The 56,942-nt window shown below is 60.4% G+C and carries 53 protein-coding genes and 1 riboswitch (1 of these 54 running past the window's edge); of the genes, 40 read left to right on the plus strand and 13 right to left on the minus strand.

What is annotated here, in order from left to right; genetic code table 11:
* Positions 1-401: 401 nt before the first annotated feature.
* Entirely contained in the window at positions 402-1,691 is a 1,290-nt protein-coding gene (gene gltA / locus EQV97_RS22790; protein WP_003222994.1) for a citrate synthase, read from the minus strand.
* Positions 1,692-2,053: 362 nt separating this feature from the next.
* On the opposite strand from gltA, the gene sdhC reads away from it, so the two are divergent.
* The 12 genes from sdhC (at position 2,054) to EQV97_RS22850 (ending at position 16,549) form a co-directional block, all read left to right on the plus strand.
* On the plus strand, positions 2,054-2,428 hold the full coding sequence (gene sdhC, locus EQV97_RS22795) for a succinate dehydrogenase, cytochrome b556 subunit (RefSeq protein WP_045057755.1): 375 nt from the start codon (positions 2,054-2,056) through the stop codon (positions 2,426-2,428).
* Entirely contained in the window at positions 2,422-2,790 is a 369-nt protein-coding gene (gene sdhD, locus EQV97_RS22800; RefSeq protein WP_045057756.1) for a succinate dehydrogenase, hydrophobic membrane anchor protein, read from the plus strand. The genes sdhC and sdhD overlap by 7 nt, the downstream gene beginning before the upstream one ends.
* 3 nt (positions 2,791-2,793) lie before the next feature.
* Entirely contained in the window at positions 2,794-4,566 is a 1,773-nt protein-coding gene (gene sdhA, locus EQV97_RS22805) for a succinate dehydrogenase flavoprotein subunit (RefSeq protein WP_045057757.1), read from the plus strand.
* A gap of 11 nt (positions 4,567-4,577) precedes the next feature.
* Complete coding sequence (locus tag EQV97_RS22810; protein ID WP_045057758.1) at positions 4,578-5,282, plus strand: succinate dehydrogenase iron-sulfur subunit; 705 nt, start codon at positions 4,578-4,580, stop codon at positions 5,280-5,282.
* Between the two features lie 265 nt (positions 5,283-5,547).
* Positions 5,548-8,379, plus strand: a complete 2,832-nt coding sequence (locus tag EQV97_RS22815; RefSeq protein ID WP_122837985.1) for a 2-oxoglutarate dehydrogenase E1 component — start codon at positions 5,548-5,550, stop codon at positions 8,377-8,379.
* A gap of 42 nt (positions 8,380-8,421) precedes the next feature.
* The gene (odhB, locus tag EQV97_RS22820; RefSeq protein WP_122837986.1) at positions 8,422-9,648 is read left to right on the plus strand and encodes a 2-oxoglutarate dehydrogenase complex dihydrolipoyllysine-residue succinyltransferase; all 1,227 of its coding nucleotides are present in this window, start codon (positions 8,422-8,424) and stop codon (positions 9,646-9,648) included.
* Positions 9,649-9,746: 98 nt separating this feature from the next.
* A complete protein-coding gene (lpdA, locus tag EQV97_RS22825; protein ID WP_045057761.1) occupies positions 9,747-11,183 on the plus strand; it encodes a dihydrolipoyl dehydrogenase in 1,437 nt (478 codons plus the stop codon).
* Between the two features lie 199 nt (positions 11,184-11,382).
* Complete coding sequence (gene sucC / locus EQV97_RS22830) at positions 11,383-12,549, plus strand: ADP-forming succinate--CoA ligase subunit beta (protein ID WP_045057762.1); 1,167 nt, start codon at positions 11,383-11,385, stop codon at positions 12,547-12,549.
* Complete coding sequence (gene sucD, locus EQV97_RS22835) at positions 12,549-13,430, plus strand: succinate--CoA ligase subunit alpha (protein ID WP_010166265.1); 882 nt, start codon at positions 12,549-12,551, stop codon at positions 13,428-13,430. The genes sucC and sucD overlap by 1 nt, the downstream gene beginning before the upstream one ends.
* Positions 13,431-13,820: 390 nt before the next feature.
* Positions 13,821-15,134, plus strand: coding sequence for a branched-chain amino acid transport system II carrier protein (gene brnQ / locus EQV97_RS22840; protein WP_205893843.1), 1,314 nt, complete (start codon positions 13,821-13,823; stop codon positions 15,132-15,134).
* A gap of 276 nt (positions 15,135-15,410) precedes the next feature.
* Positions 15,411-16,148 (plus strand): DUF599 family protein, encoded by a 738-nt coding sequence (locus EQV97_RS22845; RefSeq protein WP_045057764.1) that lies wholly within the window; start codon positions 15,411-15,413, stop codon positions 16,146-16,148.
* Positions 16,148-16,549, plus strand: a complete 402-nt coding sequence (locus EQV97_RS22850; protein WP_122837988.1) for an MAPEG family protein — start codon at positions 16,148-16,150, stop codon at positions 16,547-16,549. Before EQV97_RS22845 ends, EQV97_RS22850 begins: the two co-directional genes overlap by 1 nt.
* A 77-nt stretch (positions 16,550-16,626) precedes the next feature.
* Here EQV97_RS22850 and EQV97_RS22855 read toward each other — a convergent pair whose 3' ends face one another.
* Positions 16,627-16,863, minus strand: coding sequence for a hypothetical protein (locus tag EQV97_RS22855; protein ID WP_045057766.1), 237 nt, complete (start codon positions 16,861-16,863; stop codon positions 16,627-16,629).
* Positions 16,864-17,020: 157 nt separating this feature from the next.
* On the opposite strand from EQV97_RS22855, the gene EQV97_RS22860 reads away from it, so the two are divergent.
* The 3 genes from EQV97_RS22860 to htpG all read left to right on the plus strand — a co-directional run bounded on the left by EQV97_RS22860 (position 17,021) and on the right by htpG (position 19,932).
* On the plus strand, positions 17,021-17,497 hold the full coding sequence (locus tag EQV97_RS22860) for a PaaI family thioesterase (protein ID WP_240890112.1): 477 nt from the start codon (positions 17,021-17,023) through the stop codon (positions 17,495-17,497).
* Positions 17,494-17,946, plus strand: a complete 453-nt coding sequence (locus EQV97_RS22865; RefSeq protein WP_045060547.1) for a PaaI family thioesterase — start codon at positions 17,494-17,496, stop codon at positions 17,944-17,946. Before EQV97_RS22860 ends, EQV97_RS22865 begins: the two co-directional genes overlap by 4 nt.
* 81 nt (positions 17,947-18,027) lie before the next feature.
* Entirely contained in the window at positions 18,028-19,932 is a 1,905-nt protein-coding gene (gene htpG / locus EQV97_RS22870; RefSeq protein WP_045060594.1) for a molecular chaperone HtpG, read from the plus strand.
* 149 nt (positions 19,933-20,081) lie between these two features.
* Here htpG and EQV97_RS22875 read toward each other — a convergent pair whose 3' ends face one another.
* Entirely contained in the window at positions 20,082-20,942 is an 861-nt protein-coding gene (locus EQV97_RS22875; protein ID WP_240890113.1) for a pirin family protein, read from the minus strand.
* 61 nt (positions 20,943-21,003) lie between these two features.
* Positions 21,004-21,420 (minus strand): OsmC family protein, encoded by a 417-nt coding sequence (locus tag EQV97_RS22880; protein ID WP_240890114.1) that lies wholly within the window; start codon positions 21,418-21,420, stop codon positions 21,004-21,006.
* Between the two features lie 153 nt (positions 21,421-21,573).
* Here EQV97_RS22880 and EQV97_RS22885 point away from each other — a divergent pair, with 153 nt between their 5' ends.
* On the plus strand, positions 21,574-22,578 hold the full coding sequence (locus EQV97_RS22885) for an amidohydrolase family protein (protein ID WP_122837992.1): 1,005 nt from the start codon (positions 21,574-21,576) through the stop codon (positions 22,576-22,578).
* Between the two features lie 101 nt (positions 22,579-22,679).
* Here EQV97_RS22885 and EQV97_RS22890 read toward each other — a convergent pair whose 3' ends face one another.
* From EQV97_RS22890 to purM, 3 genes are read right to left on the minus strand one after another with little or no spacing between them, the layout of a single operon-like run.
* Positions 22,680-23,393 carry a DUF3108 domain-containing protein gene (locus tag EQV97_RS22890; protein ID WP_122837993.1) on the minus strand — a complete coding sequence of 238 codons (714 nt, stop codon included), beginning with the start codon at positions 23,391-23,393 and terminating at the stop codon, positions 22,680-22,682.
* A gap of 8 nt (positions 23,394-23,401) precedes the next feature.
* Complete coding sequence (gene purN / locus EQV97_RS22895; RefSeq protein ID WP_122837994.1) at positions 23,402-24,052, minus strand: phosphoribosylglycinamide formyltransferase; 651 nt, start codon at positions 24,050-24,052, stop codon at positions 23,402-23,404.
* An 11-nt stretch (positions 24,053-24,063) separates the two neighbouring features.
* Complete coding sequence (purM, locus tag EQV97_RS22900; protein ID WP_122837995.1) at positions 24,064-25,122, minus strand: phosphoribosylformylglycinamidine cyclo-ligase; 1,059 nt, start codon at positions 25,120-25,122, stop codon at positions 24,064-24,066.
* Between the two features lie 382 nt (positions 25,123-25,504).
* Between purM and EQV97_RS22905 the strand changes: the two genes are divergently transcribed.
* The 5 genes from EQV97_RS22905 (at position 25,505) to EQV97_RS22925 (ending at position 30,169) form a co-directional block, all read left to right on the plus strand.
* Positions 25,505-26,566 (plus strand): DUF2066 domain-containing protein, encoded by a 1,062-nt coding sequence (locus EQV97_RS22905; RefSeq protein WP_122837996.1) that lies wholly within the window; start codon positions 25,505-25,507, stop codon positions 26,564-26,566.
* 34 nt (positions 26,567-26,600) lie between these two features.
* Complete coding sequence (locus tag EQV97_RS22910; protein WP_122837997.1) at positions 26,601-27,674, plus strand: AI-2E family transporter; 1,074 nt, start codon at positions 26,601-26,603, stop codon at positions 27,672-27,674.
* Between the two features lie 228 nt (positions 27,675-27,902).
* On the plus strand, positions 27,903-28,607 hold the full coding sequence (gene hda / locus EQV97_RS22915) for a DnaA regulatory inactivator Hda (RefSeq protein ID WP_045060556.1): 705 nt from the start codon (positions 27,903-27,905) through the stop codon (positions 28,605-28,607).
* Positions 28,608-28,819: 212 nt separating this feature from the next.
* Positions 28,820-29,461: an NlpC/P60 family protein gene (locus EQV97_RS22920; protein ID WP_122837998.1), complete on the plus strand. Its 642-nt coding sequence runs from the start codon at positions 28,820-28,822 to the stop codon at positions 29,459-29,461.
* 165 nt (positions 29,462-29,626) lie between these two features.
* Entirely contained in the window at positions 29,627-30,169 is a 543-nt protein-coding gene (locus EQV97_RS22925; RefSeq protein WP_122837999.1) for a C40 family peptidase, read from the plus strand.
* 40 nt (positions 30,170-30,209) lie between these two features.
* Here the strand turns inward: EQV97_RS22925 and EQV97_RS22930 are convergent, their stop codons facing one another.
* Positions 30,210-31,523, minus strand: coding sequence for a sorbosone dehydrogenase family protein (locus EQV97_RS22930; RefSeq protein ID WP_122838000.1), 1,314 nt, complete (start codon positions 31,521-31,523; stop codon positions 30,210-30,212).
* Between the two features lie 129 nt (positions 31,524-31,652).
* Positions 31,653-31,888, plus strand: a riboswitch (cobalamin riboswitch).
* 80 nt (positions 31,889-31,968) lie between these two features.
* Here EQV97_RS22930 and cobO point away from each other — a divergent pair.
* The 14 genes from cobO (at position 31,969) to EQV97_RS22995 (ending at position 43,386) form a co-directional block, all read left to right on the plus strand.
* The gene (cobO, locus tag EQV97_RS22935) at positions 31,969-32,580 is read left to right on the plus strand and encodes a cob(I)yrinic acid a,c-diamide adenosyltransferase (RefSeq protein WP_225569092.1); all 612 of its coding nucleotides are present in this window, start codon (positions 31,969-31,971) and stop codon (positions 32,578-32,580) included.
* Positions 32,577-33,905 carry a cobyrinate a,c-diamide synthase gene (locus tag EQV97_RS22940; RefSeq protein ID WP_122838001.1) on the plus strand — a complete coding sequence of 443 codons (1,329 nt, stop codon included), beginning with the start codon at positions 32,577-32,579 and terminating at the stop codon, positions 33,903-33,905. The genes cobO and EQV97_RS22940 overlap by 4 nt, the downstream gene beginning before the upstream one ends.
* Complete coding sequence (gene bluB / locus EQV97_RS22945; protein WP_122838002.1) at positions 33,902-34,552, plus strand: 5,6-dimethylbenzimidazole synthase; 651 nt, start codon at positions 33,902-33,904, stop codon at positions 34,550-34,552. The genes EQV97_RS22940 and bluB overlap by 4 nt, the downstream gene beginning before the upstream one ends.
* Positions 34,549-35,457 (plus strand): adenosylcobinamide-phosphate synthase CbiB, encoded by a 909-nt coding sequence (gene cbiB / locus EQV97_RS22950; RefSeq protein WP_045060563.1) that lies wholly within the window; start codon positions 34,549-34,551, stop codon positions 35,455-35,457. The genes bluB and cbiB overlap by 4 nt, the downstream gene beginning before the upstream one ends.
* A complete protein-coding gene (gene cobD, locus EQV97_RS22955) occupies positions 35,450-36,442 on the plus strand; it encodes a threonine-phosphate decarboxylase CobD (RefSeq protein ID WP_240890115.1) in 993 nt (330 codons plus the stop codon). The genes cbiB and cobD overlap by 8 nt, the downstream gene beginning before the upstream one ends.
* Positions 36,439-37,890: a cobyric acid synthase gene (locus tag EQV97_RS22960; RefSeq protein ID WP_240890116.1), complete on the plus strand. Its 1,452-nt coding sequence runs from the start codon at positions 36,439-36,441 to the stop codon at positions 37,888-37,890. The genes cobD and EQV97_RS22960 overlap by 4 nt, the downstream gene beginning before the upstream one ends.
* Positions 37,891-37,929: 39 nt before the next feature.
* Complete coding sequence (cobU, locus tag EQV97_RS22965; protein ID WP_225569097.1) at positions 37,930-38,451, plus strand: bifunctional adenosylcobinamide kinase/adenosylcobinamide-phosphate guanylyltransferase; 522 nt, start codon at positions 37,930-37,932, stop codon at positions 38,449-38,451.
* Positions 38,448-39,503 (plus strand): nicotinate-nucleotide--dimethylbenzimidazole phosphoribosyltransferase, encoded by a 1,056-nt coding sequence (gene cobT / locus EQV97_RS22970; protein ID WP_240890117.1) that lies wholly within the window; start codon positions 38,448-38,450, stop codon positions 39,501-39,503. The genes cobU and cobT overlap by 4 nt, the downstream gene beginning before the upstream one ends.
* Positions 39,500-40,075: an alpha-ribazole phosphatase family protein gene (gene cobC / locus EQV97_RS22975; protein ID WP_122838007.1), complete on the plus strand. Its 576-nt coding sequence runs from the start codon at positions 39,500-39,502 to the stop codon at positions 40,073-40,075. The genes cobT and cobC overlap by 4 nt, the downstream gene beginning before the upstream one ends.
* A gap of 2 nt (positions 40,076-40,077) precedes the next feature.
* Positions 40,078-40,809: an adenosylcobinamide-GDP ribazoletransferase gene (locus EQV97_RS22980; protein WP_240890118.1), complete on the plus strand. Its 732-nt coding sequence runs from the start codon at positions 40,078-40,080 to the stop codon at positions 40,807-40,809.
* Between the two features lie 157 nt (positions 40,810-40,966).
* Complete coding sequence (locus EQV97_RS22985; protein WP_045060570.1) at positions 40,967-41,371, plus strand: MarR family transcriptional regulator; 405 nt, start codon at positions 40,967-40,969, stop codon at positions 41,369-41,371.
* Between the two features lie 52 nt (positions 41,372-41,423).
* Entirely contained in the window at positions 41,424-42,632 is a 1,209-nt protein-coding gene (locus EQV97_RS22990) for an MFS transporter (protein ID WP_122838009.1), read from the plus strand.
* Complete coding sequence (locus tag EQV97_RS28920; RefSeq protein ID WP_276614361.1) at positions 42,629-42,751, plus strand: hypothetical protein; 123 nt, start codon at positions 42,629-42,631, stop codon at positions 42,749-42,751. Before EQV97_RS22990 ends, EQV97_RS28920 begins: the two co-directional genes overlap by 4 nt.
* Before the next feature lie 83 nt (positions 42,752-42,834).
* Entirely contained in the window at positions 42,835-43,386 is a 552-nt protein-coding gene (locus EQV97_RS22995; RefSeq protein ID WP_122838010.1) for a redoxin domain-containing protein, read from the plus strand.
* 77 nt (positions 43,387-43,463) lie between these two features.
* Here the strand turns inward: EQV97_RS22995 and EQV97_RS23000 are convergent, their stop codons facing one another.
* The 3 genes from EQV97_RS23000 to EQV97_RS23010 form a co-directional block, all read right to left on the minus strand.
* A complete protein-coding gene (locus EQV97_RS23000; protein WP_122838011.1) occupies positions 43,464-44,735 on the minus strand; it encodes an outer membrane protein transport protein in 1,272 nt (423 codons plus the stop codon).
* Positions 44,736-44,881: 146 nt separating this feature from the next.
* Positions 44,882-45,364 (minus strand): hypothetical protein, encoded by a 483-nt coding sequence (locus EQV97_RS23005; RefSeq protein ID WP_045060574.1) that lies wholly within the window; start codon positions 45,362-45,364, stop codon positions 44,882-44,884.
* A gap of 275 nt (positions 45,365-45,639) precedes the next feature.
* Positions 45,640-45,864 (minus strand): hypothetical protein, encoded by a 225-nt coding sequence (locus EQV97_RS23010; RefSeq protein ID WP_008031832.1) that lies wholly within the window; start codon positions 45,862-45,864, stop codon positions 45,640-45,642.
* A 983-nt stretch (positions 45,865-46,847) separates the two neighbouring features.
* Here EQV97_RS23010 and EQV97_RS23015 point away from each other — a divergent pair.
* Positions 46,848-47,171, plus strand: coding sequence for a hypothetical protein (locus EQV97_RS23015; RefSeq protein WP_082069201.1), 324 nt, complete (start codon positions 46,848-46,850; stop codon positions 47,169-47,171).
* A 175-nt stretch (positions 47,172-47,346) separates the two neighbouring features.
* The gene (gene rmuC / locus EQV97_RS23020) at positions 47,347-48,711 is read left to right on the plus strand and encodes a DNA recombination protein RmuC (protein WP_163019378.1); all 1,365 of its coding nucleotides are present in this window, start codon (positions 47,347-47,349) and stop codon (positions 48,709-48,711) included.
* A gap of 31 nt (positions 48,712-48,742) precedes the next feature.
* On the opposite strand, the gene EQV97_RS23025 is transcribed toward rmuC, so the two are convergent.
* Positions 48,743-52,213, minus strand: a complete 3,471-nt coding sequence (locus EQV97_RS23025; protein ID WP_240890119.1) for a PAS domain-containing hybrid sensor histidine kinase/response regulator — start codon at positions 52,211-52,213, stop codon at positions 48,743-48,745.
* A 128-nt stretch (positions 52,214-52,341) separates the two neighbouring features.
* Entirely contained in the window at positions 52,342-52,881 is a 540-nt protein-coding gene (locus EQV97_RS23030) for a TetR/AcrR family transcriptional regulator (RefSeq protein WP_122838013.1), read from the minus strand.
* A 91-nt stretch (positions 52,882-52,972) separates the two neighbouring features.
* Between EQV97_RS23030 and EQV97_RS23035 the strand changes: the two genes are divergently transcribed.
* The 3 genes from EQV97_RS23035 to EQV97_RS23045 all read left to right on the plus strand — a co-directional run.
* Positions 52,973-54,163, plus strand: coding sequence for an MFS transporter (locus EQV97_RS23035; protein ID WP_240890120.1), 1,191 nt, complete (start codon positions 52,973-52,975; stop codon positions 54,161-54,163).
* A gap of 113 nt (positions 54,164-54,276) precedes the next feature.
* Positions 54,277-55,413: a TDT family transporter gene (locus EQV97_RS23040; protein ID WP_240890121.1), complete on the plus strand. Its 1,137-nt coding sequence runs from the start codon at positions 54,277-54,279 to the stop codon at positions 55,411-55,413.
* Positions 55,414-55,525: 112 nt separating this feature from the next.
* A protein-coding gene (locus EQV97_RS23045; protein ID WP_240890122.1) for an MFS transporter crosses the window boundary here: on the plus strand, positions 55,526-56,942 show its 5' portion. The gene runs 458 nt beyond the window's last position; 1,417 of the gene's 1,875 nt are visible here — the first part of the coding sequence; it begins with the start codon at positions 55,526-55,528; its stop codon lies beyond the right edge, outside the window.

Here is a 56,942-nt window from a genome sequence, read left to right on the forward strand (position 1 = left end):
CATTGGAATGTGTGCTTCCTGTGGGAGCCAGCCTGCTGGCGACAGCGGTGGTTCAGGCAATGCGTAAAGCCCAGGCTGGGTCCCACATTGGAATGTGTGCTTCCTGTGGGAGCCAGCCTGCTGGCGATAGCGGTGGTTCAGTCATTGCGTAAAGCCCAGGCTGGGTCCCACATGGAATGTGTGCTTCCTGTGGGAGTCAGCCTGCTGGCGACAGCGGTGGTTCAGTCATTGCGTAAAGCCCAGGCTGGGTCCCACATTGGAATGTGTGCTTCCTGTGGGAGCCAGCCTGCTGGCGATAGCGGTGGTCCAGTCATTGCGTAAAGCCCAGGCAAACAAAAACGGCCTCTATTCACATAGAGGCCGTTTCCGGTACCGCGTAAGACGTTATCGCAAGACAGGTCTTATTTACGATCTTCCAGCTTGGTAATGTCACGCGACTCGTAGCCGGTGTACAACTGGCGCGGGCGGCCGATCTTGTACGGGCTGGAGAGCATTTCTTTCCAGTGGGAGATCCAGCCGACGGTCCGCGCCAGGGCGAAGATCACGGTGAACATGCTGGTTGGAATGCCGATCGCCTTGAGGATGATGCCCGAGTAGAAGTCGACGTTCGGGTACAGCGAGCGCTCGATGAAGTACGGGTCGGTCAGGGCGATCTCTTCCAGGCGCATGGCCAGTTCGAGTTGCGGATCGTTGTTGATGCCCAGCTCTTTCAATACTTCGTCGCAGGTCTGCTTCATCACTGTGGCGCGTGGGTCGCGGTTCTTGTAGACCCGGTGACCGAAGCCCATCAGTTTGAACGGATCGTTCTTGTCCTTGGCCTTGGCAATGAACTTGTCGATGTTCGACACATCGCCAATCTCGTCGAGCATGGTCAGGACAGCCTCGTTCGCGCCGCCGTGGGCAGGGCCCCACAGTGCAGCGATGCCGGCGGCGATACAGGCGAACGGGTTGGCACCCGAAGAGCCGGCCAGGCGTACGGTGGAGGTCGATGCGTTCTGCTCGTGGTCGGCATGGAGGATGAAGATCCGGTCCATGGCCTTGGCGAGTACCGGGCTGATCGGTTTGATCTCGCACGGGGTGTTGAACATCATGTGCAGGAAGTTTTCCGCGTACGTCAGGTCGTTGCGCGGGTACATCATGGGTTGACCCATGGAGTACTTGTAAACCATCGCTGCCAGGGTCGGCATCTTGGCAACCAGGCGGATCGCGGAGATTTCGCGATGCTGCGGGTTATTGATGTCCAGGGAGTCGTGATAGAAGGCCGAGAGGGCGCCAACTACACCGCACATGACGGCCATCGGGTGGGCGTCGCGACGGAAACCGTTGAAAAAGGTCTTCAGCTGCTCATGAACCATGGTGTGGTTCTTGACGGTGCTGACGAACTGGGCTTTCTGTTCTGCAGTCGGCAATTCGCCGTTGAGCAGCAGATAGCAGGTTTCCAGGTAGTCCGATTTTTCAGCGAGCTGTTCGATCGGGTAGCCGCGGTGCAACAAAATGCCGTTGTCGCCGTCGATATAGGTAATCTTCGATTCGCACGAGGCGGTCGACATGAAACCAGGGTCAAAGGTGAAACGGCCCGTGGCCGTCAGGCCCCGAACGTCGATAACATCGGGACCAACGGTGCCGGTTAAAATGGGCAGCTCGACGGGGGCTGCGCCCTCGATGATCAACTGCGCTTTTTTGTCAGCCATGTGGCCTCCTATTTATGCTTGAAATCATCAGACAGACCCCCCACGCAGGGCCCGCACCACTATAGTGAGATAAATTCGAATGTCAATTTGCCTAAAGTCTTGCTCCAGAAGGCTTTAACCGGACTTTTTCCTCGAAATTGCCTGCCGTTTACGCCTTTTATCCAACTTGTGCAATGCGCTATTAGGGGAAGGTGAACGCGTTGTCATTAGTAGCCTAACTGTCTATACTCGGCCACCGACCGCCAGGGGCTTTTGGGCCTGCTTTATTGGGGGTCGCATCCCTGGGTGGTGGTTACCTGACCAGTGCACTCCCCAACAACTTTGCCCTGATTGTTAGGGGCTCTTCAGTGTGAAAAAAAGCCGTGAAAAGCCAACGACCTGTAAACCTAGACCTAAGGACCATCAAACTCCCCATCACCGGCGTTACGTCGTTCCTGCACCGTGTTTCCGGCATCATCCTCTTCCTGGGCCTTGGCTTCATGCTTTATGCATTGGGCAAATCCCTGGGCTCCGAGGAAGGTTTTGCCGAGGTGAAGGCAACCTTGACCAGCCCGCTGGCCAAGTTCGTAGCATGGGGTCTCCTGTCCGCTCTGCTTTATCACCTGGTAGCCGGCGTGCGCCATTTGATCATGGATATGGGCATCGGTGAGACGCTGGAAGGCGGCCGCCTGGGCTCGAAAATTATCATCGCGGTTTCCGTGGTGTTGATCGTTCTGGCAGGAGTTTGGATATGGTAACCAGCGTTACGAACCTTTCGCGTTCTGGCCTCTACGACTGGATGGCACAACGAGTGTCTGCGGTCGTTCTCGCGGCTTATTTCATTTTCCTGATCGGATACCTCGCAGCGAATCCGGGCATTGGCTACGAGCAGTGGCATGGCCTGTTCGCCCACAACGGGATGCGTATCTTCAGTCTGCTGGCCCTCGTTGCCCTGGGCGCTCACGCCTGGGTCGGCATGTGGACCATCGCGACCGACTACCTGACGCCGATGGCGCTGGGCAAGTCCGCGACTGCAGTACGTTTCCTTTTCCAGGCAGTATGCGGCGTTGCGATGTTCGCTTACTTCGTCTGGGGTGTGCAGATTCTCTGGGGTATCTGATTCATGGCTAACATTCCAACGATTTCATTCGACGCCATCATTATTGGTGGTGGCGGTGCCGGCATGCGCGCGGCGCTGCAACTGGCCCAGGGCGGTCACAAGACTGCCGTGATCACCAAGGTGTTCCCGACCCGTTCGCACACCGTTTCGGCCCAGGGTGGCATCACTTGCGCCATCGCTTCTGCCGATCCAAACGATGACTGGCGCTGGCACATGTACGATACCGTCAAGGGTTCCGACTACATCGGTGACCAGGACGCTATCGAATACATGTGTCAGGAAGGCCCGGCTGCAGTGTTCGAGCTGGACCACATGGGTCTGCCGTTCTCCCGTACCGAGCAAGGCCGCATCTACCAGCGTCCATTCGGCGGTCAGTCGAAGGATTACGGTAAAGGCGGGCAGGCCGCCCGTACGTGCGCCGCTTCCGACCGTACCGGTCACGCGCTGCTGCACACGCTTTATCAGGGCAACCTGAAAGCGGGCACCACGTTCCTGAACGAGTACTACGCGGTTGATCTGGTTAAAAACCAGGACGGCGCATTCGTCGGCGTGATCGCCATCTGCATCGAAACCGGCGAAACCAGCTACATCCGCGCCAAGGCTACCGTCCTGGCGACCGGTGGTGCCGGTCGTATCTACGCCTCTACCACCAATGCCCTGATCAATACCGGTGACGGCGTCGGCATGGCCCTGCGTGCTGGCGTTCCGGTGCAAGACATCGAAATGTGGCAGTTCCACCCGACCGGCATCGCCGGCGCCGGTGTACTGGTGACCGAAGGTTGCCGTGGTGAAGGTGGATACCTGATCAACAAGCACGGCGAGCGTTTCATGGAGCGTTATGCTCCGAACGCGAAAGACCTTGCCGGTCGTGACGTGGTTGCCCGTTCGATGGTTAAAGAAATCATCGCCGGCAACGGTTGCGGTCCGAATGGCGACCACGTGATGCTCAAGCTCGACCACCTGGGCGAGGAAGTGCTGCACAGCCGTCTGCCAGGCATCTGCGAACTGTCGAAGACTTTCGCGCACGTTGATCCGGTTGTCGCCCCGGTTCCGGTTGTCCCGACTTGCCACTATATGATGGGCGGTGTTCCGACCAACATCCATGGTCAGGCGATCACCCAGAACGCTGAAGGCGTGGACGAGATCATTCATGGCCTGTTCGCTGTAGGCGAAGTGGCTTGCGTATCGGTTCACGGTGCCAACCGCCTGGGCGGTAACTCGTTGCTCGACCTGGTGGTATTCGGTCGCGCGGCCGGCCTGCACCTGGAAAAGGCGCTGACCGACGGCATCGAATACGATGACGCCACCGACGCCGATATCGAAGCAGCCCTGTCGCGTCTGTCCGCCCTGAACGAGCGTACCGATGGCGAAGACGTGGCAACCCTGCGTCGCGAGCTGCAAAGCTGCATGCAGAACTACTTCGGTGTATTCCGTACTGGCGAATACATGCAGAAGGGTATTGCCCAGCTGGCCGACCTGCGTACACGCATTGCCAACGTCAAGATCAACGACAAGTCGCAGGCGTTCAACACTGCGCGGATCGAAGCGCTGGAGTTGCAAAACCTGCTGGAAGTGGCCGAAGCCACTGCCATCGCTGCTGAAGTGCGTAAAGAGTCCCGCGGTGCTCACGCCCGTGAAGACTTCGAAGATCGCGACGACGAAAACTGGCTGTGCCACACCCTGTACTTCCCGGGTGACAAGCGCGTAACCAAGCGTGCCGTGAACTTCTCGCCGAAAACTGTTCCGACTTTTGAACCTAAGATTCGGACTTATTAAGGGTGGCTGCCATGTTGAAAGTCAGCGTTTATCGTTACAACCCTGATCAGGACGCCGCGCCGTTCATGCAGGAATTCCAGGTCGATACCGGTGGTAAAGACCTGATGGTGCTGGACGTGCTGGCCCTGATCAAAGAGCAGGACGAGGGTTTCTCCTATCGTCGCTCTTGCCGTGAAGGTGTTTGCGGTTCCGACGGCATGAACATCAACGGCAAAAACGGCCTGGCGTGCGTTACGCCATTGTCCGCTGTCGTAAAAGGTAACAAGTTGGTTGTTCGTCCGCTGCCAGGTTTGCCGGTTATCCGTGACCTGGTCGTCGATATGAGCATCTTCTACAAGCAATACGAGAAGGTTAAGCCTTACCTGCAGAACGACACGCCGGCTCCGGCCATCGAGCGTCTGCAGTCCCCTGAAGAGCGTGAAAAGCTCGACGGTCTGTACGAGTGCATCCTGTGCGCTTGCTGCTCGACCTCTTGCCCGTCCTTCTGGTGGAACCCGGACAAGTTCCTGGGTCCAGCTGCTTTGCTGCAAGCGTACCGCTTCCTGGCAGACAGCCGTGACACCAAGACGTCCGAGCGTCTGGCTTCGCTGGATGACCCGTTCAGCGTATTCCGCTGCCGCGGGATCATGAACTGCGTCAACGTATGTCCCAAAGGCCTGAACCCGACTAAGGCCATCGGTCACATCCGTAACATGCTGCTGCAAAGCGGCGTGTGATTCAGATGCTGTTGTAAGCGCAGTACCGCTGTACCCGTAGATGCTACGGCGCAGGCTTCAACCGGCGCCGTAGTTTTAACCTGAGCAGCAGCTCAAAAAGCTGCAGCTCTTATTTTGAAGAAATGAGACAAGCAGGGGCATCCGGGCTGGTACCCGGACTATCAGCGTGATCCTAGGTGGCTTGTTTTAGTCGCTGCATTCGGACTTCTGCAAGCGTGCTCGGTGTCGACGCCGGTGGTGTTCCCCTAACCGAGGGTGACCAAGCATGCAAGAAAGCGTGATGCAGCGCATGTGGAACAGCGCCTACCTATCCGGTAGTAACGCTGCCTATGTGGAAGAGCTCTACGAGCTCTACCTGCACGACCCTAACGCTGTGCCAGAAGAGTGGCGCACCTACTTCCAGAAGTTGCCTGCTGATGGCAACACTGCCACCGATGTTTCGCACTCCACGATTCGCGATCATTTCGTCTTGCTGGCAAAGAACCAGCGCCGCGCCCAACCGGTTTCCGCCGGCAGCGTGAGCAGTGAGCACGAGAAGAAGCAAGTTGAAGTGCTGAGATTGATCCAGGCCTACCGTATGCGTGGCCACCAGGCAGCCCAGCTTGACCCGCTGGGGCTGTGGCAGCGTCCTGCACCTGCAGACCTGTCGATCAATCATTACGGCTTGACCAATGCCGATCTTGATACGACCTTCCGTGCCGGCGACCTGTTCATCGGCAAAGAGGAGGCGAGCCTACGCGAAATTCACGAAGCGTTGCAGCAGACATATTGCCGCACCATCGGCGCTGAATTCACGCACATCACCGATTCCGAGCAGCGCCAGTGGTTCCAGCAACGTCTGGAAAGCGTACGCGGCCGTCCGACTTACTCCGCCGACATCAAGAGCCACCTGCTCGAGCGTGTCACTGCCGGCGAAGGCCTGGAAAAATACCTGGGTACCAAATACCCGGGTACCAAGCGTTTCGGCCTGGAAGGCGGCGAGAGCCTGATTCCGATGCTCGACGAGCTGATCCAGCGTTCCGGTTCCTACGGCACCAAGGAAATCGTTATCGGCATGGCCCACCGTGGCCGTCTGAACGTGCTGGTCAACACCTTCGGCAAGAACCCGCGCGAGCTGTTCGACGAGTTCGAAGGCAAGAAGAAGGTCGAGCTGGGTTCCGGTGACGTTAAATATCACCAGGGCTTCTCGTCCAACGTCATGACCACCGGCGGTGAAGTTCACCTGGCCATGGCATTCAACCCGTCCCACCTGGAAATCGTATCTCCAGTGGTCGAGGGTTCGGTGCGCGCCCGTCAGGATCGTCGTAACGACCCTACCGGCGAAAAAGTGCTGCCGATCTCTATCCACGGTGACGCGGCATTCGCCGGTCAGGGCGTGGTGATGGAAACCTTCCAGATGTCGCAGACCCGCGGTTTCAAGACCGGCGGTACCGTGCACATCGTGATCAACAACCAGGTTGGTTTCACCATCAGCAACCCGCTGGACTCGCGCTCCACCGAGTACGCCACCGACGTTGCGAAGATGATCCAGGCGCCGATCCTCCATGTGAATGGCGATGATCCGGAAGCCGTATTGTTCGTGACCCAGCTGGCGATCGACTACCGCATGCAGTTCAAGCGTGACGTAGTGATCGACCTGGTCTGCTACCGTCGTCGCGGCCACAACGAGGCCGACGAGCCTAGCGGCACCCAGCCGATCATGTATCAGCAGATCACCAAGCAGCGCACCACCCGTGAGCTGTACGCTGATCGCCTGACCCAGGGCGGTGTGCTCGACGCAGAGCGTGTTCAGGCGAAAGTCGACGAATACCGCAACGCGCTGGACAACGGCCTGCACGTTGTTAAAAGCCTGGTCAAAGAGCCGAACAAAGAGTTGTTCGTGGACTGGCGTCCGTATCTGGGCCACGCCTGGACCGCGCGTCACGACACTCGTTTCGACCTCAAGACCTTGCAGGAACTGTCTGCCAAGCTGCTGGAAATTCCGGAAGGCTTCGTGGTTCAGCGCCAGGTTTCGAAGATCTACGAAGACCGTCAGAAAATGCAAGCCGGCGGCCTGCCGATCAACTGGGGTTACGCCGAAACCATGGCGTACGCGACCCTGGCGTTCGAAGGTCACCCGATTCGCATGACGGGTCAGGACATCGGTCGCGGTACGTTCTCGCACCGTCACGCTGTGCTGCACAACCAGAAAGACGCGGGCACCTACATCCCGTTGCAGAACCTGTACAAGGGCCAGCCTCGTTTCGACCTGTACGATTCGTTCCTGTCCGAAGAAGCCGTACTGGCGTTCGAATACGGTTACTCGACCACCACGCCTGAGGCGCTGGTGATCTGGGAAGCCCAGTTCGGCGACTTCGCCAACGGTGCCCAGGTGGTTATCGACCAGTTCATCACCAGTGGCGAGCACAAGTGGGGCCGTCTCTGCGGTCTGACCATGTTGCTGCCGCACGGTTATGAAGGTCAGGGTCCGGAGCACTCCTCGGCTCGTCTGGAGCGTTACCTGCAGCTGTGCGCCGAGCACAACATCCAGGTTGCGGTTCCGACCACGCCGGCCCAGATCTACCACTTGCTGCGTCGCCAGGTGATCCGTCCGCTGCGCAAGCCGCTGATCGTGCTGACTCCAAAGTCGTTGCTGCGTCACAAACTGGCCGTATCGACCCTGGAAGATCTGGCCGAAGGTTCGTTCCAGACCGTTATCCCGGAAATCGATGCACTGGACCCGTCCAAAGTCGAGCGCATTGTTCTGTGTAGCGGCAAGGTCTACTACGACCTGCTGGAAAAACGCCGTGCCGAAGGTCGTGACGACATCGCCGTCGTGCGCATCGAGCAGTTGTACCCATTCCCTGAGGACGACTTGAACGAAGTCCTGGCTCCGTACACCAACCTCAAACATATCGTTTGGTGTCAGGAAGAGCCGATGAACCAGGGTGCCTGGTACTGCAGCCAGCACCACATGCGCCGCATCGTTGGCAATCACAACAAGGCACTCGTACTCGAGTACGCCGGTCGTGATGCTTCCGCTGCACCGGCTTGTGGTTATGCGTCGATGCACGCCGAGCAGCAGGAAAAACTGCTGCAAGACGCCTTTACTGTTTAACGCCTTCGCGCACCTGAAACCGAATTTAAGGACCCACAGATAATGGCTATCGAAATCAAAGCCCCCACTTTCCCGGAATCGGTTGCCGATGGCACCGTTGCCACCTGGCACAAACAACCGGGCGACGCTGTAAAGCGTGATGACCTGATCGTCGACATCGAAACCGACAAGGTTGTGCTGGAAGTGTTGGCTACTGCCGACGGCGTGCTGGGCGCAATCGTCAAGAACGAAGGCGACACCGTTCTGTCCGACGAAGTCCTGGGCTCGATCGAAGCAGGTGGCGCTGCTGCCGCTCCAGCGGCTGCCGCTGCTGCTCCAGCCGCTGCCCAAGCCGCTGCTGCTCCTGCTGCCGAAGGCGAAGACGATCCTGTTGCTGCACCGGCTGCTCGCAAGCTGGCTGAAGAGAACGGCATCAACATCGCCTCCGTTGCCGGCACCGGCAAAGGCGGTCGTGTAACCAAGGAAGACGTGGTGGCTGCTGTTGCCGCCAAGAAGTCCGCTCCGGCTGCCGCGCCTGCCAAGGCTGCAGCTCCTGCTGCCGCTGCGCCAGTGTTCGCCGCTGGCGATCGCATCGAGAAACGCGTACCGATGACCCGCGTTCGCGCTACCGTGGCCAAGCGCCTGGTTGAAGCGCAGTCGAACATGGCGATGCTGACCACGTTCAACGAAGTCGACATGACTGAAGTCATGGCCCTGCGTTCGAAGTACAAGGACCTGTTCGAGAAGAGCCACAACGGCGTACGCCTGGGCTTCATGTCGTTCTTCGTCAAGGCTGCCACCGAAGCGCTGAAACGCTTCCCGGCTGTCAACGCGTCGATTGACGGTGCCGATATCGTCTACCACGGCTATGCCGACGTTGGTGTAGCGGTTTCCAGCGATCGCGGCCTGGTGGTTCCGGTTCTGCGTAACGCCGAACTGATGAGCCTGGCTGAAATCGAAGGCGGCATTGCCACCTTCGGCAAGAAGGCGCGTGACGGCAAATTGTCCATGGACGAAATGACCGGCGGCACTTTCACCATCACCAACGGTGGTACCTTCGGTTCGATGATGTCGACCCCGATCGTCAACCCGCCGCAAGCGGCCATCCTGGGCATGCACAACATTCTGCAGCGTCCTATGGCGATCAACGGTCAGGTCGTTATCCGTCCGATGATGTACCTGGCTCTGTCCTACGATCACCGTCTGATCGATGGCAAAGAAGCTGTGACCTTCCTGGTTACCATCAAGAACCTGCTGGAAGACCCGGCTCGTTTGCTGCTGGATATCTGATAGAAGCAGCCACAGGTCTCAAGCCACGCGCTGCATGGATATGCAGCCTGGCTTGAGGCTTGTGGCTTCAAGCTTGTTGCCAAAAGAGGATTTTTTGAATGTCGCAGAAATTTGACGTAGTAGTGATCGGTGCGGGCCCTGGCGGCTACGTGGCTGCCATCAAGGCAGCGCAGCTGGGTCTTTCGACTGCCTGCATCGAGAAATACACCGACAAGGAAGGCAAACTGGCTCTGGGCGGTACTTGCCTGAACGTCGGCTGCATTCCATCCAAGGCGCTGCTGGACAGCTCCTGGAAGTACAAGGAAGCCAAAGAAGGCTTCGCGATCCACGGTATCAATCACGCTGGCGTGACCATGGACGTGGCAGCAATGGTTGGCCGTAAAGCCAACATCGTCAAAGGCCTGACCTCTGGCGTTGCCACCCTGTTCAAGGCCAACGGTGTGACCTCCCTGCAAGGCCACGGCAAACTGCTGGCCGGCAAGAAAGTCGAGCTGACCAAGCCAGACGGCACCGTGGAAATCATCGAAGCCGAGAATGTGATCCTGGCATCCGGCTCGCGTCCTATCGACATTCCACCGGCTCCGGTTGACCAGAACGTGATCGTCGATTCGACTGGCGCGCTGGAATTCCAATCGGTTCCAAAACGTCTGGGCGTTATCGGCGCTGGCGTGATCGGTCTGGAACTGGGTTCGGTCTGGTCGCGTCTGGGTTCTGAAGTCGTGGTTCTGGAAGCACTGGAGAAGTTCCTGCCAGCGGCTGACGAAGCCGTTTCCAAGGAAGCCTTCAAGACCCTGACCAAACAAGGTCTGGACATCAAGCTGGGCGCTCGCGTCACCGGTTCGAAAGTGAACGGCGACGAAGTCGTGGTGAACTACACCGATGCCAATGGCGAACAGAACATCACCTTCGACAAGCTGATCGTTGCCGTTGGTCGCCGTCCAGTGACCACCGAGCTGCTGGCAGCTGACAGCGGTGTGAACATCGACGAACGTGGTTTCGTTTTCGTTGACGACCAGTGCGCCACCAGCGTACCGGGCGTTTACGCAATCGGCGACGTGGTTCGCGGCATGATGCTGGCGCACAAGGCGTCCGAAGAAGGCATCATGGTGGTTGAGCGCATCAAGGGCCACAAAGCCCAAATCAACTATGACCTGATCCCGTCTGTTATTTATACTCACCCGGAAATCGCGTGGGTTGGCAAAACCGAGCAGGTCTTGAAGGCTGAAGGCGTTGAAGTTAACGTCGGCACCTTCCCGTTCGCAGCCTCTGGCCGTGCCATGGCAGCCAACGATACCGGTGGTTTCGTCAAGGTCATCGCCGATGCCAAGACTGACCGCGTGTTGGGCGTCCATGTGATTGGCCCGAGCGCTGCAGAACTGGTTCAACAAGGCGCGATCGGTATGGAATTCGGCACCAGCGCTGAAGACCTGGGCATGATGGTTTTCTCCCATCCGACCCTGTCCGAAGCCTTGCACGAAGCAGCCCTGGCAGTGAATGGCGGCGCCATCCACATTGCCAACCGCAAGAAGCGTTAAGACAAGACAATAAGAAACCACGGCGGAAGGCCCGTCGTGAGCCTTGCGTGCAAGACTCACCGCGGAATGTCCGCCGGACGCAGCCTTGCGTAGTCTCACCGGTTAACCGGAGCGCCTACGCAAGCAGCAGTCACAGGTGGTGCGGCACTGAACAAGTGCAGCACCGAATGCGCAGTACCTAACGAAGACGGTAATAAGCATGAATCTTCACGAGTATCAGGGTAAGCAGCTGTTCGCTGAGTACGGCCTGCCAGTATCCCAGGGTTTCGCCGTAGACACCCCGGAAGCAGCAGCAGAAGCGTGCGACAAGATCGGCGGGACCGAATGGGTTGTCAAAGCCCAGGTTCACGCAGGTGGTCGCGGTAAAGCGGGCGGCGTAAAGCTGGTTCGCAGCAAGGAAGACGCCAAAGCATTCGCTCAACAGTGGTTGGGCAAGCGTCTGGTGACTTACCAGACTGATGCCAACGGTCAGCCAGTCACCAAGATCCTGGTTGAATCGTGCACTGACATCGCCAAAGAGCTGTACCTGGGCGCTGTTGTTGACCGTTCGAGCCGTCGCATCGTGTTCATGGCTTCCACCGAAGGTGGCGTGGACATCGAGAAAATCGCTCACGATACTCCTGAGAAAATCCTCAAGGCCACTATCGATCCACTGGTTGGCGCTCAGCCATTCCAGGGTCGTGAGCTGGCTTTCCAGTTGGGTCTGGAAGGCAAGCAAGTTGCCCAGTTCGCCAAGATCTTCGTGGGTCTGGCCAAACTGTTCCAGGATCACGATCTGGCCCTGCTGGAAGTGAACCCGCTGGTGATCAAGGCTGACGGCGATCTGCATTGCCTCGACGCGAAGATCAACATCGACGCCAACGCCATGTACCGTCAGCCTAAGCTGAAGACTTTCCACGATCCGTCGCAAGACGATCCGCGCGAAGCGCACGCTGCCAAGTTCGAACTGAACTACGTAGCGCTGGAAGGCAACATCGGTTGCATGGTCAACGGTGCTGGCCTGGCCATGGGTACCATGGACATCGTCAACCTGCATGGCGGCAAACCAGCCAACTTCCTCGACGTGGGCGGCGGTGCTACCAAAGAACGCGTTACCGAAGCGTTCAAGATCATCCTGTCCGACACTAACGTCGCTGCAGTACTGGTCAACATCTTCGGCGGCATCGTTCGTTGCGACATGATTGCCGAAGGCATCATCGGTGCAGTGAAAGAAGTCGGCGTGAAAATCCCGGTTGTTGTTCGCCTTGAAGGCAACAACGCTGAGCTGGGCGCTAAAGTACTGGCAGAAAGCGGTTTGAACATCATCGCTGCTACCAGCCTGACCGACGCTGCTCAACAAGTCGTTAAAGCTGCGGAGGGCAAATAATGAGCGTCCTGATCAATAAAGACACCAAAGTTATCTGCCAGGGTATTACCGGTTCGCAAGGTAGTTTCCACACCCAGCAAGCCATCGAATACGGCACCAAGATGGTCGGTGGCGTAACGCCGGGCAAAGGCGGCACCGAGCACCTGGGTCTGCCAGTGTTCAACACCGTGAAAGATGCTGTAGCTGCCACTGGCGCTACCGCCAGCGTGATCTACGTTCCAGCTCCTTTCTGCAAGGACTCGATCCTGGAAGCTGCTTTCGGCGGCATCAAGCTGATCGTCTGCATCACCGAAGGCATTCCTACCCTGGACATGCTGGACGCTAAAGTTAAGTGCGACGAACTGGGTGTTACCCTGATCGGCCCTAACTGCCCAGGCGTGATCACTCCAGGCGAATGCAAGATCGGCATCATGCCAGGTCACATTCACTTGCCAGGCAAGGTCGGTATCGTTTCCCGTTCCGGCACCCTGACCTACGAAGCTGTAAAGCAGACTACTGACGCCGGTTTCGGTCAGTCGACTTGCGTCGGCATCGGTGGTGACCCGATCCCGGGTTCGAACTTCATCGACATCCTGAAGCTGTTCCAGGAAGACCCGAAGACCGAAGCGATCGTGATGATCGGTGAGATCGGCGGTTCGGCCGAAGAAGAAGCGGCTGCCTACATCAAGGCACACGTGACCAAGCCGGTTGTTTCCTACATCGCTGGTGTGACTGCCCCTGCGGGCAAGCGCATGGGCCATGCTGGCGCAATCATCTCTGGCGGCAAGGGCACTGCAGACGAGAAGTTTGCTGCCCTGGAAGACGCAGGCGTGAAAACCGTGCGTTCGCTGGCAGACATCGGCAAGGCTCTGTCCGAGCTGACCGGTTGGGCTGTCAAGTAAGCTTCGCGCTTAGCTTGTAGCTCTGCTGACAAAGGCCACCTTCGGGTGGCCTTTGTCGTTTGTGAAGAGCAAAGGATCGCAGCCTCGTTTCTCTCGACAGCGCCTACAGCGGAAGGCAAACCCCTGTAGGGGCTGCCGAGAGAAACGAGGCTGCCATCTTTTGACTTTTACATATGCAAACGCGACATGGAAATGTCGTGTATCGGATAGTTCGCCCCCTAACAGTGCGTTTGCAGCACAAATTCGTTAGTCTAGCCGCCATTTTGCGTCCGCCGCCCACAAGGCAGCCATGCGCTTAACGGGTCAGTCCCATACGGATCGACAGCATTTCCCTCACCCCCAAGGGAAATCCCCCTCTAAATTCCGATTCAGTAGTGTGGTATTTCCTTAATGAAAGTGTTGAAAGGCCAGGACATTCTGGCACTTGGTTTTATGACGTTTGCCCTGTTTGTCGGGGCTGGCAACATCATCTTCCCGCCTATCGTCGGTTTGCAGTCCGGACCGCATGTCTGGATGGCGGCGTTGGGTTTCCTGATTACGGCGGTCGGCCTGCCGGTGATCACTGTGGTCGCGCTGGCCAAGGTCGGTGGCGCAATGGATGCCTTGAGCAGCCCGATCGGCAAAATTGCCGGTGGCCTGCTGGCCGCCGCGTGCTACCTGGCCGTGGGTCCGCTGTTCGCCACGCCGCGCACGGCCACCGTGTCGTTCGAAGTTGGCCTGGCGCCGTTGACCGGCGAAAGCCCGCTGGCGCTGTTCCTCTACAGCTCGGTGTACTTCCTGCTGGTGTTCTTCATCTCGCTGTATCCGGGGCGTCTGCTGGACACCGTGGGCCGCTTCCTCGCACCGCTGAAGATCATCGCCCTGGCGGCGCTCGGTATAGCGGCGTTCGCGCTGCCGGCCGGTGATATCGGCGTGGCCACCCCTGAGTACGTGGCGGCACCCTTCTCCCAAGGCTTCATCAATGGTTACCTGACCATGGATACCCTGGGCGCGCTGGTGTTTGGCATCGTCATCGTCAATGCCATTCGTTCCCGTGGTGTCGAGTCGCCTGCCTTGATCACCCGCTACGCGATCATCGCCGGGCTGATAGCCGGCGTGGGCCTGGCGCTGGTGTACATCAGCCTGTTCCGCCTGGGTTCCGGCAGCCATGAAGTGGCCGCTGGCGCAACCAATGGCGCGGCGGTGTTGCACGCCTATGTCCAGCACACCTTCGGCTCCCTGGGCAGTGGTTTCCTGGCAGTGCTCATCTCGCTGGCCTGCCTGGTGACTGCGGTCGGCCTGACGTGTGCCTGCGCTGAATACTTCAGCCGGGTGTTGCCACTGTCCTACAAGACCCTGGTGATCATCCTTGCCGCGTTCTCGCTGCTGGTGTCCAACCTGGGCCTCACCAACCTGATCGCGTTCTCGATTCCGGTCCTGACCGCGATCTATCCTCCGTGCATCGCCTTGGTGGCACTGAGCTTCTGCAAGGACTTCTGGCATGAGCAGGGCCGCATCGTCGGTCCGGTGATGCTGGTGTCGTTCATTTTCGGCCTGATCGACGCCCTCAAGGGTGCGGGCCTGGCGGACTGGATGCCGACCCAACTGACCCATCTGCCACTGAGCGAGCAAGGCCTGGCCTGGCTGGTGCCGTCGGTGATGACCCTGGTGGTCGCGGTGGTGTGTGACCGCCTGTTGGGCAAGCGCGAAGAAGCACTGGCTTAACCTGCCTTTCCAGCCTGTCAAAAGCGGGCCTGGAGCGCACATGGAAATGCCCCGTATCAATCGATACGGGGCATTTTTTTATGGGGAGATGCGGTGCCTTTTCCTCTGCGCTAACGTCGAAGCATTGCAAAACCCATTGCAGGAGCCAGCTTGCTCGCGAAGGTTGCGAACCATGGCGCGTGTTTTCCGAATAAACGCGTTGCTCCCTGGTTCTTCGCGAGCGAGCTCGTTCCTACAGGGGTATGGTGTTCCGGCCACTAGATCACAAGGACCCGCATGTCGTTCATCCAAGCCAACCTGATCCACCTTCTTGCCGCGCTCTGGTTCGTCATCTGCTGGGGCGGCTACACCCGATACGCCTCATGGAAAGCCCGGGACACCGCCTGCCTGGCCAGTGTGCTGCACCTATATCGGGAAGACTGGATGCGCCGCATGCTGCTGCGCGACAACCGTATCGCCGATGCCAGTGTGGTCGGCAACCTGGAACGCAACGCGTCGTTCTTTGCCTCCAGCACCCTGATCATCCTCGCGGGTATCCTGACCGTCCTCGGCGCGTCGGAGCGGGCGGTTTCGCTGCTGGCCGATATTCCCATGGTGCAACAGGCGTCACAGGGCATGTCCGAGATCAAACTACTGTGCCTGGCGCTGGTGTTCGTCTACGCGTTCTTTACCTTCAGCTGGTGCATGCGCCAGTACAACTTCGCGGCGATCCTGATTGGCTCGGCGCCGATGGTGGGAGAGCGTCACGTCTCCGAGCAGGAGCGCAAGGCTTTCGCCTCCCGGGCGGCACGAGTCATCTCCATGGCGGCCAACCAGTTCAACTTCGGCCTGCGTTCCTATTACTTTGGCATGACCATGCTGGCCTGGTTTGTCAGCCCCTGGCTGTTCATGTTGATGAGTGCGGGCGTGGTGCTGGTGCTCTATCGTCGGGAGTTTCATTCCGACGTTCTTGATGTGATGGTCTATACCCCTACAGAGGCACCGTTGCCTGACGCAAACAAGGAGGCTGTTTGATGAGTATTCCGTTCTGGTGCGTGTTTATCAGTGCGCTATTGATATACGTGGCCCGTATGCCGGTGGCCAAGGCCATGAAAGAGCAGGGGGGCTACAATAATCACCTGCCACGTCAGCAACAGGCACAACTCACCGGGTTTGGCGCACGGGCATTGGCGGCGCATCAAAACAGCATCGAGGCCTTCATGCTTTTTGCGGTGGGTGTCTTGATGGCGCATACCACGCAAACGGCGGGATGGCTGATTGACTCGCTGGCGATCATCTTCGTGATTGCCCGCGTCATCTACCTGTTGTGCTACTGGGCAGACCTGGCCTGGCAGCGCAGCCTGGTGTGGCTGGTCGGGTTAGTGTGTTCGCTACTGTTGATGATTAGTCCGACTTTTAGAACGATTTTGCTCTAACTGCAGCTTGCGCCATAAATGACAGGCAAAAGAAAACCCGCACTTGGCGGGTTTTCTTTGGCAGGCTAAAAACTGTCTTAGTTTTTAGGCGCTGCTTCTTTTGCAGCTGCTTCGTTCGATTCGGCCTGAGCTTTGGCAGCTTCGGCGTTTTCTTTGGCCGCGTCGTTCACTTTATCCTGTGCTTTGTTCATGTCTTGCTGAGCTTGCTCAGCATGTTGGTTAGCATCTTGAGCTTTGTCCTCGGATTTTTTATCGCAAGCAGCGAGACCAAGGGAAGCGGTCAACATCAAGGCAATAGCTAAAGTCTTTTGCATGGGGTGTTTCTCCTTATGGAAAGTATCTACTGGCCTTTCGAGCATGGCCGTCAGCGTTAAGTTCCTCCTATCACACAGATATATAAGAATATTCTTGCAGGAACTTTTGGCGACAGCGCTTGATGCGATTCTTTAACATTTGGAAGGATTTTGATAAATGGCTGAAAACCCCGTTTTTGAGCGCGCGACGCGGTTTCTTTCGGCGTTGAGACACTGTCACGTCCTGGGACTGAGCGTCCACAGCGCCAGCCAGGAGGGGCTCACGGTCATCCTGCCCTATAGCGCCAAAATCGTTGGCAATCCGCAGACGGGCGTCATCCATGGTGGTGCCCTGACCACGCTGATGGACACCGCCTGCGGCATGTCCACGCTCTGTGTGCTGCCTGAATTCGAAGTCTGTCCCACACTCGACCTGCGCATCGACTACATGCACGCGGCTGAACCGCACAAGGATGTGTACGGTTTCGCGCAGTGCTACCGCGTGACCACCGACGTGATCTTCGCCCGTGGTTTCGCTTACCAGGACGATCCCGGGCAACCCATAGCCCATGTGGTCGGCACCTTCATGCGCATGGGCAAGGTGATCAAGGGCAGCAAAGGCACGGGCCCCGCTGTGGCTGGAGGTGCAAAATGAATGACGCCTTCAAGACGCAACTGCAGCAGGCTCATGAGCAGGGCGACTATGCCTCGCTGTTGCACCTGATTCCCTACGCCAAGCTGATCGGTGTCGAATGCTCGCGAGTCGGGGATGAGTTGCTGTTTCGCTTGCCGGCAAACAAGGACAACATTGGTAACCCTTTATTGCCGGCGATCCATGGGGGAGTGATTGCCGGGTTCATGGAGTTGTCTGCAGCGCTGCACCTGCTGGTGTTTACCGGTTCGCCGGGCGTGCCGAAGATCATCGACTTTTCCCTGGATTACCTTCGGGCCGGGCAGTTTCGTGATACCTGGGCCAGATGCCAGGTGTGCCGTCAGGGGCGGCGGGTTGCCAACGTGGCCATTACTGCCTGGCAAAGCACCCAACATGAACCGATTGCCACGGCGCGAGCGCATTTCAAAATCGATGAGCCCTTGAAATCCTGATCCATGCCCCCAACTTTGATGACAACCCGCCGCCGACCCTGAAGGTCGTGGCCACTGCCATCTGATTGGAGTTTGATGACCATGAGTGTGGAAACTCAAAAGGAAACCCTGGGCTTCCAGACCGAGGTGAAGCAGCTGCTGCACCTCATGATCCATTCGCTGTATTCCAACAAGGAAATCTTCCTTCGCGAATTGATCTCGAACGCCTCTGACGCTGTCGACAAATTACGCTTCGAAGCCCTGGCCAAGCCCGAGCTGCTGGAAGGTGGCGCCGAACTGAAAATCCGCGTGAGCTTCGATAAAGACGCCAAAACCGTCACCCTCGAAGACAACGGCATCGGCATGAATCGCGAAGACGCGATCACCCACCTGGGCACCATCGCCAAGTCCGGCACTGCCGACTTCATGAAACACCTGTCGGGCGACCAGAAGAAAGACTCGCACCTGATCGGTCAGTTCGGCGTCGGTTTCTACTCTGCATTCATCGTCGCCGACAAAGTCGACGTGTACAGCCGTCGTGCCGGCGATGCTGCCAGCGAAGGCGTGCACTGGTCGTCCAAGGGCGAAGGCGACTTCGAAGTGGCGACCATCGAGAAAGCCGAGCGCGGCACCCGCATCGTGCTGCACCTGAAATCCGGTGAAGACGAATTCGCTGATGGCTGGCGCCTGCGCAACATCGTCAAGAAGTACTCCGATCACATTGCCTTGCCGATCGAACTGCCAAAAGAAGTCACGGCAGCAGAAGGCGAAGAACAACCGGCCGTTGAATGGGAAACCGTCAACCGCGCCAGTGCCCTGTGGACCCGCCCGCGCAATGACGTGAAGGAAGAGGAGTACCAGGAGTTCTACAAGCACATCGCCCACGATTTCGAAAACCCGCTGAGCTGGAGCCACAACAAGGTCGAAGGCAAGCTGGAATACAGCTCGCTGCTCTACGTACCGGCCCGTGCCCCGTTTGACCTGTACCAGCGCGAAGCGCCGAAAGGCCTGAAGCTGTACGTGCAGCGCGTGTTCGTCATGGATCAGGCCGAATCGTTCCTGCCGCTGTACCTGCGTTTCATCAAAGGCGTGGTCGATTCCAATGACCTGTCGCTGAACGTGTCGCGGGAAATCCTGCAGAAAGACCCGATCATCGACTCGATGAAATCGGCGCTGACCAAACGCGTCCTCGACATGCTGGAAAAACTGGCTAAGAACGAGCCTGAGCAATACAAGGGCTTCTGGAAGAACTTCGGTCAGGTCATGAAAGAAGGCCCGGCAGAAGATTTCGCCAACAAGGAAAAAATCGCCGGCCTGCTGCGTTTTGCCTCCACTCAAGGAGAAGAAGGCGAGCAAGTGGTGTCTCTGGCCGAATACCTGGCTCGCGCCAAGGAAGGTCAGGACAAGATCTATTACCTGACCGGCGAAACCTATGCCCAGGTCAAGAACAGCCCGCACCTGGAAGTCTTCCGCAAGAAAGGCATCGAAGTGCTGCTGCTGACTGACCGTATCGACGAGTGGCTGATGAGCTACCTCAGCGATTTCGACGGCAAGACCTTTGTTGACGTGGCACGCGGTGACCTGGACCTGGGCAACCTGGACTCGGAGGAGGACAAGAAAGCCGCTGAAGAAGTTGCCAAGTCCAAAGAAGGGCTGGTTGAGCGTCTGAAAACTGCGCTAGGCGATTCCGTTGCCGAAGTGCGGGTTTCCCACCGCCTGACCGACTCGCCGGCGATCCTGGCCATCGGCGAACAGGACCTGGGCCTGCAGATGCGCCAGATCCTTGAAGCCAGTGGGCAGAAGGTGCCGGACTCGAAGCCGATTTTCGAATTCAACCCGGCTCACCCGTTGATCGAGAAACTCGACAGCGAGCAGAGCGACGAGCGCTTCGGCGACCTGTCGCACATCCTGTTCGATCAGGCGGCCCTGGCGGCCGGCGACAGCTTGAAGGACCCGGCGGCGTATGTGCGTCGTCTCAACAAGCTGTTGGTTGAGTTGTCGGTTTAACCGAGCTGCAATAAAAAACCCGCTTCGGCGGGTTTTTTATTACCTGTGGCTTTGTTTTAGTTGTGTCAGAGCTGGCCTCTTCGACTCGCCCGCGAAGGCGGCAGTGCTGACACCGTAGCCCTCAAGCCTCAAGCCTCAAGCCTCAAGCCTCAAGGCAACTCAATACGCTCGCTTTCCCCCGGCACTGTCGGCCATTCCCCAGCCGCCCAGCGCCGTCGCGCTTCATCGATCGCCGCCGGGTCACTCGCGACAAAATTCCAGTTGATCCGTCGCGGTCCGTCCAGTGGCGCGCCACCAAACAACACGGCATGACAGTCGCTCTCGGCGAACAGTGTCATCTGTTCCCCGGCCGGCAGCACCACCAGCGAATGCGCTTCAACCGGCTCGCCATTGAGCTGTGCCTCGCCGTCGAGTACATACAGCGCCCGCTCTTCATGTTCGGTGGGAATCAGCAGGGTGGTGGCCGTTTGCAGGTGCAGTTCCGCGTACAAGGTAGGAGAAAGTACCGGCACCGGCGATTCCAGGCAAAAGCCTGAGCCGGCAATCATGCGGATCTGTACCCCAAGGTTGTCACTCACCGGCAAGGTGGCCGCTGGATGGTGGCTGTAATGTCCCGGGCCCTGTTCATGCGCCTTGGGAGAGGCGAGCCAGACCTGCAAGCCATGCATCGTGAAGCCGCGTTCCGTCAAGGCGGCGGGCGTACGCTCCACATGGGCAATGGCGCTGCCCGCGGTCATCCAGCTGACATCACCTGCCGCGACGATCTGATCGGAGCCAATGCTGTCCTTGTGCTGCAGCTGACCCTGAAACAGGTAGGTGAGGGTGGAAAGGCCGATATGCGGATGCTGGCGGATATTCATGCCCGTTCCTGCGGCATAACGGGTTTCGAGCATGTGGTCAAAAAAAACGAAGGGCCCGACGCTGCGGCACCTGGCCGACGGCAACGGGCGAAGAATCGGCTGGCCCGCGACATCTTCGATGCGAGGGCGGATCACGAGCGGAGAGTTCATGGTGCATTCCAGGCTGAGCGGGTGACGCCAAGAGCATAACCCGCCTGCGCAGCCCCTGCCGCTATTGGCTGAATGCACCCTCGGCCAGATGGGTTTCGATGCTGACGTCGGTGGTGGTCATCAGCTTGTGGATAGGGCAGCGATCGGCCACGCGGTGCAGTTCTTCGCGCTGGGCGTCGGTGAGTACGCCCTTGAGCGTCAGCTTGACGTGCAAGGCATATTTACCTTTCTGCTCTTCACTGTTGTCGCGCTTGACCTCGACCGTTACGCCGGTCAGCGGGATGTCTTTCTTTTTGGCGTACATCTTCAGGGTCAGGGCCTTGCAGGCGCCCAGGGCTGCATCGAAATAGTCATGCGGCTCCGGCGCGGTGCCTTCACCCCCTGAAATGGCTGGCACATCGGCAAAGAGTTCATGGTCGTCGATGTGTACGCTGTGGCGAAAACCTTCGGCGGAGACGGTATTGACGGTAACTGTCATGGTGCACCTCGCAGGCAGCAGGAAAAATCGTTCAATAAAAACGGACCGTGAAGTTATAGAGCATTCTGATGAATGAGCGTTCCACTTTCCTATCCGGTGAACCCTGATGCTCCCACGAGGGTCTACGCTGTTCCTGACCGCTGGAGATAGCCCTTGCACCCGTTCCGACTCAGCCTTGCCTGCCTGCTGGCGCTATCAAGCGCCGCGGCCAATGCGCGCGAATATGCCTACAGCGATGCCCATCTGCATTACGTGGATTTTTTCCAGGAAACGGCGGGCATGCCCAAGCTGCTCAAGGCGATGGCTGACAATCGCATCGAGCATGTGATGATCTCCGGTATTCCGGTCGCGAAGAAATGGCATGAAGATGAGCCCAAGCGACCTCGTTACTACGCAGGTGATGATGCGGATGCCTACTGGTACAGCGCAACCGACGTCATAGTGGCGGCGGCAGTGAGCAAGTTGACGCCCGACCAGCGTCAACGTTTTCACCCGTTCCTGTCAGGCTTCAATCCCAACGACAAAAATTCTGCGGCGCATATCCAGCGCATGCTCGACCTCTATCCAGGCTTGTGGCAGGGCATCGGCGAGGTCTTCACCCGGCATGACGACGTCACCGCCTTGACCTCCGGTGACACGCCCCGGGCCAATAACGAGGCCATGACGCGGATTTATCACCTGGCGGCGGAAAATGATCTACCGGTGATGGTGCACTCCAACATCACCTCCAAGCGCGAGAAAAATCCGCTCTACCTCGCGGAAATCGAAGAGCCGTTGCGCAACCATCCGCACACCCGATTCATCTGGGCCCATGCCGGTACCAGTGCGGAAATTCACCGGCACCAGGTCCAGCTGGATTTCCTGCTGCCGACCCTGACTCGCATGCTGGAGGCCTATCCCAATCTGTTCATCGACCTGTCCTGGAGCCTGCTGACCCCGTATCTGCTGGATGAGCAGGGCAAGCCGCGCCAGGAGTGGCTGGCACTGGTGGAGCGCTTTCCGGAGCGTTTCATGGTCGGTTCGGACGTGGTGGGCCGCTTCAACAAGCTCGGCAAGGAAATGCGCAGCTTCGATCCGTTTCTGGATGCGTTGCCCGAGGACGTTGCCAAAAAGGTCGCCCGCGACAATTTCCTCGCAATCCTGCCACGCCCCTTGTAGGAGCGAGCCTGCTCGCGAAAAACCTGAGGGCGCCGCGGGGTGCAAGAAATCGAGGCGAAAAAAAGCCCCGCGATTGCGGGGCTTTTTTTGTCAACTGCGGATCAGCTGCCTTTGACAGCCTTGCCGTTCACCGTACCGTCCAGGAGCATGATGTTGTACTCCTTGCCGTCGGTTTCAACCTGTTGCAGGCGGACCAGCAGGTAATCCCAATCCTTGGCAAACCACAGCACGGTAATTCGCTTGCTCTGAGTTGGATCGCGCACGCGCTCGACCTTGATCGCGTCGATCTGGCCAGCCTTGGTGTCGACTTTTTCCGAACCCAGCACGCGGAAGTCATAAGTATCGACTTCACCATCATCGACCACCTGATAGCTCATGCTTTTCTTGCCGGCCGCCACGTCATGCTGCAGCGCGAGCTGATACGTGGACTTGTCGACCATGCCGCGGTTCAACGGCAGCTTGACCGGGTCACCGCGATCGGTGCCGGTCACCATTTTGGTGGTCCAGTCGAAATCCAGGTCGGCTTTCTTGGCTTTACCCAGACCACCACGTTCGAAGTGGTAGGACTGCGGCAGCAGGGTATCCTTGTCCAGTGTCAGGGTGCTTTCTTCGGACAGGCTGGCGATCATCATCGAAGCCTTGAAGCTGAGCTTCCAGACGCCATTGGCTTCCTTGGTCAGGCTGCGCGATGCCGTGCCGCTCATGGGCAGCTGTTTCCAGTCGGCAGTGTAGCTGGCGGAGAAAGGTTGAAGTTCTGCAGCCTGTGCCAGGGGCAAGGCAAGCAGAGCGCAAGCGAAGAGCAGGGCGCGACGCATAATATCTCCTAGGTTCGAATCAAGTGGCCGCTGGCGGCGAGTAACTGTCCGTCCAGTAAAGCACCTTGCTCATCCAGTGATAAGCGACCTTCGGCAAACCAGCGTACGGCCATCGGGTAGATCAGGTGTTCCTGGGTGTGGACTCGCTGCGCCAGACTCTGCGGCGAATCATGCAACTCTACCGGTATTACTGCCTGTACGACCAGTGGTCCGCCATCGAGTTCCTCGGTGACGAAGTGTACGGAGCAGCCGTGTTCAGTGTCGCCGGCTTCCAGCGCGCGCTGATGAGTGTGTAACCCTTTGTATTTGGGCAGCAGCGAGGGATGGATATTGAGCAGGCGACCCGCATAGTGACGCACGAAATCAGCGCTGAGAATGCGCATGAATCCTGCCAGCACCACGAGTTTGGGGTTGAAGGCGTCAATCAGTTCGATCAGCGCGGCATCGAAGGCCTCGCGGCCATCGAAAGCCTTGTGATCCAGGGAGCGGGTGTCGATACCCGCGTCCCTGGCGCGTTGCAGGCCATAGGCGTCGGCGCGGTTGGAAATCACCGCAGCGATGCGGACCGGGCTGTCGCCGGTCCGCGTGCTGTCGATCAAGGCCTGCAAGTTACTGCCGGTGCCGGAAAGCAGTACCACGACATCACAGGTGGCGGACATCCGCTCTTGCATCAGTGGGCCTTAAGGTTATTCAGTACGACCTGAGCCGCGCCTTCGGCAGCGGTGGAGATCTGACCGATGACCCAAGGCTGCTCGCCAGCTTCGCGCAGGACGTTCAGGGCGCTTTCAACGTGCTCTTGAGCTACGCAGATGACCATGCCAACGCCGCAGTTCAGCACGCGGTGCATTTCGTTTTCGTCGACGTTGCCTTGCTCTTGCAGCCAGTCGAACACGGCAGGGCGAGTCCAGCTAGCAACGTCAACTACCGCCTGGGCGCCTTTTGGCAGAACGCGCGGGATGTTGTCCAGCAGGCCGCCGCCCGTGATGTGGGCCATGGCTTTTACGGCGCCGGTGTCCTTGATCAGCTTGAGCAGCGGCTTGACGTAGATGCGGGTCGGGGCCATCAGCAGGTCGGTCAGCGGCTTGCCTTCGAGCTGGATGTTTTCGATGTCGGCACCGGACACTTCGATGATCTTGCGGATCAGCGAGTAGCCGTTGGAGTGCGGACCCGACGACGGCAGGGCGAGCAGGGCATCGCCGGCAGCGACTTTCGAACCGTCGATGATTTCGGATTTTTCCACGACACCGACGCAGAAGCCGGCCAGGTCGTAGTCTTCGCCTTCGTACATGCCAGGCATTTCAGCGGTTTCGCCGCCGACCAGGGAGCAGCCCGACAGTTCGCAGCCAGCGCCAATGCCGGTGACAACCTGGGTAGCGGTCTCGACGTTCAACTTGCCGGTGGCATAGTAGTCGAGGAAGAACAGTGGCTCGGCGCCGCAGACCACCAGGTCGTTCACGCACATGGCCACCAGGTCGATGCCGATGCTGTCGTGCTTGTTCAGGTTCAGTGCCAGGCGCAGCTTGGTGCCCACGCCGTCGGTGCCGGAAACCAGAACAGGCTGCTTGTAGCCGGCCGGGATTTCGCAGAGGGCGCCGAAACCGCCCAGGCCGCCCATGACTTCCGGGCGCGCAGTGCGCTTGGCGACGCTCTTGATGCGTTCGACCAATGCTTCACCGGCGTCGATGTCTACACCGGCGTCCTTGTAGCTCAGGGAGGGTTGCTTGCTCATGATCCAGGCCTTTAGGGGGGATTCAGGGGTAACGACCGAGTCCAGCGGGACCGCAGGAACAGACGAGGGCGGGTGCCATGCGCGAATTCCAGGGTGCCCGGCTGTTGCCGGTCTGCGAAGGCGCGCGATTTTATCAGGCTTGAAGGGCAGCGGCCATCCTCACGCCGACGGCAGGGGCATATCGGCCGAAAAAAAACCGTCACAGGCCGTATTGGTCGTCTTGCTCATGGCTGTATAAGGTAGCGCCATTAACCGTCTATCGTTAGGACAGTGCAAAAACTTGCCCGGGCCGGGTGAATGTTTTGCCGCAGGGTGTGGTCACAGCCATGCTCGTCCGGTTCACGCGGCCTGTTCCAGCCGCTCCAATAGTCAGGAATCTTTCATGGGTTTTTTTCCGAAATGTTTGTTTGTGGGCTGTCTGTCGCTCTTCAGCCTGGCCGGCCATGCCGAGACGGTTAAAAGTCTGTATCAGGTGCGTCAACCTGTGAGTGGCCAATCGCCGGAGATTCGCGACCAGGCGACCCAGGAAGCACTGGATACGCTGGTGCTGCGCCTGACTGGCGATCCCAAGGCCGCGCAGAACCCCGGCCTGGCCGCCATCCGCAAGGACCCGCAGCAGATCATCAGCCAGTACGGCTTCGAAGCGGGACCGCCGCAAGTGCTGAAAGTCGATTTTGACCCTGCGACCACCGAGCAGGCGCTGCGTCGCGCCGGTTTGTCCCTGTGGGGTGCCAATCGCCCGTCGATCCTGAGTTGGTGGTTGAACGACGCCACTGAGGGTTCGAGCCTGGTCGGTGATGGCCAGGCCAGCGCGACGCCGCTGCGTCGCGCGGCCCAGCATCGAGGGCTGCCATTGCGCTTGCCGCTGGCGGACCTGAGCGAACAACTGGTGGCGACCGGACCGACCCTGGAAGGCGGTGACGCGGCGCCACTGCGCAGCGCCTCGGAACGTTACAACGCCGATGCCCTGCTCGCCGTGCATGCCAAGGAGGAGGGCGGCCAGTGGCAGGCAACCTGGAACTTGTGGATGGGCGACAAGAAAGAAGCAGGCAGCGTGCAGGGTGCCGATCAGGCCGCTGTCGCGGATGCCGTGATGCTCGCGGTCAGTGAACGACTGGCACCGCGTTTTGTGGTCAAGCCAGGCGCGTCTGGCGAGCAGTTACTTGAGGTCCAGGGCATGAACCTGGAGCGCTATGCCGCCCTCGGGCGGTTGCTGGAACCCTTCGGCATGCGCCTGCAGAGCGTCAATGGCGACCGGATTCTCTATCGGGTTCGCGGCAGTGCCGAACAGTTGAAGGCTCAGCTGTCCCTGGCGAAATTGCAGGAGTTGCCAGCCGGGGAGGCACCTGCACCGGTGCCGCCGGTACAGCCTGCAGCCGATGGTGCGGCGCCTGCCGTAGCGCCAGCCCCGGCCCCGGTTCCGCAGTTACGTTTTCGCTGGTAGTTTTTCTTTCCTTATATAGAAGCAGGAGTGGTTCATGGCCGATACGCGGCGTTGGTTCTGGTTGGGTGGAGTCGTCCTGCTCTGCGCGTTTGTCTGGCTGTTGCATCCAATCCTGACGCCGTTCCTGGTGGCGTTGCTGTTGGCCTATCTGTTCGATCCCCTGGTGGACAGGCTGGAGAAGGCCGGGCTATCACGCACTTGGGGTGTGATCGCGGTGTTTGCGCTGTTCACCTTGATCGTCACTACGCTGCTGCTGGTGCTGGTGCCGATGCTGGCCAAGCAAATGCTGCGCCTCTACGAGCTGGCCCCGCAGATGCTCGATTGGCTGCAGCACACGGCACTGCCATGGGCTCAGTCGAAATTCGGCTTGTCGGACGGCTTCTGGAAGTTCGACAAGCTGAAGGCGGCAATCAGCGAGCACATGGGGCAGACCACTGACATCGTCGGTGTGGTGCTGAGCCAGGCAACGGCTTCCAGCCTGGCGGTGATCGGCTGGCTGGCGAACCTGGTGTTGATTCCGGTCGTGAGTTTTTACCTGCTGCGGGACTGGGACCTGATGATGGCCAAGATCCGCAGCCTGCTGCCGCGCGATAGCGAAGAGCGCGTGGTCAGCCTGGCTGGCGAATGCCATGAAGTGCTGGGCGCGTTTGTGCGCGGGCAATTGCTGGTGATGGTGGCGCTGGGCGTCATCTATGCCGCGGGCCTGATGCTCATCGGGCTTGAGCTTGGGCTGTTGATCGGCTTGATCGCCGGCCTCGCGGCCATCGTGCCATACATGGGGTTCGTGATCGGTATCGGTGCTGCGCTGATTGCCGGGCTGTTCCAGTTCGGTGGCGATTTGTACCCCATGATCGGCATCGTTGCCGTGTTCATGGTGGGGCAGGCACTGGAGGGCATGGTGCTCACGCCATTGCTGGTGGGTGACCGTATCGGCCTGCACCCGGTCGCCGTGATATTTGCCATTCTGGCCGGGGGCGAGCTGTTCGGATTCACGGGCATCCTGCTGGCCTTGCCAGTGGCGGCGGTGATCATGGTGCTGGTGCGCCACATGCATGATTTGTATAAGGATTCGGACATCTACAGTGGCGAGGATGAGCCCGAGCTGTAGCGGGCGGCTTTGAGGCCTGACCGCCGCCCGGTCCCGTACCGGGCGGTGTGGTTCACGCCTGCTGCAGACGCCCACACCGTCAGAGAATCTGTCACCAAACCGGCAAGCTAACGCAAACCTTTGATTTTGCTTGTGGTCTGTCGCATTGTGCGGTCAGCCTCACGGGTATAAACTTCGCAAACTTTACACAGAGGCCACTAACGGTTCCGTCGGAACTGTTCAGTCAGCATGAAACCGATTCAGCTGCCCCTAGGTGTGCGTCTGCGTGATGACGCTACCTTTATCAATTATTACCCAGGCGCCAATGCCGCTGCACTCGGCTATGTCGAGCGACTCTGCGAAGCCGACGCCGGCTGGACGGAAAGCCTGATTTACCTGTGGGGCAAGGACGGCGTGGGGCGTACGCACCTGTTGCAGGCCGCCTGTCTGCGCTTCGAACAGATGGGCGAGCCAGCGGTGTATCTGCCACTGGCCGAGCTGCTGGATCGCGGCATCGAAATTCTCGACAACCTCGAACAATACGAACTGGTCTGCCTCGATGATCTGCAGGCGGTGGCCGGGCGCGCGGATTGGGAAGAGGCGCTGTTCCATCTGTTCAATCGCCTGCGCGACAGTGGTCGGCGTCTGTTGATAGCCGCATCGACTTCGCCCCGGGAACTGCCGGTGAAGCTGGCGGACCTCAAGTCACGCTTGACCCTTGCCCTGATATTCCAGATGCGTCCGCTGTCCGACGAAGACAAATTGCGCGCTCTGCAATTGCGCGCTTCCCGTCGCGGCCTGCACCTGACCGACGAAGTAGGGCACTTCATCCTGACCCGCGGCACGCGCAGCATGAGTGCCCTGTTCGAATTGCTGGAGCAACTCGATCAGGCTTCCCTGCAAGCGCAGCGCAAACTCACCATTCCGTTTCTGAAAGAGACGCTGGGCTGGTAAAACCCAGTCCCTGCAGGCTTTTTGCTACTTTTCAGGCACGAGAATATGCGCTTTCCGGCAGGGGCAGGCCGCGCGAGTGTCTAAATAGGGCATTAGCGCTTAGATGAAATCGCGAAACCGAAAAGTCACATAAAGTTCGATTGAATTTGCAAATGAGGATGATAGCGGGCATAGTCTCGGCTTCTTTACAACTATCAGCCACGGTCGTGCCCATGCTAAATCGCTTCGCACCCCTCGTGCCTCTCGCACTCGTTACCCTGTTGTTCGGCTGCGCCGCTCACTCTCCAGTCTCCGAGCCAGCGCCCCAGCAACCGGTTAAATCTTCCGTTACCGCCCAATCCTCTTCCGTTCGTTATCTGGAAACTCCATTCCAGGAAGAGTCGGCTACCGATAAACAACTCGCCAGCTTCGCTGATGGCAAGTCGTACCAGCTGCCGGTTCTGGCAGACAGCATCCTTGAACGCGGCATGTCCCTGATCGGTACCCGTTACCGTTTTGGTGGTACTTCTGAAGCCGGTTTCGACTGCAGCGGTTTCATCGGCTATCTGTTCCGTGAAGAGGCCGGCATGAACCTGCCGCGCTCGACTCGGGAAATGATCAACGTAGATGCCCCGCTGGTTTCTCGCAGCAACCTCAAGCCGGGTGACCTGCTGTTCTTCGCTACCAATGGTCGTCGCGGTCGCGTCAGCCATGCTGGCATCTACCTGGGGGATGACCAGTTCATCCACTCCAGCAGCCGCCGTAGCGGTGGCGTCCGGGTCGACAGCCTGGGTGACAGCTACTGGAGCAAGACCTTCATCGAGGCCAAGCGAGCACTCGCGATGGCACCGACTATCGTCACTGCTCGCAAGTAAGCCTACAGTTTGTAAGGCGAACTTAAAGTCTTACTTGAAGTTTGCTGTATAGCGTCTAGAATCCTGATCTATTATTGATGGCTAACCGCCTGCGCACTGCGCCGGCGGTTTTCTTTTCTGCCCTTCCGGTGGAAACAGCCGCAGCCAGATCAGGGTGTTCTGTATATGAAGACGTCGGCCCGCCTTGTACTTATGATCGCCGCAGCGCTGCTCAGCGCCTGCGCCAGCCGCACTCCGCCGCCAGCTCCGGCACCGGTGATTCGCGCCCCCCTGGTTTTTGGTCCTGCCCAACCCTTTTCCCCTGAAGCCGAAGACGTGCTGTTTCGCGCCCTGGGTCTGGTGGGTACGCCTTACCGCTGGGGCGGCAATACGCCAGACGCCGGTTTTGATTGCAGCGGGCTGATCGGCTATGTGTACCGCGATGTCGCGGGTATCACGCTGCCGCGCACGACCCGCGAGATGATCGGGATGCAGGCGGCCAGTGTGGGCAAGGAAGGGTTGCAGACGGGCGACCTGATTTTCTTCGCCACCAATGGCGGTTCGCAGGTCAGTCATGCCGGAATTTATGTCGGCGAAGGGCGCTTTGTGCATGCGCCTGCCACGGGTGGGACGGTCAAGCTGGACAGCCTGTCCAAGGCCTATTGGCAAAAAGCGTATCTGAGTGCCAAGCGCGTGTTGCAGCCGGAACATTTGGCACGCAATCCGTAGGAGCCGGCAAGCCGGCCCCTACAGGTTTCGGCGTGCAGCGTTACTGGGTGGCCGACACCCGCCATACCTTGTTCCCGACATCATCCGCCACCAGCAGATCCCCCTGCTGATCGATCACCACACCCACCGGCCGGCCCATGGCTTTTTCCTCGTCGTTGAGGAAACCGCTCAGCACATCGATCGGTTGCCCGGTCGGTTTGCCGGCGTTGAACGGCACGAAGATCACCTTGTAGCCGCTGTGGGGTTTGCGGTTCCACGAACCGTGCTGGCCAATGAAAACGCCTTCCTTGAACTGCGCTGGCAAGGTATTGCCTTCGGCGAAGGTCAGGCCGAGAGAGGCGGTATGCGGGCCGACCGCGTAATCCGGGGCAATGGCCTTGGCGACGAGGTCCGGATTCTGGGGCTCGACGCGCACATCGACGTGCTGGCCGTAGTAGCTGTAAGGCCAGCCGTAAAACGCCCCGTCCTTGACCGACGTGATGTAGTCCGGCACCAGGTCGCTGCCGATTTCGTCACGCTCATTGACCGCGGTCCAGAGAGCGCCGGTCTGGGGTTCCCAGGCCATGCCGTTCGGGTTGCGCAGGCCGGAGGCGAAGATGCGGTGATTGCCGGTGGCACGATCCACTTCCCAGATAGCTGCGCGGCCTTCTTCCTGATCCATGCCGTTTTCCGCGACGTTGCTGTTCGATCCTACCGTGACGTACAGCTTGCTGCCGTCCTTGCTGGCAATGACGTTTTTGGTCCAGTGGTGATTCAGCGCGCCGCCCGGCAGGTCGACCACCTTGATCGGCTGAGACTTGATCGTCGTATCGCCGCTTTGATAGTTGAAGCGCAGCAACCGATCGGTGTCCGCGACATACAAGTCGTTGCCCACCAGGGTCATGCCAAACGGCGAGTTGAGATTTTCCAGAAACACCGTGCGGGTCTCGGCGACGCCGTCATGGTCCTTGTCGCGCAGCAGCGTAATGCGGTTCGGGCTGGGCACGCCCGCACCGGCGCGGCCCATGACTTTTTTCATGACCCAGCCCTTGATGCCTTTGCCGTCCTCGGGTTTGGGCGGGGCGTTGGTTTCAGCCACCAGCACATCACCGTTGGGCAGCACATACAGCCAGCGAGGGTGGTCGAGGCCTTCGGCGAATGCGGCCACCTGGGTGCCGGCGGCAGCGGTCGGCTTGGTACCGTCGGGCCAGCCGATGGCCGGGGCGATGTTCACCGTCGGTATAAGGGTCTTGTTCGGTTCCGGCAATTTGGGTGACGGACCGGTGCCGTCGGAGACTTGCAGGCTGGAAGTTTCACCGCAAGCGGCGAGTCCTCCGGCGAGGGCGATGACGAAAACGAGCTGGGGCTTGCGCATGCTGACCTTCCCTATGAATGCATTGACCTGTTTAGTAGAGAAGCGCAAATGCGCGATGGTTCAACGGGGGTAAATCAATTCAGCACCGCAGGCCGGACTTTAATTGACGCTCCACCCCCAACCCTCTAACCTTCGCGGCTTGTTTCAGGTGCCCTGTGACGTCGTCGACAGGGTGAAACAGGGAAGCCGGTGAGTGGTCGCTTTCGAGCAAAGACTGATCATGATCCCGGCGCTGCCCCCGCAACGGTAAATGAGTGAAGACTGCGCCTTGTGCCACTGTGTCGAGCAATCGAGATGGGAAGGCGCGCAGTCAGGCCAACAGCCGCTCATGAGCCCGGAGACCGGCCTGATCCATCCAGCGGCATCACGGTGGGCGATGCCAGGCTTCTTGCCGTCTATTCTTGTGCCTGCCCGCCGTTATCCAGCCCCAACGGAGAGCTTCCCCATGACTGATACCCCCGATCGTGACGAACGTCACCTGGCGCGCATGTTGCGCAAAAAAGCCGTGATCGACGAACGCATTGCCAACTCGCCGAATGAGTGCGGCTTGCTGCTGGTGCTCACCGGCAATGGCAAGGGCAAAAGCAGCTCGGCGTTCGGCATGCTCGCACGATCCATGGGCCATGGCATGCAGTGCGGCGTGGTGCAGTTCATCAAGGGCCGCAACAGCACCGGTGAAGAGTTGTTCTTCCGGCGCTTCCCGGAGCAGGTGCGGTTTCATGTGATGGGCGAAGGCTTCACTTGGGAAACCCAGGATCGCCAGCGCGATATCGCCGCCGCCGAAGCGGCGTGGGCAGTGTCCCGCGAACTGCTGCGTGACCCCTCGATCGGCCTGGTGGTGCTGGATGAATTGAACATCGCGCTCAAGCACGGTTATCTCGATCTCGATCAGGTGCTCAGTGATTTGCAGGCTCGTCCGCCCATGCAGCACGTGGTGGTGACCGGTCGCGGTGCCAAGCCGGAGATGATTGAACTGGCCGACACCGTGACCGAGATGGGCGTGGTCAAGCACGCGTTCCACGCCGGGATCAAGGCGCAAAAAGGCGTCGAGTTGTGAGTCAGCCTCGCTGTTGCCCGGCGGTATTGATTGCAGCGCCGGCTTCCGGCCAAGGCAAGACCACCGTGACCGCTGCGCTGGCCAGGTTGCATCGCAACCAGGGGCGCAAGGTGCGCGTATTCAAGTGCGGCCCGGACTTTCTCGACCCGATGATCCTTGAGCGCGCCAGCGGTGCGCCGGTCTATCAACTGGACATGTGGATGGTCGGCGAGCAGGACAGTCGACGCCTCTTGTGGGAGGCCGCTGGCGAGGCGGACCTGATCCTGATCGAAGGGGTCATGGGGCTGTTCGACGGCACGCCTTCCAGTGCCGACCTTGCGCGGCATTTTGGCGTGCCGGTGCTGGCGGTGATCGACGGCACCGCCATGGCGCAGACCTTCGGCGCCCTGGCTCTGGGGCTGGCGCGCTATCAGGCTGATTTGCCGTTTGCCGGGGTGCTGGCCAATCGCGTGGGCACCTTGCGCCATGCGCAGTTGCTTGAAGGCAGCCTGACTGAGGGGTTGCGCTGGTATGGCGCGTTGTCCCGGGAGACCGGGATCGAGTTGCCCAGTCGTCACCTCGGCCTGGTGCAGGCCAGCGAATTGAACGACCTCGACCTGCGTCTGGATGCCGCCGCTAACGCCTTGGCCAGCAGTTGCGAGGTAGCGTTGCCCCCGGCGGTGGAATTTGCCGCGCCTGATCTGGTTGTTGCCGAACCTTTGCTCGCAGGCGTGCGCATCGCCGTGGCGCGTGATGAGGCCTTTGCATTTACCTATGGTGCGAGCCTGGACCTGTTGCGGGCAATGGGCGCCGAGTTGCGGTTTTTCTCGCCGATTCGTGATGCCGCGTTGCCCGAGGCGGACAGCCTTTACCTGCCAGGCGGTTACCCGGAATTGCACCATGCGGCGCTGGCTGGCAACACCTCGATGCTGGCGGCGATCCGCGCGCACCATGGCGCGGGCAAACCGTTGCTGGCCGAGTGCGGCGGGATGCTTTATCTGCTCGATTCGTTGACCGACGTCGACGGCACGCGTGCCGAACTGGTGGGGTTGCTGGCCGGAGATGCGGTCATGCAAAAGCGCCTGGCTGCATTGGCCTTGCAGGTGGTGGAACTGCCCGAGGGCGCGTTACGTGGGCATACCTACCATCACTCGCTGACCAGCACCGAGCTGGCACCGATTGCCCGCGGGCTGAGCCCGAATGGCGGACGTGGGGCGGAGGCGGTTTATCGTCAGGGGCGGATGACGGCTTCTTATGTGCACTTTTATTTTCCGTCGAATCCGGTTGCGGTGGCGGCATTGTTTTTGCCTGACCGGGAGGGCGCCTTGCTCGCGAAAAGGCCATGACCGACGCCACATTCAGTCAGGCCGAACGCGACGCGGTCTACCGCGCCATCGCCGAACGCCGCGACATGCGCCACTTCAGCGGTGGCACTGTCGAGCCCGAGCTGCTGCGGCGCCTGCTCGAAGCCGCGCACCAGGCCCCCAGTGTCGGCCTGATGCAGCCTTGGCGGTTCCTGCGCATCAGCGATCGCACTGTGCGCGCTCAAATCCAGGGCCTGGTGGAAGAAGAGCGGATCCGTACCGCCCAAGCCCTGGGCGAGCGCACTGACGAATTCATGAAGCTCAAAGTCGAAGGCATCAACGACTGCGCCGAAGTGCTGGTCGCCGCGCTGATGGATGATCGCGAACGCCACATCTTCGGCCGGCGCACCTTGCCGGAAATGGACATCGCCTCGTTGTCCTGCGCCATCCAGAACCTGTGGCTGGCGTCCCGTGCCGAAGGGCTGGGCATGGGCTGGGTTTCGCTATTCGAGCCGCAAGCCCTGGCCGATCTGCTGGGCATGCCGCCGGGAGCAAAACCGATGGCGGTGTTGTGCCTGGGGCCGGTGCAGGAATTTTATCCGGCGCCGATGCTGGTTCTCGAAGGCTGGGCGCAGTCGCGGCCGCTGGGTGAATTGCTGTATGAAAATGTCTGGGGAGAGAGTCAATGAGTGTGGCGTTGTTGACCGTCGCTGCGGTGGGGCTGGATGCGCTGCTGGGCGAACCCAGGCGCTGGCATCCGCTGGTGGCGTTCGGGCGCTTTGCCGATCGCATCGAGCAGCGCTTCAACAGTGGTGGTAGAGGCTGGCGCAGCCATGGCGTGACGGCCTGGGTACTCGCCGTAGTGCCGCTGACCTTACTGGCGACCGCGCTGTCCTGGGCGCCATTGGTGGGCTGGATCGTCGAGATCCTGGCACTTTATTGCGCACTGGGCATGCGCAGCCTTGGCGAGCACGTCGAGCCGGTGGCCAGGGCCCTGCGCAGCGATGACCTGGATGAAGCGCGCACTCGCGTCGGTTACCTGGTCAGCCGCCAGACCAGCGAGCTGGATAAAACCGAAGTCGCCCGCGCGGCCACCGAATCCGTTCTGGAGAATGGTAGCGACGCGGTATTTGCCGCCCTGTTCTGGTTTGTCGTCGCTGGCGCGCCGGGGGTTGTGCTCTACCGCTTGAGCAACACTTTGGATGCCATGTGGGGTTATCGCAACGAACGCTTCGAGCGGTTTGGCTGGGCGGCGGCGAAGATCGACGACGTCCTCAACTACATTCCTGCGCGGCTGGTGGCGTTGACATACGCCTTGCTGGGCAAAACCCGACTGGCACTCAAATGCTGGCGGACCCAGGGGCCGACCTGGGACAGCCCCAATGCCGGTCCGGTCATGGCCGCAGGTGCCGGCGCGCTGGGCGTGGAGCTGGGCGGGGCGGCGATTTACCACGGTGAGCTGCACCAGCGCCCGCCGTTGGGTGAGGGCGTACCGGCGGACGCGGATTCCATCGACCGTGGCTGGCAATTGGTCCAGCGCGGGGTATGGTTGTGGCTGTTGATTATCTGCGTAGGGGCGGAGTTTTATGCTTGAACACGGCGGGCGCTTACGCAAAGCGGCAATCGACTACGGTATCGCCGAAGCCGACTGGCTCGACCTGTCCACTGGCCTCTCGCCCTGGCCGTTTCCCATCCCGCAGATCCCGCTGAGAGCTTGGGCGCGGCTGCCGGAAAGCGATGACGGCCTGGAGCAGGCTGCCTGCGATTATTACGGTGCTGCCCAGGTGCTGCCAGTGGCCGGTTCGCAAATGGCAATCCAGCTGCTGCCGCGTTTGCGCCGGGCCGGCAAGGTCGGCGTGCTGTCACCCTGTTACGCCGAGCACGCCGAAGCCTGGCGCCGCAGCGGCTACATCGTGCGCGAAGTGCTGGAGCAGGAAGTGGATTTTTTTATCGACAACCTGGACGTGCTGGTGGTGGTCAATCCGAACAACCCCACGGGCCTTAGCCTGTCCCCCAAGCGCCTGCTCGACTGGCATTCGCGATTGGCCCAGCGCGGCGGCTGGCTGGTGGTGGACGAGGCCTTCATGGACAACACGCCGCAATTGAGCGTGGCTGCTTATACCCATCAGGTCGGCTTGATCGTCTTGCGATCGTTCGGCAAATTCTTTGGCCTGGCGGGCGTGCGGCTGGGGTTTGTACTGGCCGAGCGCAGATTCCTTAAATTGCTCGCCGAGCAAGTCGGCCCCTGGGCGGTCAGTGGGCCGACCCGCATCCTCGGCCAGGCCTGTCTGCTGGATACCCAAGGGCACATCGGGCAACGTTTGCGCACCGAGGCCGCCAGCAAACGCCTGGCGCTGCTGCTCGAGCAATACGGATTCGTACCACAGGGCGGCTGCGCGCTGTTCCAGTGGCTGATCACCGAGCGCGCCGAAGCACTGTATGAGTTCATGGCGCGGCGCGGCATCCTGGTGCGCCTGTTCACCCACAACAGCAGCCTGCGTTTTGGCCTGCCCGCCGAGGAAGCAGACTGGGCACGCCTGGTGTCAGCCCTTGAAGCCTTCGTCGAGGAAGCACAATGACTACGTTGATGGTGCAGGGCACGACGTCCGACGCTGGCAAGAGCACCCTGGTGACCGCGCTGTGTCGTTGGGTGGTGCGCCAGGGCGTGAGCGTGGTGCCGTTCAAGCCGCAGAACATGGCGCTCAACAGTGCGGTGACCGCCGACGGGGGCGAGATCGGTCGTGCGCAGGCGGTGCAGGCCCAGGCCGCGAATCTCGAGCCTCACACCGACATGAATCCGGTGCTGCTCAAGCCCAACAGCGACACCGGCGCCCAGGTGATCATCCATGGGCGGGCGGTGACGAGCATGAACGCGGTCGCCTACCACGACTACAAGGCCATCGCGATGCAGGCGGTGCTCGCTTCCCATCAACGCTTGAGCGCAGCCTATCCGGTGGTGATGGTGGAAGGCGCCGGTTCGCCTGCGGAAATCAATCTGCGCGCCGGCGACATCGCCAACATGGGCTTCGCCGAGGCTGTCGATTGTCCGGTGGTGTTGATTGCAGACATCAACCGCGGCGGGGTTTTCGCGCACCTGGTGGGCACCCTGGAGTTGCTGTCCGCCAGTGAGCAGGCGCGCGTCAAAGGCTTCATCATTAACCGTTTTCGCGGTGACATCGCCTTGTTGCAACCTGGCCTGGACTGGCTGGAAGCGCGCACTGGCAAACCGGTGATCGGTGTACTGCCGTACGTGATGGACCTGCACCTGGAAGCCGAGGATGGCATCGATCAACGCCAGGCCGACAAGGCGGACCAGGTGCTCAAGGTGGTGGTGCCGGTCTTGCCGCGCATCAGCAACCACACAGATTTCGATCCGCTGCGCCTGCACCCGCAGGTGGACTTGCAGTTCATCGGCCCCGGCCAGGCCATTCCCCCCGCCGACCTGATCATCCTGCCCGGCTCGAAAAGCGTGCGCAGTGATCTTGCCTACCTGCGCGCCAATGCCTGGGACACGGTGATTGACCGTCACCTGCGTTACGGGGGCAAGCTGTTGGGCATCTGCGGCGGCCTGCAGATGCTCGGTGCGCAGGTGCATGATCCGCTGGGTCTGGAAGGGGCGCCCGGTTCCAGCGCAGGGCTGGGCCTGCTGGCCTTTGAAACCCGGCTGGAACAGGAGAAGCAACTGCGCAATGTGCGTGGTCGCCTGGCACTGGAAGATGCGCCGGTCAGCGGCTACGAAATCCATGCGGGCGTGACCACCGGCCCTGCGCTGGAGAATTCGGCAGTGCTGCTGGACGATGGCCGCTGTGATGGCGCGCAGAGCGCCGACGGGCAGATTTTCGGCACATACCTGCACGGTTTGTTCGAGTCGCCGGCGGCCTGCAGTGCGCTGCTGCGCTGGGCCGGTTTGCAGGATGTGCAGGAGGTGGACTATCACGGGCTGCGAGAGCGGGATATCGAGCGGTTGGCGGATCTGGTGGAGCAGCACCTCGATACCGGGCTGTTGCGTGAACTGTGTGGTATCTGAGTGCCCTATCGCCCCACCGAAGATTTCAAGGAACCCACCATGCTGCAACTGATCCTCGGCGGCGCCCGCTCCGGCAAAAGCCGCCTGGCCGAACGGCTCGCCACTGACAGTGAACTGGCTGTCACCTATATAGCCACCAGCCAGCCGCTGGACGGCGAAATGAGCGAACGGGTGGCCCACCATCGTGCGCGGCGGCCGGCCGAATGGGCATTGATCGAAGAACCGTTGGAACTGGCCCGCGTACTGCGCGAAAACGCCCGCGCCGATCGCTGCCTGCTGGTGGATTGCCTGACCCTGTGGCTCACCAATCTGCTGATGCTGGACAACGCCGAACGCCTGTCGGTCGAACGCGACGCTTTACTCGACTGCCTGGCGACCTTGCCGGGTGAAACCATTTTCGTCAGCAACGAGACCGGCATGGGCGTCGTACCGCTGGGCGAGTTGACCCGGCGCTACGTCGATGAGGCCGGCTGGCTGCATCAGGCGCTGGCCGAGCGCTGCCAGCGAGTCGTCCTCACCGTGGCCGGCCTGCCCCTGACTCTCAAAGGAACCGCGTTATGACCCAAGCCTGGTGGCTCAACCCGTGCAAACCCATAGACATTCACGCCGTCGAACAGGCTGAGGCTCGCCAACAGCAGCTGACCAAGCCTTCGGGTTCGCTGGGGCGGCTCGAGTCTGTGGCGGTGCAACTGGCCGGGTTGCAGGGTCAACTGAAGCCGACGCTTGATCAGGTGTGGATCGGCATTTTTGCCGGCGACCATGGCGTCGTTGCCGAAGGCGTCTCTGCGTATCCCCAGGAAGTGACCGGGCAGATGCTGCACAACTTCGTCAGCGGCGGCGCGGCAATCAGCGTGCTGGCACGGCAACTGGGTGCGGCCCTGGAAGTGGTCGATCTCGGCACCGTCAATCCGGGCCTCGACCTCACAGGCGTGCGGCACCTGAACATCGGCCCGGGCACGGCGAATTTCGCCGTGGCTGCGGCGATGACTGCAGCGCAGGGCGCGCTGGCTTTGCAGGCGGGCCGCGACAGCGTCCACCGTGCCAGAGCTGGCGGCGCCCAGCTGTTTATCGGCGGCGAAATGGGCATTGGCAACACCACCGCCGCCAGCGCCCTGGCCTGTGCATTGCTCGATTGCCCGGTAGTGCAAATGACCGGGCCTGGCACCGGACTGAACGCCGCAGGCGTCAGCCATAAAGCCCGGGTCATCGAGCGCGCGCTGGCACTGCACAGTGCCCAGCGTGGCGATCCGTTGCAGACGCTGTTCAACCTCGGCGGTTTCGAGATTGCCGCACTGGTGGGCGCCTATCTGGCCTGTGCGCAGGAAGGGGTGGCGGTGCTGGTGGATGGCTTTATCTGCAGCGTTGCCGCGCTGGTGGCCGTGCGGCTGAATCCGGCGTGCCGGCAATGGCTGTTGTTTGGGCATTGTGGCGCCGAGCCGGGGCATCGGCAGGTGCTTGAGACGCTCGACGCCGAACCCTTGCTGGCGCTCGGCCTGCGCCTGGGCGAAGGCAGTGGTGCCGCGCTGGCCGTACCCTTGCTGCGCCTGGCCTGTGACCTTCACGGGCAGATGGCGACCTTCGCCGAAGCCGCCGTCGCGGACCGCCCGGCATGACCCTGCGCCTGGACGTGTTGCGCCACGGTGAAACCGAACTGGGCGGCGGCCTGCGCGGCAGCATCGACGACGCGCTCACCGACGCCGGTTGGGCACAGATGCGTGCCGCGGTGGCGGATCAGGGGCCTTGGGATCGCCTTGTCAGCTCACCCTTGCAACGCTGCGCGCGGTTTGCAGAGGAGCTCGGCGCGCAACTGGGCGTGCCGGTGCATCAGGACAAGGCTCTGCAGGAGCTGCATTTCGGCGCCTGGGAAGGGCAGAGCGCTGCGGCGCTGATGGAAACCGACGCCGAGGGCCTGGGCTTGTTCTGGGCCGATCCGTATTCGTTCACCCCGCCTCAGGGCGAGCCGGTCGAGGATTTCTCCGCGCGGGTGCTGGGCGCCGTCGAGCGTTTACGCGCCACATATGCGGGGGAGCGGGTCTTGCTGGTCAGTCACGGCGGAGTGATGCGCCTGCTGCTGGCGCGGGCCCGGGGGTTGCCCCGTGAGCAACTGCTGAATGTCGAAGTCGGCCACGGTACGATGTTTGCCCTGGCCGTTGAATCCGCTGGACTGTTGCGGGAAGCGAACTGAGCATGCTGCCATTCTGGATCGCCCTGCAATTCCTCAGCAGCCTGCCGGTACGCCTCCCGGGCATGCCGACACCTCAGGAGCTCGGGCGCTCACTGCTGTTTTATCCGCTGGTGGGGTTGCTGTTTGGCGTAATTTTGTGGGGGCTGAACGGCCTCCTCAATGGCAGCCCTTTAGTGCTGCACGCTGCACTGTTGCTGACGGCCTGGGTGCTGTTGAGCGGCGGCTTGCACCTCGATGGCCTGGCCGACAGCGCTGATGCGTGGCTTGGCGGTTTTGGCGACCGTGAACGCACCCTGACCATCATGAAGGACCCGCGCAGCGGACCGATCGCAGTGGTTACGCTGGTGCTGGCATTGCTGCTTAAATTTGCCGCGTTGCTGGCGTTGATCGAGCAGCAACATGGGGTTTATTTGCTGGTAGTCCCGCTGATTGGGCGCGCTGCCTTGCTGGGGCTGTTTCTGACCACGCCTTATGTGCGTGCCGGCGGGCTGGGGCAGGCGCTGGCTGATCATCTGCCGCGCTCGGCGGGCAAGCGGGTGCTGGCACTCAGTGCATTGGCCTGTGTGCTACTGGCGGGGCTCAATGGGGTGTTTGCGCTGATCATGGCCGGGTTGGCGTTTGCCTGGCTGCGGCAGGTGATGCTGCGGCGATTGGGTGGGACCACCGGGGATACAGCGGGCGCGCTGCTGGAGTTGCTGGAGGTTGGGGTGTTGGTTGGGTTGGTGTTGGTCTGATTAGACATGATTACCTGTGGGAGCAAAGCTTGCTCGCGATTGCTTGCTACCAGGCGACATGACTGCTGAATGTCACATCCCCATCGCGAGCAAGCTTTGCTCCTACGGTTGCTGCAGAAAACTTGATTAATCTCACTCGCGGGTATATACACGCATCATGCTCGACTCCCAATGTTTATGCATCAACCTGCGTCGCGCCGCTCGTGGCGTCAGCAGGCATTACGACGGCGCTCTCGATGGCTTCGGAATCAACGTTGCCCAGTATTCTTTGCTGTGCAACCTGCAACGCCTGGACCAGCCGAGTATTTCCACCCTGGCCGAGGCCATGGGCCTGGATCGCAGCACGCTGGGGCGCAATCTGCGGGTGCTGGAAGGGGAAGGGCTGGTGATGCTGGTCGAGGGCGAGGACATGCGCAATCGCATCGTCAAGCTCACCGACGCCGGCGCCGAACGCCTGGCGGCGGCCTTGCCTGCCTGGGAGGCTGCGCAACAGCGGCTGGTTGATCGCCTGGGGGCGGAAAAACGCGAAACCTTGCTCAAACTGCTGGACGAACTGGCTTGAAGCCGGCGCGTTCGATCATAAGCGGGTATATACCCGCTATCGGAGAACAATAATGACATCGATGTGGCGTACGTGCGGTTGGGTGTTGCTGGGCAGTGCGCTGATTCTTGCGTTGTCGCTGGGCGTTCGCCATGGCTTTGGTCTGTTCCTGGCGCCGATGAGTGCCGAGTTTGGCTGGGGCCGCGAAACCTTTGCCTTTGCCATCGCCCTGCAGAATCTGATCTGGGGCCTGGCGCAACCCTTCACCGGCGCCCTGGCGGATCGTTTTGGCGCGGCCAAGGTGGTGCTGATCGGCGGGGTGCTATACGCCGCTGGCCTGGTGTGCATGGGCCTTTCCGATTCGGCAGTGACCTTATCCTTGAGTGCCGGCCTGCTGATCGGGATCGGACTGTCGGGCACTTCGTTCTCGGTGATTCTCGGGGTGGTCGGGCGCGCGGTACCACCGGAAAAACGCAGCATGGGCATGGGCATCGCCAGTGCGGCCGGCTCGTTTGGCCAATTCGCCATGCTGCCCGGCACCCTGGGGCTGATCGGTTGGCTGGGCTGGTCTGCAGCCTTGCTGGTGCTGGGCTTGCTGGTGGCATTGATCGTCCCCTTGGTCGGCATGCTCAAGGACAAACCCCTGCCGTCCCTCGGTCATGAGCAAACGCTGGGTGAAGCGCTGCGCGAAGCCTGTTCCCATTCGGGGTTCTGGCTGCTGGCGTTCGGCTTTTTCGTCTGCGGTTTCCAGGTGGTATTCATCGGCGTGCACCTGCCGGCCTACCTGGTGGATCAGCACCTGCCGGCAACGGTCGGCACCACGGTGCTGGCGCTGATCGGCCTGTTCAACATCTTCGGCACCTACACCGCCGGCTGGCTCGGCGGGCGCATGTCCAAGCCGCGCCTGCTGACCGGGTTGTACCTGCTGCGCGCGGTGGTCATCGGGTTGTTCCTGTGGGCGCCCGTCACCACCACCACCGCGTACCTGTTCGGCATGGCGATGGGCTTCCTGTGGCTGTCCACGGTGCCATTGACCAACGGCACCGTCGCCACCTTGTTTGGCGTGCGAAACCTGTCCATGCTCGGGGGCATTGTTTTCCTGTTTCACCAGTTGGGCTCGTTCCTGGGCGGCTGGCTGGGCGGGGTGGTGTATGACCGGACCGGGAGCTATGACTTGATCTGGCAAGTGGCGATTCTCCTCAGCCTGTTGGCGGCGGCCCTTAACTGGCCGGTGCGCGAGCGGCCCGTGGCGCGGTTGCAGACGCAGTTGAGTGCATCGTGAGCCGTCCTTGGTCGCGTATTGCCCTGGCGGCGGCTGGTGCCTTGCTGCTGGCCTTGGCGTGGTGGGGCTGGCACCAGGGCGGGCTGGCATTGATGCAGTTGGGCATGGGCGTTTGTTAGAGCTGTTTGCCTGACTGGTGCTTGCTAGAAAGAGGTGCGCGCGAGTAACTTCGCTCTGACGACCTTCTCAAGGATGCACGGATATGTTGACGCGCTGGTTAGCCGTTCCCGCGTTACTGATTGCGTTTTCTGGACTGGCCCAGGCAGCCGAATGCCCGGAACTGCTACAGGGCTCGCTACCGAAGTTGCGCGCCAAGGAATCGATCGATTTGTGCCAGCGCTTTGCTGGCAAGCCGCTGGTGGTGGTCAATACCGCCAGCTTCTGTGGGTTCGCCCCGCAGTTCAAGAGCCTTGAAGCGCTCAATCAGCGCTACAAGGCGCAGGGCCTGGAGGTGATCGGCGTGCCCTCCAACGACTTCAAGCAGGAGTCCAAGGACGACGCCGAGACCGCCAAGGTCTGCTACGTCAATTACGGTGTGACGTTCACCATGACCGAGCCGCAGAAAGTGCGGGGTGACGACGCGACTCACCTGTTCAAGGTGCTTGCCGAACAGACTGGCGCGCCGAAATGGAATTTCTACAAATACGTGGTCGATCGCCAGGGCAAGGTGATCGCCAATTTCTCCAGCCTGACCAAGCCCGACGACCCCGAGTTTATCGCTGCTGTCGAGAAGGCCATCGCCTCGCAACCCTGATCGACGCCCATTAAAAAGCCCCGCTGCTGTCACACAGAGCGGGGCTTTTTTGATTCAGGCGCGCAAGGCGTCTCTCATCAGAAGCGGTAGGTCGCGCCTACACCGAAACCATTCGCCCAGTTTTCATACTTGGCGTTGTAGCTCTGGCCACGGTCGTTGCTGTTGTTGACCTTGACTGCTTCTTCGCGCAGGTACGAATACGCCACGTCGATGGTCAGGTCGTCGGTCGGGCTCCAGCCGGCGCCCAGGCTGAAAATCTTGCGATCGCCAGTCGGAATGCGTGGGGAGCGGTCGACGTTGTTGGTCGGCGCCTGGTCGAAGGACAGGCCGGTACGCAGTACCCATTGCTTGTTCAACTGGTAGGACGCGCCGATGGCGTGAGCCCAGGTGTCGTGCCAGTTCTGGTCTTCGGTGATGCTGCCGAATTGGCCATTGAGCACCCCGGGTACACCGCTGTTTTCCACGGTGATTTCTTTCAGGCGGCTCCAGCGGGTCCAGGTGCTGCCGGCGTACAGGGTCCACTGGTCATCAAGCTGATGGGTCACCGAGAAGTCGACCGACTCAGGCGTCGTCAGGTCCAGGGATGCGTCGTACTTCTGGCTCGGGTTCTGGCCGATCAGGCCCAGGACGTTGTAGTTGACCTTGGTGTTGCCTTCGAGCTTGTACTTCACTTTCGAGTGGTATGTCAGGCCCAGGCGGGTGCTGTCAGTGGCTTGTACCAGCACGCCGATGTTGTAGCCCAGCGCGGTGTCGTCACCCTTGATCTTGACTTCGCCATCGCCGGCGGCCTGGGTGATCGACAGGTTCGATTCCAGTTTGCCGTCGATGCGGTTGATGGTCGGGCCGAAGCCGATCGACACCTTGTCATTGAAGGCGTAGCTGACGGTCGGTTGCAGGGTCACGACTTTAACGTCGCTCTTGCTGCCGAAGTAGCGGCCGCCGAAGTTGCTCTCATAGTCGGTCACCAGGCCGAAGGGTGCGTAGACGCCTACGCCCACTGCCCACTTGTCATCGATCGGCTTGACGTAATAGCCCATCGGTACGGCGATGAACGGGACCATGTCACCGTGGTTGGTGCCGCCGTTCGGGCTGGAGCTGGCGTGGCTGATATCGGTGTGTGCGTCGAGCATTGCAGCGCCGCCGGTGACTTGTTCGCGCTTGATGCGCGACATGCCGGCAGGGTTGCCAAAAATGGTGCTTGCGTCATCGGCAGAGGAAGATCGCCCGGCAAAACCTGTACCCATCCCGCTGATACTTTGTTCGTTGATGGCAAAGCCAGCTGCAAAGATCTGGGTGGATGCCAAGGTAACGGCGAGGCTAAGGGTGGTTTTGAGCATTACTTTTTTCATTATTAGAACTCCTGGTGATCACCGGGGCGAAAATTACCAACATTTTCGTCCCAGCGCTATAGGCTGTAATGCTTGAGTTAGAGCGGTTTTGTAGGACAATCAGACCGGATTCGCCGCGAGTTGGGCGATCTTGTGAGAGGGGTGGTTCAGCAGGCGACCTGATTCAGCGTTGAAACACAGGTATGCCAGGCATAGGTGAAATCACGCAGGCGGCCTTGGGGCTGGAAGGTCTGGCGCCAGATGCGGGCCATGCCGAGCAGATCATCGGCTTCGGGGAGCGAGGTGTTTTGTTCTTCTACCAGCAGCCAGGCGATGGCGGTGGCGTAACGCAGGTTGACGGTCAATTCCAGATGCGGGCTGCTGAGGAACGCATGCTGGCTCGCCAGGCCGCGCACCAGGCTGGCGCGCTCCGGGTCCAGGGCCAGGTAATGATCCCAGAGCGCCTGGTGGCGCGGTTCGGCGATTCGGTACAGGCCGTGGCCACGGCGGTCGTGCAGGGCGGAACCAAGGGCTGACTGGCTGGCGGCGATACCCAGCAGCAGGGATTCGGCAGTTGCGCTGTGGCGTCCGAGGTAGAGCAAGGTCGGACGAATCACATAGCGGCACAGTTCGCTGGCAGCGATACCCATAAAGCCCTCGGAGCGGAAGTGGTCGGCGATACCTGAAAGGGGGCCTTGGCAGCGATGGATCGGTTCAGGCTCGCCGGAAGCGGATCAAGCCGCTTGAGTTGAAGTGTAGTGTCATATTCGCGACGTAAAGGCCTGTTTTTAAAATATTTCCGTCGGCCAGTTATAACCGTTATATCGGTTGGTGCTTAAGCTTTGGCGGCTGGAAGGGAAATATCAGGCAATAAAAAGCCCCGCGTTTTAAGCGAGGCTTTTGATGTCTCAGTCTTTCTGGCGTATCAGGCAACCAGTGCCTGACGGGTACGCTCGATCACGGCCTGCAGCGGTTCGGCGCTGGAGTACTGATCGGGGTAGAGGCGTTCGCTGTGACGAGCGATGCCGTGTTCGTTGACCAGAGTGAAGCTGAAGCAGCCTTTGCGAGCGGCCATGATCAGGCAGTTCATTGGTGCAAAAGCGTTGGTTAGGGTGCGGATAGCATCCTGGGTGTGGATTTGAGTAGTCATTATTGGGTGTTCCTACAAGCGACACGGATAAGAGCCGTGCAAAATTAAAACGTTCCAGTGACGACGACCACCGTTGGTCGACCGAAGAACCCGACTGGAACAAAGCAGCCAGTTTGAAGCGCTGATAATTGGCGCGCTTGGGCTGGCAGGTAGGTACTTAGGAGGGCAGGCAACACATCAAGGGCAAAGGTTCTGGGCCCGGGGTGAAGATCCTGATCAATTTGCAGGCTGGTTCGGTCAGAGTAAGTGGGCCTGGCAATACCCTTTGCTTTCGATCAAAGGCTGTATTGACGCAAGGTTTACCTGGAAACCATCGAGGTGGTCGATCCCGCTTATTCGGAAGGGCTTCGTTTATGAAGGCTGTCCGGGAGGATTTGTTCGACCAGAATTGACTTTCAGCTTGGTACTAACGCCGTAGATACTAACAAAACAATATTGGTAATGGAAGGGGTATAAGCAAAGAAACCGTGGCGAGCACAATCGAACCGATTTTTCAGGCATGGCCATTGGTCGGGTGCGCTGTGCAGTAGCACAGAATCCGACCGCTGGTTGAGCACGCAGGCTTGGCCCCAGACCGGCCTGGATCAGGGGTTGTGAACGAGTAATCAACAGGTTCGTAACGCAAAACGCGCCGAAAAAGCGCATTGATATAACCGACGCGAAGGTACTTGTGCACATTAGTTGCGCACGCTGTCACGGCACTGTCATCTGACTCGCAAGCGCAGTGGGTGCCTGCAACCAAAATTTAAGTCAATGAAAAACATCGCTTTTTTTTACTGGTGAAAAAATCGTCAGTTTGACTGCGAGCCCCATTCCACAGGGGTTTGCGAGAGTTCAAGGCAGGTTGTCCACTGAGTTATCCACAGCTTCTGTGGATTGTCCCGAGCGCTTGCTCTAGGACGGGCGTGCCGGGTTTTTTAAGCTTTACCTGTAGGAAAAAAAGAGTAGAGTGGCGCGCCTTCCGATCTGCCCTACAGTGTTTTATGAAGTTTCGTTCAGTATCAGTTTCCGTAACCTCTTCACCCACCGCCGCTGTCCCACCCAAACGCTTTTCCATGCGTGTGGCCGAGTGGCTTCTGGACAGCCCGCGCCTGGGCGACAACCCGAACGTGAAACACCTCGCCGGACGTCTGCTCAAGCAGCCGGCACGTGAAGGCGTAGTGGCAGCGCAAAGCCGCCTCGGCCAGCTGATGTGTCGTGAGTGCGGCAATGCCCGCGATCGCCGCATCGGCCAGGACCTGCTGCGCCAGGCGGCGCGGGCAGGGGATCGGCGCGCACAGCGGGAACTGGGCCTGGTCGAAGACTGAGCTGTCCAAGACCTGACGCCTTGGTTAACCTTCAAGCTTTATCTCATCGGCAGGAGCGGCTATGGCTATGGACTTGACCAGCATTTTGCTTGGTCTTGCGGGGGCTGCCCTGCCGTTGTTGGTATTAGCCTGGCAATTGCAGCGCCGCGCCAGCGTGACGCAGGCGCAAGTGGCATTGCTGCAGGAGCGGCTGGCGATGTCCCTGCTGGCGCAGGACGGCCTGAACGCCCAGCTGGAAACCAGTCGCGATGAAATCGCTGACCTCAGTCAGATCAACACGTCCAGGCAGGCCGAGCTGGCCGCGCTGCGCCGCGAAGTCGAACTGTTGCAGGTCGAGCGCGACGACGCCCGGGACGCCGCGCATGCCTGGAACATCGAGCGTGCTGGCAAAGAGGCTGAGCTGCGCCGTCTCGACGCCCAAGCCGCTTCCCTGCATGCAGAGCTGCGCGAACAACAGGAAAGCCATCAGCAACGGCTCAGCGACCTCCAGGGCTCGCGGGATGAGTTGCGTGCCCAGTTCGCCGAACTGGCGGGCAAGATCTTCGATGAGCGCGAGCAGCGGTTCGCCGAGACCAGCCAGCAGCGCCTGGGCCAGTTGCTGGATCCGCTGAAAGAGCGCATCCAGTCATTCGAAAAGCGTGTCGAAGAAAGCTACCAGGCTGAGGCGCGGGAGCGTTTCTCGCTGGCCAAGGAGCTGGAGCGCCTGCAGCAGTTGAACCTGCGGTTGAGCGACGAAGCCACCAACCTGACCCGCGCACTCAAGGGGCAGAAAACCCAGGGCAACTGGGGTGAGCTGATCCTTGAGCGGGTGCTGGAACACGCGGGCCTGGAGAAAGGCCGCGAGTACCAGACCCAGGTCACGCTCAAAGGGCCTGACGGCGAGCGGTTCCAGCCGGACGTCATCATCTACTTGCCGGGCGACAAGCAGGTGGTGGTCGACTCCAAGGTCAGCCTGACGGCTTACCAGCAGTACGTGGCGGCTGATGATGAGGCCATCGGCCAGATCGCCCTCAAGCAACATGTGCTGTCCCTGCGCACCCATGTCAAAGGCTTGTCTGGCAAGGACTACAAGCGTCTCGACGGCTTGCACAGCCTGGATTTCGTGTTGCTGTTCGTGCCGATCGAAGCGGCGTTCTCGGCGGCGCTGCAAGCGGAGCCGACGTTGTTCCAGGAAGCATTCGACCGCAACATTGTGATCGTCAGCCCGACCACCTTGCTGGCGACTCTGCGAGTGATCGACAGCCTGTGGAAACAGGAGCGCCAGAGCCAGAACGCGCGGGAAATCGCCGAGCGGGCCGGTTGGCTGTATGACAAGTTCGTATTGTTCATCCAGGACCTGGACGAGGTCGGCAATCGCCTGCAACAGTTGGACAAGGCCTACAGCTCGGCGCGCAACAAGCTGACAGAGGGCCGGGGCAACCTGGTCAGTCGCAGTGAGCAGCTGAAGTTGCTGGGCGCGCGGGCGAGCAAGAGCCTGCCGGCGGATCTGCTGGAGCGGGCGATGACGGATGTGGATGGGTTGGCGGAGTTGCCGGAATAGGACAAAGATCGTCCGCGTTCGGACGATCTTTTTAAAGCGGCAAATGCTTGCTCAACAACGCCCTGAGCGCCGCCGGCTTAACCGGTTTGGCCAGGTACCCAAGCCCCGCCGCATGCACCTGGGCGACCATCTCCGGTCGACCATCGGCGCTAATCACCACCCCCGGCACCGGCTCGCCCAGACGAGTGCGTAGCCAGGCCATCAATTCGGTGCCGGTTTCGCCGTCGTCCAGGTGGTAATCGACCAGCGCCAGTTGCGGGCGCATCCCTTCGCTGAGCAGGGTCGCGCACTCATCGCGATTGCGCGCAGTCCACACCTGGCAGCCCCAGCGGGTCAGCAGGCTGTTCATGCCGATAAGGATGCTGTCCTCGTTGTCGACGCAGAGCACTTGGGCGCCACTCAACAATTTGCCGTTAAGCTCGGCAGTCTTGACCGGCAACGCCGCCTGCGCCCGGGCCAGAGGCACGCACACGCTGAACACACTGCCACGCCCCGGCCGTGAACGCACTTGCAGGCGATGGCCTAAAACCCGACACAGGCCGTCGGCAATCGCCAGGCCCAGGCCCAGGCCTTTCTCGGCGCGAGTCTGATGGCTGTCCAGGCGTTTGAATTCTTCAAAAATGACCTTCTGCTTGTCCTCGGCAATGCCCGGCCCGCGATCCCAGACCTCCAGCCACACCTCGCCCTGGCGTCGGCGGACGCCCAGCAGCACCGGGCCTTTGGCATAACGGAAAGCGTTGGTAAGGAAATTCTGCAAAATGCGCCGCAGCAATTTGATGTCGCTTTCGACCCGCAACTTGCTGCCGCGCACGCGGAATTTCAGGCCTTGGTCCCTGGCGAGTGCCTTGAACTCCGCACCCAGCACGTCGAACAGCTCATTGAGCTCGAACGGCTTCGAATCGGAGTTGATCTTGCCGTTTTCCAGGCGGGAAATGTCCAGCAAGTCGCTGATCAGGTCTTCGGCAGAGCGCAACGAGGTGTCCAGGTGCTGTACCAGTTTCTGTGCTTCGCTGGACAGGCCGTCATCCTGGTGGGAGAGGGCGGCGGAGAACAGTCGTGCGGCGTTCAGCGGCTGCATCAGGTCGTGACTGACTGCCGCGAGAAAGCGCGTCTTGGACTGGTTGGCAGACTCGGCGGTACCTTTGGCCTCGGTGAGGGCGACGTTGAGTTGCGACAGTTCGTGGGTGCGTTCGGTCACCCGGCGTTCCAGGCCTTCATTGGCTTCGGTCAGCGCCTGTTCGGCCTCACGGAACGCGGTGATGTCGGTGAAACTCATGACGAAGCCGCCACCGGGCATCGGGTTGCCGATCAACTCGATCACCCGGCCATTCGGAAACAGCCGCTCGGACGTGTGGGCGCGGCCCTGGCGCATCCAGTGCAGGCGGCGGGCGACGTGCACTTCAGCTTCGCCCGGGCCACACAGGCCGCGCTCGGCGTTGTGCCGAATGATGTCGGCAATCGGCCGGCCGACGCTGATCAAACCGTCCGGGTAGTTGAACAGTTCGAGGTAGCGCCGGTTCCACGCCACCAGCTTCAGCGACTGGTCGACCACGCTGATGCCCTGGGTGATGTTCTCGATCGCGCCTTGCAGCAACGCACGGTTGAATTGCAGGACTTCGGAGGCTTCGTCGGCGATCCGGACGACATCCTCGAGTTGCATCTCGCGGCCTTCGATCGCCGCTTTCACCACGGCGCGAGTCGACGAGGCACCCAGCACGCCCGCCAGCAAGCGCTCGGTGTGGGCGATCCACTCGCCGTCGGCATTCTGGTTCGGGTTGAAGCCTTTGCCCTGGCGATAGGCGAAGCGGATGAAACTCTGGCGGGCACGTTCCTCACCGACAAAGCGTGCGGCGAGCTGCAGCAGGTCTTCGATCTGCACCGCCAGCATCGAGCGTGCGCTTGGCCGGGCGCTGATTTCCTGGCCAATGAATCGACCGGCCTGCCAGTGTTCGGACACCCGTGTGCGCGACAGTACCGAGACCCAGGCGAATAACGTGAAGTTGCCCACCAGCGACAGCACCACCCCTTGAGTCAGTGGAGTGATGGGCAGATTCAGCGGATTGCTCTGCAGCCAGGCCAGGCCGGGGAAGGTACTCAGCGACCAGCCCAGGCTGTGCGCCGCGATCGGCAGCACCAGGGTGTAGAACCAGAGAAAGGTGCCGGCGGCCAGGCCGGCGAAGACGCCGCGGCGGTTGGCCTGCTTCCAGTAAAGTGCGCCCAGCATGGCGGGGGCCAGTTGGGTCACGGCGGCAAAAGCGATCTGGCCGATGGTCGCCAGGCTCGCGGTGGAGCCCAGCAGGCGATAGCTGACATACGCCAGCAGCAGGATCACCACAATGCTGACCCGGCGTACCGACAGCATCCACTGGCGGAACACTTCGAACGGGCGCTCGGCATTGTTGCGCCGCAGCAACCATGGCAACAGCATGTCGTTGGAAACCATGGTCGACAGCGCGACACTCGCCACGATCACCATACCGGTCGCCGCCGAGGCACCGCCAATAAACGCCAGCAGCGCCAGGGCAGGGTGTGCCTGGGCCAGCGGCAGGCTGATAACGAACGAATCCGGCAGCACCGAGCTGGGCAGCAGCATCTGCCCGGCCAGGGCGATCGGCACGACAAACAGCGCGGCCAGGGCCAGATAGGCCGGAAACACCCACTTGGCCAGGCGCAGATCCTGCGGGTCGATGTTTTCCACTACGGTCACGTGGAATTGCCTGGGCAGGCAGATGATCGCCATCATCGCCACCCCGGTCTGCACGATCATCGATGGCCAGTTGATCGTCTCCTTCCAGTACTGCTCCAGGCGGGGGGCCAGCATGGCCTGGTCAAACAGGTCTTCGAAACCGTCGTACAAACCATAAGTCACGAACGCACCCACCGCGAGGAAGGCGAACAGCTTGACCAGCGATTCAAAGGCAATGGCCAGCACCATGCCGCGGTGGTGTTCGGTGGCGTCGAGGTTGCGAGTGCCGAACACAATGGTGAACAGTGCCAGCACCAGTGACACGATCAGTGCCGTGTCCTGGGCCCGCACGCCCATGGCGTCGGCGCCGGCGCCGATCAGCAGGTTCACGCCGAGCACGATGCCCTTGAGCTGCAGGGCGATGTAGGGCAATACCCCGACCAGGCAGATCAACGCCACCACTACCGCCAGGGATTGGGATTTGCCATAACGCGCGGCGATGAAGTCGGCAATGGAGGTGATGTTCTCCTGCTTGCTGATCATCACCATCTTCTGCAGCACCCACGGCGCGCACACCAGCAGCAGAATCGGCCCGAGGTAGATCGGCAGGAATGACCAGAGCTGTTCGGCGGCCTGGCCCACGGCGCCGAAGAACGTCCAGCTGGTGCAGTACACCGCCAGCGACAGGCTATAGACCCAGGCACGCACCCGCGGCGGCAGCGGCGTGGCGCGACGGTCGCCGTAGAAGGCGATGGCAAACATGATGGCCATATAGGCCAGGGCGACGGCGGCGATCAGCCCGCTGGACAGCGACATGAGAACTCCAGGGCAAAGACATCCGGGACTCCATCCCGGTCAGACAGTCTCGCACGATGCAAGGGGTTAGTCAGTGTCGACCAAGGTCGTGGCGTGGCGGGGTGTCGCAGTCCGTATGCAGGCCCGTGTCACTGCCCCAGCGCAATATCAACCAACTGATGCAACTCCTCCACCTCCAGCGCCGCCGCTGAAAACAGGATGCGAAACACGGTCGGTGCCGCCAGCAAATTGATCAGCCGATCAACGCTCGGCCCGGGCTGATCGGGGTAACGATCCAGAATGGCCTGTAACTGGGCGCCGATGATCGTCACGCAATAACCCGGGGTCTGGCTGCACTGGACATCGCGCAGCATGTTGCGGCCCGGTTCGGAGCTCATCTCGTCCAGATATTGCTCGGCCCAGGCTCGCACGTCACCGAGCAGGCTGCCGGTGTTGGCCGGCTCGCCATCGGGCTGCATGCGTGCCAGGGCGACGTCGGCCAGCAACACGGACAGATCGCCCCAGCGCCGGTAAATCGTTGACGGCGTGACACCGGCGCGCGCAGCGATCTGCGGTACGGTCAGGGTCGAGCGTTGGTGTGTTTCCAGGAGTTCGCGGACCGCCGAATGAATCGACTCCTGCACCCGGGCACTGCGGCCACCGGGACGTAAACCTTCTTTAATAGCCATGCATCGGACCTTAACACAAAGAATTTGCTTTAAGCGCCAGCCAGCCGCACACTCCGCAAAAGCAAAATATTAGCTTTTGCGGAGATATAGCATGCCCGGTACAACGTCCAACCGTTCCAGCCTGTGGTTTCTGGCGTTCACCTTACTCAGTTTTCTCGCCGCTTCCACTGCGCCAACGCCGCTTTATCACCTGTATCAGGAGCATCTGCATTTTTCAGCGGCTACCTTGACCGTGATTTTCGGGGTCTACGCCATCAGTTTGCTCGTCGCGTTGCTCACCGTGGGGTCGCTATCGGATTTCCTGGGGCGCAAGCCGGTGATTTTTACCGCCGTGATGCTGAACATCCTCGCGATGCTGCTGTTTATCAAGGCCGACTCGGTTGCCTGGTTGATTGCCGCCCGCGTCTTGCAGGGCTTCGCCACCGGCATGGCCACGGCGGTGTTGAGCGCCGCATTGCTGGATGCCAATCGACAGCAGGGGCCGCTGATCAACAGTGTTGCGCCGCTGCTGGGAATGGCAATGGGGGCAATGGGATGTGGCCTGCTGGCTGAGTTTGCGCCGCTGCCATTGCAGCTCACCTATTGGCTGTTGCTGGTGATGTTCGTGCTGCAGGCGCTGTATGTCTGGCGTTTGCCGGAAAGCGTCAGCCGGCAACCGGGCGCTTGGGCCTCGTTGCGACCGACCCTGCATGTACCGCCCCAGGCCCGGCGCACCTTGTGGATGGTGTTGCCGATCAACACAGCGGTCTGGGCCCTCGGTGGTTTCTACGCATCCCTGGCCCCTTCGCTGGTGCGCACCGCGACCGGCTCCACGTCGAACCTGATCGGCGGTGCGACAGTTGCGGCATTGACGGTGACCGGAGCCCTGATGATCTACTGCCTGCGCAATCGGCCAGGCGACAAGGTGCTGCAACTGGGCGCCACCCTGCTGCCAGCCGGCGTCGCGTTGATCCTGATCGCCGTGCACACTGCCAGCCTGTCGCTGTTCTTTGTCGGCACCCTGGTGGCAGGGTGCGGTTTCGGCGCGGGTTTTCTTGGCGCGGTGCGCAGCCTCGTACCGCTGGCCTTGCCCCACGAGCGGGCCGGGTTGATGTCGGCGTTCTACGTGCTCAGCTATCTGGCGTTCTGCCTGCCGGCGTTGCTGGCCGGCAGCCTGACTCGCACCTTCGGCCTGGTGGCCTCCACCGACGCCTATGGCGCGGTATTGATAATACTGGCGCTGGGGGCGTTGTTTGCGCTGGTGCGCCAGCCGCCAGTGAAAGTGTGTAGCGAGGTCCGGTAACCGGTATGGCCTATATCTGTAAAACAGATAACAGTTAGAGATATTACCCGTTATATAGATATTCGATTCGGATCTACCATGAATTCCACCTCACCAGAGGACAGGAGTTCGCCATGACATGCACCACCCTCAAGCCCTTCACTCAGTTGCAGCACCCCCGCGAAGTCGTTCGCCAGTTCACGCCGAACTGGTTCGCCGCCACCATGGGCACCGGCGTATTGGCCCTGGCGCTTGCTCAGCTGCCATTTAACCTGCCGGGCCTGCGCGCTGCAGCCGAAGCGCTGTGGCTGTTCAATATCGGTTTGTTCGTGTTGTTCACCGTGCTGTATGCGGCACGCTGGACGTGGTTTTTTCACGAGGCGCGGCGCATCTTCGGGCATTCCACGGTATCGATGTTCTTCGGCACCATCCCCATGGGCCTGGCGACCATCATCAACGGTTTCCTGGTGTTCGGCCTGCCGCGCTGGGGTGAGGGCGTGATTCAACTGGCCGAGGCGCTGTGGTGGCTGGACGTAGCGATGGCGCTGGCGTGCGGGGTGTTGATTCCCTACATGATGTTCACCCGGCAAGAGCACAGTATCGACCAGATGACCGCCGTCTGGCTGTTGCCGGTGGTCGCGGCGGAGGTGGCCGCGGCCAGTGGTGGCTTGCTCGCGCCGCACCTGGGCGACGCACATTCGCAGTTGGTGGTGCTGGTGACCAGCTACGTACTCTGGGCCTTCTCCCTGCCAGTGGCCTTCAGCATCCTGACCATCCTGATGCTGCGCATGGCCCTGCATAAACTGCCTCACGAAAACATGGCCGCTTCGAGCTGGCTGGCGCTGGGCCCCATTGGTACCGGTGCGCTCGGCATGTTGCTGCTGGGCGGCGATGCACCGGCGATCTTCGCGGCCAATGCAATGGGCGGCATCGGGGAAATAGCTGCCGGCCTGGGCCTGATCGCCGGGATCACGCTGTGGGGGTTCGGCCTGTGGTGGATGCTGATTGCGCTGCTGATAACTGTGCGCTACCTGCGTGCGGGCATTCCGTTCAACCTGGGCTGGTGGGGCTTCACCTTTCCCCTCGGCGTGTATGCCCTGGCCACCTTGAAACTGGCCAGCATCCTGAACCTGATGTTCTTCAGCCTGTTCGGCTGCCTGCTGGTGGCCATGCTCGCGGTGATGTGGCTGATCGTCGGTAAACGCACGGTGCAAGGCGCGTGGCGCGGCGAGCTGTTTGTCTCACCTTGCATTGCAGGTTTAAGGAAATAAACGGCGAACACAGGTAATTTGTGGCCTGAATCAGGATTTGTCACTCCAAGTACTGTATGCACTGGTTTGCACGCCACTCATTACCCAAAATCATAACGGGGACACACGGAAGATGAGTCATCCCTCACAGTTCACCTTGCTGCGCACCCGGCGTTTCCTGCCGTTTTTCGTGACACAGTCTCTTGGGGCATTCAACGACAACATATTCAAACAGTCGCTGATCCTCGCCATCCTGTACAAGTTGACCATTGATGGCGATCGCTCGATCTGGGTCAATCTGTGTGCGTTGCTGTTTATCCTGCCGTTTTTCCTGTTCTCGGCGCTGGCCGGCCAGTTCGGCGAGAAGTTTGCCAAAGACGCGCTGATCCGCCTGATCAAGCTCGGGGAAATCGCCATCATGGCGGTAGGCGCTGTGGGTTTCATGTTCGACCACCTGTGGTTGATGCTGCTGGCGCTGTTTGCCATGGGCACTCACTCCGCGCTGTTTGGTCCGGTGAAATACTCGATCCTGCCCCAGGCCTTGCGTGATGAGGAGCTGGTGGGCGGCAACGGGCTAGTGGAGATGGGCACCTTCCTGGCGATTCTCGCGGGCACCATCGGCGCCGGCATCATGATGTCGTCCAGTCATTACGCACCGATTGTTTCCACCGCGATCATCGGCGTGGCCGTGCTCGGCTACCTCGCCAGTCGCAGCATTCCGCGTGCTGCCGCGTCATCCCCGCAGATGCGCCTGAACTGGAACATCTTCAGCCAGTCCTGGGCGACTTTGAAATTGGGCCTGGGGCAAACTCCGGCGGTGTCGCGTTCGATCGTCGGCAACTCCTGGTTCTGGTTTGTCGGCGCGATCTACCTGACGCAGATCCCGGCTTACGCCAAGGAATGGATGCACGGCGACGAGACCGTAGTGACGCTGATCCTGACGGTGTTTTCGGTGGGCATCGCGCTGGGCTCGATGCTGTGCGAGAAGCTCTCGGGGCGCAAAGTCGAGATCGGCCTGGTGCCGTTCGGCTCGTTTGGCCTGACGGTGTTCGGGCTGTTGCTGTGGTGGCATTCCGGCGGGATTGCGGACAGCGTCACGGGCCACAGCTGGCTTGAAGTGTTGGGGTTTGCCCATACCTGGCTGGTGTTGATCGACATCCTGGGACTCGGCGTATTTGGCGGTTTTTACATCGTTCCGCTGTACGCGCTGATCCAGTCGCGCACGCCGGAGAACGAGCGGGCGCGGGTCATCGCTGCCAACAACATCCTCAACGCGCTATTCATGGTGGTCTCGGCGATTGTCTCGATCGTTCTGCTGAGCATGGTCGAGCTGTCGATCCCGCAGCTGTTCCTGGTGGTGTCGCTGCTCAACATCGGCGTCAATGCCTACATCTTCAGCATCGTTCCCGAGTTCAGCATGCGCTTCATGATCTGGCTGCTCAGCCATTCCATGTACCGCGTCGAGCATCGCAACCTGGAGCAGATTCCTGATGAAGGCGCGGCATTGCTGGTGTGCAACCACGTGTCCTTCGTTGACGCCTTGCTGATTG

The sequence above is a fragment of the Pseudomonas sp. TMW22090 genome (assembly GCF_022496665.1).
Lineage (GTDB): Bacteria > Pseudomonadota > Gammaproteobacteria > Pseudomonadales > Pseudomonadaceae > Aquipseudomonas > Aquipseudomonas gregormendelii.

Coding starts and splice junctions, on each gene's coding strand:
- EQV97_RS23035 (WP_240890120.1), top strand. CDS start 52,973: ATGCCCGGTACAACGTCCAACCGTTCCAGCCTGTGGTTTCTGGCGTTC.
- cobC (WP_122838007.1), top strand. CDS start 39,500: ATGACCCTGCGCCTGGACGTGTTGCGCCACGGTGAAACCGAACTGGGC.
- EQV97_RS22980 (WP_240890118.1), top strand. CDS start 40,078: ATGCTGCCATTCTGGATCGCCCTGCAATTCCTCAGCAGCCTGCCGGTA.
- EQV97_RS22985 (WP_045060570.1), top strand. CDS start 40,967: ATGCTCGACTCCCAATGTTTATGCATCAACCTGCGTCGCGCCGCTCGT.
- gltA (WP_003222994.1), bottom strand. CDS start 1,691: ATGGCTGACAAAAAAGCGCAGTTGATCATCGAGGGCGCAGCCCCCGTC.
- cobT (WP_240890117.1), top strand. CDS start 38,448: ATGACCCAAGCCTGGTGGCTCAACCCGTGCAAACCCATAGACATTCAC.
- EQV97_RS23030 (WP_122838013.1), bottom strand. CDS start 52,881: ATGGCTATTAAAGAAGGTTTACGTCCCGGTGGCCGCAGTGCCCGGGTG.
- EQV97_RS22960 (WP_240890116.1), top strand. CDS start 36,439: ATGACTACGTTGATGGTGCAGGGCACGACGTCCGACGCTGGCAAGAGC.
- purM (WP_122837995.1), bottom strand. CDS start 25,122: ATGAGCAAGCAACCCTCCCTGAGCTACAAGGACGCCGGTGTAGACATC.
- EQV97_RS22910 (WP_122837997.1), top strand. CDS start 26,601: ATGGCCGATACGCGGCGTTGGTTCTGGTTGGGTGGAGTCGTCCTGCTC.
- EQV97_RS23005 (WP_045060574.1), bottom strand. CDS start 45,364: ATGGGTATCGCTGCCAGCGAACTGTGCCGCTATGTGATTCGTCCGACC.
- cobU (WP_225569097.1), top strand. CDS start 37,930: ATGCTGCAACTGATCCTCGGCGGCGCCCGCTCCGGCAAAAGCCGCCTG.
- EQV97_RS23040 (WP_240890121.1), top strand. CDS start 54,277: ATGACATGCACCACCCTCAAGCCCTTCACTCAGTTGCAGCACCCCCGC.
- EQV97_RS22815 (WP_122837985.1), top strand. CDS start 5,548: ATGCAAGAAAGCGTGATGCAGCGCATGTGGAACAGCGCCTACCTATCC.
- hda (WP_045060556.1), top strand. CDS start 27,903: ATGAAACCGATTCAGCTGCCCCTAGGTGTGCGTCTGCGTGATGACGCT.
- EQV97_RS22860 (WP_240890112.1), top strand. CDS start 17,021: ATGGCTGAAAACCCCGTTTTTGAGCGCGCGACGCGGTTTCTTTCGGCG.
- EQV97_RS22990 (WP_122838009.1), top strand. CDS start 41,424: ATGACATCGATGTGGCGTACGTGCGGTTGGGTGTTGCTGGGCAGTGCG.
- sucC (WP_045057762.1), top strand. CDS start 11,383: ATGAATCTTCACGAGTATCAGGGTAAGCAGCTGTTCGCTGAGTACGGC.
- odhB (WP_122837986.1), top strand. CDS start 8,422: ATGGCTATCGAAATCAAAGCCCCCACTTTCCCGGAATCGGTTGCCGAT.
- cobO (WP_225569092.1), top strand. CDS start 31,969: ATGACTGATACCCCCGATCGTGACGAACGTCACCTGGCGCGCATGTTG.
- htpG (WP_045060594.1), top strand. CDS start 18,028: ATGAGTGTGGAAACTCAAAAGGAAACCCTGGGCTTCCAGACCGAGGTG.
- EQV97_RS22845 (WP_045057764.1), top strand. CDS start 15,411: ATGTCGTTCATCCAAGCCAACCTGATCCACCTTCTTGCCGCGCTCTGG.
- EQV97_RS22925 (WP_122837999.1), top strand. CDS start 29,627: ATGAAGACGTCGGCCCGCCTTGTACTTATGATCGCCGCAGCGCTGCTC.
- EQV97_RS22890 (WP_122837993.1), bottom strand. CDS start 23,393: ATGCGTCGCGCCCTGCTCTTCGCTTGCGCTCTGCTTGCCTTGCCCCTG.
- EQV97_RS23015 (WP_082069201.1), top strand. CDS start 46,848: ATGAAGTTTCGTTCAGTATCAGTTTCCGTAACCTCTTCACCCACCGCC.
- sucD (WP_010166265.1), top strand. CDS start 12,549: ATGAGCGTCCTGATCAATAAAGACACCAAAGTTATCTGCCAGGGTATT.
- cobD (WP_240890115.1), top strand. CDS start 35,450: ATGCTTGAACACGGCGGGCGCTTACGCAAAGCGGCAATCGACTACGGT.
- EQV97_RS22880 (WP_240890114.1), bottom strand. CDS start 21,420: ATGACAGTTACCGTCAATACCGTCTCCGCCGAAGGTTTTCGCCACAGC.
- EQV97_RS22930 (WP_122838000.1), bottom strand. CDS start 31,523: ATGCGCAAGCCCCAGCTCGTTTTCGTCATCGCCCTCGCCGGAGGACTC.
- EQV97_RS23010 (WP_008031832.1), bottom strand. CDS start 45,864: ATGACTACTCAAATCCACACCCAGGATGCTATCCGCACCCTAACCAAC.
- EQV97_RS23025 (WP_240890119.1), bottom strand. CDS start 52,213: ATGTCGCTGTCCAGCGGGCTGATCGCCGCCGTCGCCCTGGCCTATATG.
- EQV97_RS22855 (WP_045057766.1), bottom strand. CDS start 16,863: ATGCAAAAGACTTTAGCTATTGCCTTGATGTTGACCGCTTCCCTTGGT.
- EQV97_RS22995 (WP_122838010.1), top strand. CDS start 42,835: ATGTTGACGCGCTGGTTAGCCGTTCCCGCGTTACTGATTGCGTTTTCT.
- EQV97_RS23000 (WP_122838011.1), bottom strand. CDS start 44,735: ATGAAAAAAGTAATGCTCAAAACCACCCTTAGCCTCGCCGTTACCTTG.
- EQV97_RS22920 (WP_122837998.1), top strand. CDS start 28,820: ATGCTAAATCGCTTCGCACCCCTCGTGCCTCTCGCACTCGTTACCCTG.
- brnQ (WP_205893843.1), top strand. CDS start 13,821: ATGAAAGTGTTGAAAGGCCAGGACATTCTGGCACTTGGTTTTATGACG.
- EQV97_RS22865 (WP_045060547.1), top strand. CDS start 17,494: ATGAATGACGCCTTCAAGACGCAACTGCAGCAGGCTCATGAGCAGGGC.
- cbiB (WP_045060563.1), top strand. CDS start 34,549: ATGAGTGTGGCGTTGTTGACCGTCGCTGCGGTGGGGCTGGATGCGCTG.
- sdhD (WP_045057756.1), top strand. CDS start 2,422: ATGGTAACCAGCGTTACGAACCTTTCGCGTTCTGGCCTCTACGACTGG.
- EQV97_RS22905 (WP_122837996.1), top strand. CDS start 25,505: ATGGGTTTTTTTCCGAAATGTTTGTTTGTGGGCTGTCTGTCGCTCTTC.
- lpdA (WP_045057761.1), top strand. CDS start 9,747: ATGTCGCAGAAATTTGACGTAGTAGTGATCGGTGCGGGCCCTGGCGGC.
- EQV97_RS22875 (WP_240890113.1), bottom strand. CDS start 20,942: ATGAACTCTCCGCTCGTGATCCGCCCTCGCATCGAAGATGTCGCGGGC.
- purN (WP_122837994.1), bottom strand. CDS start 24,052: ATGTCCGCCACCTGTGATGTCGTGGTACTGCTTTCCGGCACCGGCAGT.
- bluB (WP_122838002.1), top strand. CDS start 33,902: ATGACCGACGCCACATTCAGTCAGGCCGAACGCGACGCGGTCTACCGC.
- EQV97_RS22810 (WP_045057758.1), top strand. CDS start 4,578: ATGTTGAAAGTCAGCGTTTATCGTTACAACCCTGATCAGGACGCCGCG.
- EQV97_RS22850 (WP_122837988.1), top strand. CDS start 16,148: ATGAGTATTCCGTTCTGGTGCGTGTTTATCAGTGCGCTATTGATATAC.
- sdhA (WP_045057757.1), top strand. CDS start 2,794: ATGGCTAACATTCCAACGATTTCATTCGACGCCATCATTATTGGTGGT.